We start from the raw sequence: 57,671 nt of genomic DNA on the forward strand, positions 1-57,671 counted from the left end.
GATTGTTGTGTTTGGACGACATAGTTAATATACTCAAAAACAGTATATTAACGTAACAATCCTGCTGCTTTTTTCTTCTATATCTTGTTAGTTTTCAACATTTAAGAGAACTGCGAAACTTTAGTTAATGACTATTATTGGTAACTTGCAGCAATGATTGGAAGACTCATGAAGGAAGATGAACAAACGAGGGACTACATGATATCAATTGCAGGGAATCGCAATTATATAATCATTAAATACTTTGTGCCCATGACCTCAGAAGTTGCTTTAAAGTCAGGCCCGGAGTTACAGCGTCTTGCCACAGAGAACGACATCAGGAGGTTTCTGTTCGATATGCGGAATTCGACAAATATTCAAACAGTTACAGATAATTACTATTTTGCTTATCAGCATATTCAGACTTTTGATTTTCCAAGAAATTCACTTTCTGCATTTCTGATACAGCCTTCAGATAATTCTCATGACTTTATAAGCACGGCTTTCAAGAATGCAGGATATGAAGTTGTTAAATTCACAACGGAAGATACGGCGGTTAAATGGCTTAATGCCAATTTGGAAGGTGAATTATAAACGACCCTTCTTGCTAAAAAGCTATTAATGGCTTAGTTAGAATAGACCTGAAGTCTGAATGAAGCAGCCGGAGTTCTCTCCGGAATTATTTAGGAAACCGAATGAAAGAAATCCAGTACCCCTCCAGCCGGCGGTTCACCTTTGATGTGGGGAGGATCGGACGCGAGAAACATCATGTCAAAGCGCTGCTTGAAGTTGATATAAGCGAAGCCCGAAGCAAGATCAAGCAGTATAGGCGGTCCGGCAATAAAATGTCCTTCACCGCCTGGCTGATTAAGGTGATTGTCGACTGCGTTGCCCTTCATCCACCCATTAACGGTATCAACCGCCAAAGGGGAAACAGGGTGGTTGTATTCAGCGAGGTCGATATCTCCCTGGTTATTGAGAAGGAAGTGAAGGGAACCCGGGTTCCGCTTCCGTACGTGATACGAAAGGCAGATCAGAAAACCCATGATCAGATATATTCAGAGATTGAATCTGCAAAATCCCAGATCATTGAAGATGAAGGCGACTACGTGCTGGGCGAGAAGCACAACTCCTTAGGGATGAGGTTTTTTGCAGGCCTTCCGCAGGGGCTGCGTCTGACTTTAATGCGGATATTCCTGTTTAATAATCCTCAGCGATTAAAGGATAAGATGGGTACTGTGATGGTTACTACTGCCGGGATGGCTGGTCATACAAGGGGCTGGATCATACCTTTTAGCATGCATCCGCTCAGTCTGTCATTCGGTTCCTTAAATGAGCAACCTCCGGTGCATTCCGGAGAGATCCGGATCAGAGAGATCCTGCATTTGACGATACTGGTCGATCATGATGTGATCGACGGGATCCCGGCGGCGAAGTTTGTGGATGATCTGGTTAAAAAGATGGAAAGGGGCTATGGTTTATGAAAACAGGGGGCATCACTTTTGTATTATTACTTGTTATAGCTACATCCTGTAAGAACGGGGAAAAGCAAGGTGAAAGCGCAGAATATTCCGGGAATCCTGTATTCCCAGGGTGGTATGCAGATCCGGAAGGGATCATATTTGATGAAACATATTGGATCTATCCGACCTACTCGGATCATTACGAGTTTCCCGACACTTCCTCAGGCATGTCCGGGAAACAACTGGCAATGCGGGAAAATGCCATTAACCCACAGTATCTTATCCAGACTTTTTTTGACGCTTTTTCTTCCAGAGATCTGATCCATTGGACAAAACATTCTCATGTCCTGGACATACAGGATGTTTCGTGGGCGGCCTATTCCCTGTGGGCACCATCCATTGTCAGAGCCAACCAAAAGTATTATTTGTTTTTCTCGGCAAATGATATACAGAGTAATGATGAGCCGGGAGGTATCGGTGTTGCTGTTTCGGATAGTCCGGCGGGCCCTTTTGTCGATGCATTGGGTAAAGCCCTTATCGATGAATTTCACAATGGGGCCCAGCCGATTGATCAGTTTGTTTTTAAAGATGAGGATGGGCAGCATTATATGTACTACGGAGGATGGCGGCATTGCAATGTGGTAAAACTGCGTGATGACTTGCTGGGCCTTGAGCGCTTTGAAGACGGGGATCTCTATAAAGAGATCACTCCTGAGGATTATGTGGAAGGGCCCTTTGTATTAAAACGAAAGAATAAGTACTACCTGATGTGGTCGGAAGGGGGCTGGGGAGGACCCGATTACAGAGTCGCCTATGCCATGGCAGATTCTCCGGTGGGCCCTTTTGACAGGATAGGAACCATATTGCAGCAGGATTCTGCTCTTGCAAGAGGCGCGGGGCATCATTCGGTGATTTCGATCCCCGACTCGGATGAGTATTATATCGTCTATCACCGGCGACCCCTGAACACCGATGATCCCCATCACCGGGAAACCTGTATCGACCTGATGACATTTGACGCGAATGGATTTATTGAGCCGGTGGAAATGACTTTCGAAGGAGTGAAAAAGAGGTTCTTGGCAAATAAAGAGTAAGGGCTGTTTGTGAAAGAACGGAACATCTTCAGGCCCAAGGGCCTGTCCTCCGGCGATCAGCTACTACGCAGGGAGTAGACCATCAGAACATCGCCATGTCTCAGGAACATTTTTCCATCGAAGATGTAGGGGTGCGACCAGTGAGGACCGGTCCCTTTATCTATTTCAAATGAACTGATAACCCTGAAACCGGAAGGATCGGGCTTCACGAGACCCACATTTCCTCTTTTCTCCACATACACGTAGAGGAGGCCGTCGGCATAAACCATTTCCCCTTTTGAATTCCACTCCTCATCGTACATTACCTCACCCGTATTCCAGTCCAGGCAGGCCCAGGCCCCGGTGCCGTTGCTTATCCAGTAGGATCCATACAGGTAACCATCCAATTCAATGAGCCCGTGGTGATGGTTGTCCAGGAGCGTACTGGTGTAGACCTCTGATAGGGATGTTACATCGTCGTTGACTCTGAGCATTTTTGCAGGGTAATTGTATCCGATGGATAAGAAGATCATGTTGCCCTTCACCACCGGTGAGTTGGCCCAGATCATGCCCTTGGGCTGCCATGTCCACTGGGTGGAGTCGAAGTATTTATAGGAGGTTTTGATCTCCCCGTTTTCCGAATCCACAAGGTATAAATCGCTTGCCGAGGCGCCCAGGATATAATCTTTTCCGTTGAACCCGTGCAGGATGGGGGAGACATAGGAACGCTGGCCGTCGGTGCCTGGCGATTTCCAGATCTCTTCTCCGGTCATCTTATCGAAGGCTACAAAAGTCGCCACGGCGCTGGCCGGTGAACAGATCACCTTGTTGCCGACAATAAGCGGTGATTCGGCCACCCCCCAGACATGCCAGTCGGCCTGGTAGACTTCATCCACATTGATCTTCCAGTTGATCTCACCGGATTCCGCATTCAGACAAACCAATTCCCCGACCCCGCTGATGATGTAAATCCGGTCCTCTTCAATGGTGGGGGTGCTCCGGGTATTTGGATAGGACTGATCCCAGGACTTTCCATAAGGCACCTGCCATTTTTTCTCTCCATGGAAGTCAATACAGGTTAAATGATCCATGCCGCCGATCTTGCCGGAGGCATAGATGAATGTTCCATTGGAAATGACCGACGACCAGCCCTCTCCGATTCCTTCAAATTCCAGCAGCAGTTCAGGACCGCCTTCCGGCCATTCCTTCATGAGATTGGTTTCCGGGAATTTTCCATCCCTGTCTGGTCCGCGAAACTGATAAATCTGGGCCTGTGTTGCCGAAACAAATACAAGCGTTATAGCAAGGAGCAATAGTTTTTTCATATCTTATTATTTGGAAACGCAAACATACAAAAACATACAATTCAGGCCAAGCAGCCAACTCCGCCGTCAGCAGTCCGGCATTGCTGCCAATGGCTTATACACCCAGCGATTCGGTATATGAATCTGGAATAGGAATATTGCTAACTTATTCTTTTAACTTTATGAAAACTTCTCCTATGGAAACTACGGATATCCTCATTCAGATCAGGAAAATAGTCCGCTCGATCAATTTAGAATCCAAGAAAATACAAAAGGAGTACGGGGTAAGCATCCCCCAGGTCCTTTGTCTGAGCTATTTGCATAAGGCCCCGAACTATCTGGCAACTCAGGGTGAGGTGAAAAGGTTCTTAAACCTGAACTCAAGTACGGTAAGCGGGATCATTAACCGGCTGGAGAAAAAGGGATTGGTGGCCAGGCTGCCAAAGTCGGGAGATAAAAGGGTGGTAAATATAGCACTTACTTCCACGGGGGATGAACTCATTGCCTCCATGCCATCGCTTCTACACGAACAATTATCCGATAAATTGAACATTCTGGAAGCCTCAAAATTGGCGATGATAGAACAAAGCCTGGATATGCTGGTTCATTTGCTGGACATCCAGGCGGTTGATGCATCACCTATGATCACTATAGAGGGCAACCTGGAGGATCAGGAGGGATTATAGGGGGCCCTGTTCCGCATATGTTTGCCTAAGCAATACAATTTGTGTATTTTTGTTCGCACAGAAACTAAAATACACATCCAATGATATTTAATGCTATTCAGCAAGAATTAGGGACCCGCCTTGAAGAGGATCTCAGTATCTCTTCCTGGAAGGACTGGAAGTGGCATATCAAGCACTCAATTCGTTCACTCGATAAATTTGAACATTTAACCGGAATAAAAATTCCCGGGGATAAAAGGGAGGGGCTGGAACGCACGTTTAATAAGTTTCCGCTATCAATTACTCCCTACTACCTCTCTCTGATCGACCGGGATAACTATGAAAACGATCCCGTTTTTAAACAGGCTTTTGGCGGCGTTGAAGAATTAACCACGTTAAAGTCAGAGCTTAATGATCCGCTTTCCGAAGACCGGGATAGCCCAGTTCCGGGACTGACACATCGGTACCCGGACCGTGTACTTTTTCACGTGAGCAATGTATGTTCCATGTATTGCAGGCATTGTACCCGTAAACGTAAGGTGGGAGATGTGGACTATGTCCCATCCAGGGACCAGCTGTCTAAAGGGATCAGGTACATCGCAGAATCCCCCCAGGTGCGCGATGTCCTGTTATCGGGAGGAGATCCCCTGATGTTATCGGATGAGAAACTTGACTGGCTGTTATCTGAAATCCGTCGGATTCCTCATGTTGAAATTATTCGTATAGGAACCAGAATGCCTGTGGTTCTGCCATACCGCATAACGAATAAGCTGGTAGAAATATTGAAAAAGTATCATCCTCTCTGGATAAATACACATTTTAATCATCCCCGGGAAATTACAGAATCTTCAAAGGAGGCCATTGCCATGCTGGCAAATGGAGGGTTTCCCCTGGGCAATCAATCCGTGCTGCTTGCTGAAGTTAATGATTGCCCGAGGATCATGAAATCCCTGCTGCATAAACTTGTACAAAACCGGATAAGGCCTTATTATCTTTATCAATGTGATCTGGCCGAAGGATTATCTCATTTCAGAACCCCGATCGGGAAAGGGATTGAGATCATGGAAAGCCTTGTTGGCCATACAAGCGGTTTGGCCCGGCCTACCTATGTCATTGATGCTCCGGGGGGAGGCGGAAAAATACCGGTCATGCCCAACTATCTTATCTCCTGGTCGACCAATAAGGTAGTACTCAGGAATTATGAAGGGGTTATCACCACGTATAAAGAACCGGACAGTTACGAGCCCAAGTTTTGTGACCGGGATTGTGAAGCATGCAATCTGGAGCTCAAAACCGATGAAGTGGATGAATCAGAAGCCATTGGTATTGAAAAGCTCCTCTCGGATTCGGATGATACGATCTCCCTGTTCCCCGAGAATAACGAGCGAATCCAAAGGAGAGAAGAGCATGGAAGACAGAATTGAAAGAATAGGAAAAGAATCGGTCATTCAGCATGGTAAACTGAACGACCGGATCTATCTGATCAAACTTGGCATGGAGGATTTTCCAGGGATTCTGGACTCTATGCGCGATTTGGCCAGAGAGAACAGTTATACCAAAATATTCTGCAAAATCCCGGAGTGGGCGGCACCTTATTTTTTCGCTGATGGTTATATCACAGAAGCCTTCATTCCCGGATTTTACCAGGGCAAAGAGGCTGTGTTTTTTGTGTCGAAGTATCTGAACTCTGACAGGCTTTTGAATCTTGAAAATGAGAGTCTGACAAATTTGAGTCAATTACTGAAAAGCTCCCATAAACAAGACAATATGCTGAATAACGGGTCCTTAAAGGCCAGGCAGCTTGACGCTTCTGACGTAGATCAGATTACGGGTATTTACAGAAAGGTTTTTCAGAGTTATCCCTTTCCCATCCGGAACCCAGGATATATTCTTAAGACCATGAAGGAGAATGTCAGATATTTCGGAGTGATTAAAAATGAAAAGCTGCTTGCAGTTGCCTCCGCAGAGATTGATTTCGGGGGCAGAAATGCAGAGATGACTGATTTTGCCACCGAACCCGATCACCGGGGAGGTAAACTGGGTCAGGGTCTTTTGTCGAAGATGGAAGAGGAGATGAATGCTTTGGATATTAATACATTATATACGATTGCCCGGCTTCGGTCTGTTCCTATGAACAAGATCTTTCTGAAGCACCAGTATCAGTATGCAGGAACCCTGATCAAGAATACCAATATTTCGGGAAGCCTGGAGAGTATGAACGTATATTACAAACATATTTAGTATGCCAGTTGACCGGAATCTGGGATCAAGATGTAAGTACTCGGACCGCTGTCCCTTGTTTCAGGGTATTGGAATTCCGGAGCGAATGACCAGGTCCATTTGGAGAAACGTGTTTTGCTACCGGGGAGCGAAAGGCTGGAACAATTGCCAGCAATTCCTCCTCTTCGAAAAAGAGGAGAATGCCGGTGAATCCCAGGTTTCAATAAATTAAACAGAATAATTGCCAGTGAAAACCATATTCTTACGTGAAATAGAAAATCCAAAGGAAAAAGAGATCTTAAAGCTTCTTCATTCGAAGGGAAGCTGCCTGTATGGTGATATCTTTAAGCAACTTTCCATCTCCCCGACAGACGGGCAACAAATCATTTTCTCATTGCTTTCCAGGGGCTTGATCAAATTCCAATCCGGCTCAACAAATATTGAGCTCAATGCTGTACTGAAATAATGCATTTCCTGGATATTTCAATTTTTATTCTTTACCTGTTAGGGGTATTGGGGGTAGGCCTGTATTTCCTGAGGAGAAATCAGAGCACTGATGACTACTTTGTGGGCGGTCGCAAAATGAGCAGCCTTCATATCGGGCTTTCTGTGGTAGCCACAGATGTGGGAGGTGGTTTTTCCATTGGTTTGGGGGGATTGGGTTTTGTCATGGGAATATCGGGCAGCTGGCTCTTGTTCACCGGTCTTCTTGGGGCCTGGATAGCCGGAATTTTCCTGATTCCCCGGGTATTCAGCCTTGGGAGGGACAAGAGCTTCCTTACTTTCCCGCAACTCCTTTCTGATATCTTCAATCCAAAGGTGGCCCTTCTTGCCGGTCTGATTTCGGCTATCAGTTACCTGGGATTTACAAGCTCCCAGCTTCTTGCAGGCGCCAAACTGGCTTCTTCCACATTTAACGGCTTAGCGTTGGATCAGGCATTGTTGCTTATGGGAGTTATCGCTGTACTATATACAAGCCTTGGTGGGATGAAAGCAGTGATCTACACAGATACCTTCCAGTGGATCGTCCTGCTGACCGGGCTCTCTTTTATTGCATTACCTTTTTCCCTGAATGCTGTAGGGGGTTGGAGTGTTGTGAGAGAAACCCTGGGCGACGAGTTTCTGTCCATGAGAAATGTATCCTGGCAACAACTTGTCAACTGGGCCTTTACTATTTTACCTATCTGGTTTGTGGGTATGACTTTGTATCAGCGCATATATGCTTCCAGGAGCGAGAGAAGCGCCCGCAGGGCCTGGTTTATTGCCGGCCTTTTTGAATTCCCGGTAATGGCTTTCCTGGGGGTGATATTGGGAATGCTCTCCAGGGTGGCCATTAAACAGGGGATCATTACTCAATATACGCTTGCCAACATTGATCCGGAGCTGGGCTTGCCGGTTCTTCTGAAAACCATTTTACCTGTTGGCTTCCTTGGTATTATAATGGCCGTCTATTTTTCGGCCATTATGTCGACCGCAGATAGTTGCCTGATGGCTTCCTCCGGCAATATCCTGACAGATGTGCTGGGGAAACACCGTGGGAAACGCAGTCTTATTTACTCCCAGATACTGACCCTGATCATTGGTATACTGGCTCTCCTGCTGGCTATGCGAATGGAAAACGTACTTGAGTTGATGCTCCTTTCCTATGCTTTTATGGTTTCCGGATTAATTGTTCCGGTACTGGCCGGCCTGTTTACAAGAAAACCAGATTCACAGGCAGCCATGCTTGCCATGATTGGAGGAGGAACAACAACAAGTATTCTGGTGATTCTGGAACTGCCCCTGCCCCTGGAACTGGATGCTAACATTTTTGGGATAGCAGTGTCGCTGATGATTTATTTGGTAACTTTGGTATTAAAGCGAACAAAGAGCAAGTGTTAACTGTAAGAGTATAAGCCATGAAGCATTATTATTGCATGTTAATTTCCAGTTTGATATTTATTACAACGTATGCACAAACGAATTATATTGAAACGTCCCATTATCTTTTTTCTGAATTTACGCAGGGAGTTATTCTTCTGAAAGCTGGAACAAGAAATGACGCTTTGCTAAATTATAATTCATTGACTGAAGAGATGATTTTCGAAAATAATGGCCAGAAAAAAGCAATTGGAATAAATGAAATACTACTTGTCGATACGGTTTTTATTAAGGATAGAAAATTTGTTGCACTGAATGGAAAATTTGTGGAATTGGTATACCATTCAAATTGGGATCTTTATGTTGAACACAAGTGCAAAGTGGAGGAACAAGGTAAACCAGCCGGATACGGCGGAACATCTCATACTGGAGCTGCCACGTCAGTATCATCGTTATATGCACAGGGCAGAGTAGTTTACAATCTGAAATTGCCCGATGATTATAAAACAAAACCTTATTCCATTTATTGGTTAAAGAGAAAGGGCAACTTATATAAGTTCATGAAAATGAGTGAATTGAAGAAGTTATATAAAGACAAGAAGGAATTATTCACGAACTATTTAAAGATAAATCGTGTGAAATACCAGGATCAGGAAGGAATTATTCAATTCATTGGATATATGGAATCAAACTAAAATAGAAGTAGTTTTTTTGTCATGGTAATTAAAGCACACCGTACCCAATATATCCCATAAAAACTGAAAAGGGGTGGTATTTCTCTAGCATATGAATGGAAAAGAAAGAATACTAACAGCCCTTGAGATAAGAGAAGCGGATTGCGTCCCCTTGTATATCCACGGTATCAATGAGGCGCCAATCATCGGCATTGGAAAACAAATGACGGATGATCTTCCTGAACCCCGGGATTTCAGATTGATGAATGACCGGGATAAATTCAAGCTTGTGGATACGCTTTTTATGATCCATGAGCAGTTTGACATCGACGGCATCACGACTTTTGAACTAGGTCACGAAGAAAAAGTAGATGATCTTCATGTTAAAGATGGATTCGGAGTGGTCTACAAATTGTCGGAATACGGCATTCCCGTACCTGTTGGCCACCCTCTAAAAACGATGGCTGACCTGAAAAATTTCACTTCCCCGGTTCCCCGAAAAGAAGATTTGGGCCTTTTAAACCTTGCAGTTGAACGGTTCAAAGGTCAAAAGGCCACGTTTTGGCTTATGAGGGGCATTTTCGTCCGTTCATGGCGGTTGATCGGTATGACAAACTACATGCTAAATTTATATACCGATCCTGAATTTCTCCACCAGGTGGCGAAAATGATGTTGGAATTCAATCTTGCCCAGTTGGACCTGCTGGTTGAAGCTGGTCTTGATGTTCTTGTCATTGAAGATGATATTGCTATGGACAACGGGCCCATGATCTCTCTGGAACATTTCAAACTATTTGTAAATCAATACAACAGGCAGATCGTCGAAAGAGCGCATCAAAAAGGGCTTAAAGTGGTCAGACACTCTGATGGTAAGCTCTGGCCCCTTTTGGATGTTCTTATCGAAACCGGGTACGATGGGATCAATCCCCTGGAGCCCCAGGCTGGTATGGCAATGAAAAAGGTAAAAGATTACTGCGGTGATAAGATCTGTCTGTTAGGGAACATCGATTGTGTGGATCTTCTGCCCAATGGGACTCCAAAGCAGGTTGAGCAGGCCGTCATCCAAACGATTGAAGACGGGGCCGCTGGCGGCGGGTTGATAATCTGCTCTTCTAATTCGTTACATCCAGGGGTTAAGCCTGAGAACTGTATGGCGATGTTTGGGGCCGTTCGCAAACACGGTCAGTACAAAATTGCCGGCAATCGGGGGGGCGGGGATTGGCTCGAAAAAGCTTCTGAGAAATGAGAAAAGGCATGATCATTGACGGAGCAAAAAAATTAAAATGGCTGGTTGCTTTTAAAAATCAAAAAATCATACTAGCTTGTTGTTCCACCGTTAAAACATTATCATGGGAGCACAGCTTTTAAAAGATCCGGAGGTTTTTCCATCAGAAGAAGTGTTGGAAAAGGTGCTTGGCAAAACATATCCTGTATTCGAAGCGTTTATGAACGCCGCAGAATCTGAAGAGTTTAAACTCAACCCTGAATGGCGTTATTATAATGACGGCAAAGCATGGTTATGCAAAATAGTTTTTAAAAAGAAAACAGTAGTCTGGTTGTCGGTATGGTCAAACAGTTTTAAGGTTGCATTCTATTTCACAGAAAAGAGTGGTGAAGGAATAACTGAATTAGAAATTAGTGATTCGATAAAAGAGGCCTATATAAAGCATGTCCCAATCGGGAAATTAAAACCTGTTATTGTTGAGATAAGAGAGAAGTCTCAGCTTCCGGATATCTATTCCTTACTTGAGTATAAGATTGGAAAGCTTTGATCAAATAAATCACTAAACCGGATCCCTGTATCCTCTGCAGAAATTAGCGGCAGAGTCACCGGAGCCGGAATTTTAAAAAATTGGAGGTAATTATGAAGGCAAAAATTAGTTCTGGCTTGCTGGTCACGATGGTGATTTTAGCGCTTCATATGGACAGCTCTGTTTATGGCCAAAATTGGCCAATGATAAATTTCAATAAGGAAAGAACATCATGGGTCTCTGGTGAAACTGTACTTCATCCACCACTGCAGCAAAAAAATGAGATTCCTGTTAAATCCACCGGAGACTATATAAGGCTCAACTATCTGACCTTTTTTGATAACCTGCTTGCTCTGGCTGTTGGCAGGGATCCAAATACGTTAGAGGTTGTTGATATAGTGAGTGGTGATACCTTATGGACTTTTGAAGTTGCTGATTCGGAGGGAGCTATGAGTTTTGTATGTGCGCAGAATGATTCCATGATTTTCGCGGGAGGTCAGCGCGGATGGGGGCTTTTTGCGCTTAATGCCATAACGGGAGCGCAGAAGTGGAGTAAACCCGTTGGCAATCTTTACGCCAGAAGTATCATACTTGACAACGAATTTGCTTACATTCTTGGTGACAGTCTTTACTGCCTTTCTATTGCAGATGGATCAACAGTTTGGTCTAAGAATATATCCTTTCAAAGTACCCCGGCTGTGGATGATAAGTATGTATATGTTGTAGGAAACTATAAGGCTCAGGTCTTCGATAAATTGTCGGGCGAACTTGAGTGGTGGAGACCGGTTTCTGAACGAACGACAGGGGGAACTGTGGTGGACAATGACTGTTTTTACACGCAGTCCAATGATACGATTTTTGCATATAACAAAGAGAGCTGGGATGAAAAATGGATCTATGTAAGTCCAGGTGATACGATCCAGTCTGAAGCACAAAATTCAATCGCCATTACGGATAACAGATTATGTTTTACAATAAAGGGTAATAGTGAAGGAGACGGAGAATTGGTTACATTAAATAAAGAAACCGGTGGATTCATTTGGGCTCATTCATTTCCAGAAGACTACATGTTTGCACCCACTATTGCCAATGGGGTAGTGTATATTATACCATATCCGGAGGCTGCATTGTATGGGTTTAATCTGGAAAATGGAACGCAGCTTTTTTATGATGACTCTTTTTCATACACAGGTCAGGCAATTGTGGCAAATCATCAACTATTTGTTGTAACACGTTATAGTGTCGTTGTATTTGGAAATTCCGAAACAAGCCTGGAGGATTCGGAAAATTCAGATCTCTCAGCATTTGAACTCATGCAAAATTTTCCGAATCCTTTTAGTACCATGACAAGGATCAGATTCAATCTGCCACAGAGCGCGTTTGCAGACTTAAAAGTCTATAACTCCCTGGGTGAAGAAATCTGTACGTTGGTCAGGGAAGAGCGGGCACCCGGTCTGCACAGTATTGATTTTGATGGCACTCACCTGCCTGGCGGATTATACTTTTATAAATTGGATGCTGGTTCATTCGAAACTACAAGGCAGATGGTAGTAATTAAATAGCAGGACCCGGTCACTCTCAATGGAGGGGGTATCGTTGTTCCTCCTGACCTCAAAGCCCGTTTCTCACGGGACCACTGTAACGATCACCCTTCTGTAGCTGGATAAGGCCGGGCTTCCTTTATCTGTGACCCTCAGGATGAAATGGACAGTTTGGGGGCTCTCCACCACGGGTGCCCTGATGGTGTGAATATTATAGAGGTTTTCGGCAAAAGGCCTGAAATTAACAATCCCGTCGAAGGACCCTGCTTCGGGGTATTGGAACCACCAGTAACTAAGCCCGTCACCGTCAGGATCATAAGACCCATCAGCATCCAGCTTGAAGTTTTCTCCGGATTTGACAGTGAACTGAGCTGGCTGGTTGATCCCGGCTACAGGTGCGTGATTGGCCTCTTCGTAAGAGAGGATGCACCAGTCCATCCGGGTGGCAAAATCATGCTGGAAGTCTTCCCTCCATCTCCAGAGAGTGACATGATTACCCGTGTACTCTGCCGTATCGGGCCGGATGGCCCTGCCTGTATAATTGGGTATGCGGGGCCGGTAGGTATCCTCCGTATTGGTCCAGATGGGACGGGTTTCCACCACCTGGTTACCGGCAGTTTGAATGCCGGGTGATGGTGCTGCAGGGTCCGGAGTGTAAAGGTCATACCGGCCTCCCCAGCTACCGTATTCGGGATGGTTGTCCCAGTATGGGTTCAGTCCGTTGGGGATCAACGACAACCAGGAAGGGGTATCACCTTCCATTCCATAGGCCACATCGGGATACTCTGCTCCAAGGGGACCATGGCCCTGCTGGATGTTTTCAGTGAGCCAGGGGTTGCTGATCACTTCGTTATTGGCTCCGGGGATCTCCCGGTTGATAGCCGACCAGGTGGCGGTTCGGTAATTACCCGGACTGACCACGTAGAACAAATCCGGAAATTCCTTTCGCATCCACGGCCCTGAGTCATCCTGGTCCGAGATGGTATAGACTCTTAGTTTATTAATCAAACGGACCGCTTCGCTTGCATTTTTTGTTTTCCGGATCTTCCAGAGAGCCTGAGCCAGGGTATTGGGGCCACCCCAAACCGATACCCAGAGCGGACGGGCATCCTCTTTCTCCAGGACCCGGATGATCCAGTCGGATCCCCCGGAATCCTTTCCTTCTCCGACGGCCTCCATGCCATAAGCCGGCAGCCCTTGTTTCACAAGCGCATGCAGATCACCGGCCTCCGGAAAGTCCGGATCGTGTTTGAGCAGGTTCGGCTGCACTTTGGAATAAGCTTCAATGATCCTGTGAACGGTTTCCGGAGCCACCCTGGATCTCTGGTGGGTGGATGTGGTGGCGATCAGTCCCTCGATATCTATTTCATTGGCATAGAGGAGCAAGCGGACAAGTGTCTGAGCGTCATCGGGATCAGCCTCTATATCGGTGAGTACCAGCAAACGGTGCCGGGTTGTTTCCTGGGCTGCCGTGAGTGCCGGATGAATCAATATAAGAATTGCGATGAACAGTAATACGGTCATTCTGGTTTTCATGGCCTGCGGTTTTTTTTCAGTGTGAAATGTTGTGACTACCAAATATCGTTAGTTTTCGGAACTAAAAGAAAAGAAACAGGTGAATCTATTTCTCGTGATATTTACTTTGATTAAAAGCTCCATCTGCTGCGCCTAACTTTGGTCAAATATTAGGCAGAACCTATTTCCTATATTAAGCACAGCAAATCCAGTAATCGTTAAAGAGTTTTACGTAGGTATCTTCCAGCTCGAATCGCAAATCACTGGTGTTTATGAATCGGATTCGGTATCCCAGCGAAGCCTCCCGGTCCGTGAAGCTCCAGTCCCCGTCCAGGTAGCTAAAGAACCGGGCCGTTGGGCCGTGCCGGCTGATCACCCTGCTATCCGGATAAAACTGATAGGAGATATAGGGACCGAACATGAAATATCCCGTTCTTGGGAAGAAACCCATCTCGGCATTGAATCCCTCTCCGATGTATTCATGAGTCCAGAATACACTTATATTTCTCTCATTGTATCTCAGACTGGTCCCATGGGACCAGTTCCCGGTTTGACGGACGGGATCATCGGAACGAAATCCATAAATAGATCCGGTCCATTTATCATTCTGCGTCAAGAGGTTGTACTGAAGCCCGTACACCCGGTTATACCGGTTCTGGTCGCCAAAGTCAAAACCCCTGTCCTGGTCCTTATTGAAATTGATGGCCTGCTTGTTGGTGATAATCCCGGAAATGCTTGAACGGCCGAAGATCTGTTTCCGGAAGGTGGCAACCGTATAATTAAAGGCCGGAATATCATCCCCATCGTCCGCCATCAGGTTTGTGGACTGGGCATTTAACAATCCTGTACTAAAACCCCTTCCCAGCAGGCCGCTCATGCGGGCCCCGAATAAAAGGGGAGCATTCAGTCCTATTCTCCTGGAAAAGAACACCTGGGAACGCCTGAAACCAAAATCGCTGAAAAGATCGCTGTTCTCCAGGAAGAATTGCCTTTTTTCAGGAAAGAACAGTTCAAACCGGGTGATGTTGGTCTGCTGTTCGTCCACCTCCACGGTGGAGAAGTCCGGGTTGACCGTCAAATCGAGGTTCATGGAAGTGGAGAGTGCGATTTTCCCGTCAAATCCCGCTTTCCCGTCAAATTGGACCTTGTTATTTACAGCCATATCCTGGTTGGCCGAACCTGACAGGTAGGGAATGAGGGAAATATTTGCTCCGGCGGGAGGGGGTACCGTGTCCCATTTCAATCCTCCGGAAAAAGTAAGCGAGGTGGGACGGTACTGACGCTCCACCCGGGTCCAGGTGGACCGTTCGTTCCTTTTCATGTCATTGCGCACCAGCTGGATGTTCCATTGGGTGATCTTATCGTTGTAGCGTATGGTCTTAAACGGGATCCTGATCTCCGCGGTCCAGCTGCTGTCGTTCCTCTGAACCTCCGAGTACCAGATGTTGTCCCAGGAGGATGAAACGGGAGTAAAGCCGCCTCCGCCCCCCGACAACAATCCTTCCAGTTGAACTCCCAGGGGTGAAACTGCAAATACAAAGCCATTGGTCAGATCGTCATAGGGATCCAGGATCAGCATGAAATAGTCGTTATCCTGATACCTGAAATCCCGTTTCAGGGATTCAACCACATATTTCCCCGGTAAGTTGTCGAAGCAGGTGATGCCTGCATAAAGGCTGTTGTGATTATAAGTAAAGCGGACTTCCGTTTTTGACTCTGCCGGGGACTGATCAGATGGGAAATTCTGCTGAAAGCCGGTGGCAATTTCCGCAGCTGACCAGGCCTTCTCATTTAAGCTGCCATCCAGGACGATATCCGATTGGCTTTGGACGATGTTTACGGTTTTTTCCGGGATTCTTCTGCTCCTTGCCTTTGCTGTAAAAAAGAGCTCAAAGCGGTCCTGTGCAAGCAATGGGGACACCTGCATCAAACAGAACAGAACCGCAAGGATTGCCTGGCACCTGAAAAACACAGAAGGCCTGCTCATTTCCACATTTTTGAATGGGATAGAGCTTCTATCCGATCAACAAGTTAATCAAGACTTTTGCTTTATCCAACACAGGCAGGGAAAATCCATGTTACAGAAGCCTTATGGTGAGCATGATCAGAGCCGGGTGGTGAAGTGGAGCTCGTCGACTCCGGCCACCTCCGCCAGGTTCTCGAGCAGGTCGCTCTCCATGCGTCCCCGTACATGAACCAGCACATTTTCACCGCCTCCCACCACTACGATCAGGTCCCTGATCTTGCCGTTCCTTTCCCGGGCGGCAATGAGCACGTCTTCGCCATCCTCATGCACCTCCATTAACAACTGGTAATGATCGGCGGAAAGATTGATCTCTTCGGTGAAATTCACCTCCGGATACAGGTACGATTCTTCAATGGTCAGCACGGTCACCGATCTTAAGGAGCGGAGCAGAACTCTCTCCTCGTAGTCGAGGTCCCCGATGAATCCGGCCAGACGCATGACAAATCCGGGAATCTTCAGGGCCACCACGCTCTCTTCGCCCCTGTACTGGTAGTAAAGCCTGTCAAAACCAGCAGGCTGGGCAAAAAGGCTTAGTCCGCCTGAGATGATCAGTAGGGATAGTATCAGTTTTTTCATTTTGTTCGTCTTTTGGGTTCTGTATCTAAGACGAACAGTCTGCGATCTTGTTACAGCTTTTGTTCTCCCGGATCCTGTTTTTTTTGAAGAGAGGCCAGAGTTCTTTTGATTTTGGTGTACCCGGCTCTCTGAACAGCGGACTCATGAAACAGTTGTCCGAACTCCTCCGGGCTCATCTCCTGCCAGTCATCTCCCGACATGTTCAATAATCTCTGATCCGGTTCAAAAGCAGCTTCCCGGTGTCTGGTCGCTTTTCGGTTCCAGGGACATACATCCTGGCAGATATCACAGCCGAATACCCTCCCCCTGAGCCTGTCTTCGATCTCCGGGGATATCTCTCCCCTGTTTTCGATGGTCTGATACGAAATGCAGCGTTCAGAGTCCAGGGTCCGGTTTGCCAGGATGGCCTGGGTGGGACAGGCCTCGATGCAGAGGGTACAGCTCCCGCAAAAGTCGCTCTCCGGCACCTGGTTATAGTCCAGTTCCAGGTTCAGGATAATCTCCCCGATAAAGACAAAAGAACCGGCAGTACGGGAAATCAGGTTCGAATTTTTTCCAATCCAGCCCAGTCCGGCCCTGAGGGCCCAGGCACGATCCAGTACAGGGGCCGAATCCACAAATACCCTTCCTTCTGCTTCCGGGTGCATGGTTTTGATAAAGGCGAAAAGCATATGCATCTTGTCTTTCAGAACAAAGTGATAGTCTCTTCCGTAGGCGTATTTGGACAGGACGGGTGCGTCAGGATCTGCCTGAACCAGGTCGGTATAGTAATTATACAGCAGGGAGATCACCGTCCTGGCACCTTCGACCAGTTTGGTGGGATCGGTACGTTTTTCTAAATGATTGGCCATATAGCCCATGCGGGCATGGCAGCCTTTTTGCAGCCAGGCTTCCAGGCGCCGGGCGTCACCGGGCAGAGCTTCCGCCCTGGAAAATCCACAGCCGGCAAAGCCCAGCTCCAGTGCTTTTTCCTGAATAGCCGCTGACAACATATCGAGAATTTATAGCAGACCCAGTTCCAGTCTGGCTTCCTCGGAAAGCATGGATTTGTCCCAGGGTGGTTCAAAGACCAGATTGATATGGGTCTTTTCCACCTCTTCCAGGGCGTTGACCGCAGTTTCCACATCCATCAGAAGAATATCCACCATAGGGCAGTTGGGCGTGGTCAGGGTCATTTCGATATTAGCCTCCTTCTCATCGCTATAATCGATCTTGTAGATCAGTCCCAGGTCATAAATATTCACAGGGATCTCGGGATCGTATACCGTTTTCAGAGCTGTAACGATTTTTGCTTCTATCTCTAAAAAGTCCAGTGATTCACTCATGATTTCGGGTTATAGTTCTCTTTGGCCTGATAAGCCATGGCATACAGGCGCATCTTCTTCACCATGGCCAGTAATCCATTGGAGCGGGTGGGGGAGAGATTCTGACTCAGTCCGATCTCATCGATAAAAAAGAGTTTATTATCCAGGATATCGGAGGGTGTCCGGTTGTTCATCAGTTTAATCAGGAGCGCCACAATACCTTTCACAATAATGGCATCACTATCGGCCTTAAATTGCAGCTTCCCATCGACCAGCTCGGCATGAAGCCAGACCTTCGACTGGCAGCCGTTGATCAGAAACTCGTTAGTGCGGTATCTGGGATCGATCTCCGGAAGACTGTTTCCCAGTTCAATGAGATAGTTGTAACGGTCAAGCCAGTCCTCAAATACCGAAAACTCATCTACAATGTCCTGTTGTGTTTCGTTAAAATCTGTCATTTCTGAAGCATTAAGTCAGCATTTCCATGGTCTTTTGAATGCCATGGGCCAGGGCATCCACCTCCTCCCTGGTATTATAGAACACCAGAGAGGCCCTGATGGTTCCATCAATGCCAAAATGGTCCATCACCGGCTGCGTGCAGTGGGTACCCGTCCGGACGGCAATTCCCATCTTGTCCAGGATCATACCTGCATCATAGGGATGAATATCCTTCAGCAGAAAGGAGAATACAGAAATCCGGTGGCTGGCTGTCCCGTACATCTTCAAGCCCCCGATCCCTCCCAGTCTCTCCAGGGCGTATCTGCTCAGTTGCTCTTCGTAGCGGACGATGGCTTCAAATCCAATGGATTGAAGATAGTTAAGCGCTGCTGCCAGTCCGATGGCTCCGGTATAGTGGGTGGTTCCTGCTTCAAATTTATAAGGGAGGGAGTTGTAGGTAGTGCGATCAAAGCTTACCTGGTCCACCATATCGCCACCGCCCTGGCAGGGGGGAAGTTCCTCCAGAATGGATTCTTTCCCGTAGAGAATGCCCGACCCGGTGGGCCCGAATATCTTATGGGAGGAGAAGACGTAGAAATCACAATCCAGTTCCCGGACATCCACCGCACCATGCTGCACCATCTGGGCTCCGTCGAGCAATACAGGGATCCCTTTGGCATGGGCCTTCCGGATGACCGTTTTCACCGGATTGATGGTCCCCAGCGAGTTGGAGGCATGGGTCAGGGCCACGATCCTGGTTTTTTCGTTAAGCAGTTTGTCCAGATTATCCAGGACCAGTTCCCCCTCCTCATTAAAGGGGATCACCCGGAGGAGGGCCCCTTTGCGTTCGCATAACATCTGCCAGGGAACGATATTGGAATGGTGCTCCATCTCCGAAATCAAGACTTCATCCCCTCCTTTCACATACTTTTCACCAAAAGAGTAGGCCACCGTATTGATAGATCCGGTTGCACCGCTGGTGAAGATAATCTCTGTGCTGGAAGAGGCGTTCAGAAAGGCACGGACGGTCTCCCTGGCCGCCTCATACCGGGCCGTCATCTGTTCACTCAGGTAGTGAATGCCTCGGTGGATGGAACTGTTCTGACGCTCCATCAGGTCCTTCACCGTATCGATGACCACCTGTGGTTTTTGGGTAGTGGCCCCGTTATCCAGATAGATCAAAGGTTTTTTATATACCTGCCGATGAAGTATGGGAAAGTCGTTACGGATTTGTTCTATTTGAAAAGTCCTGGTCATATGGTTCAATCCTCGCAGTGCATGGCACAGTTGTTACATCTGGAAAGCTCTCCACGAAGCCGTTTGCTCACCAGATCCGTAATTCTTTCCTGCAGGGAGGCTTGTTTTATTTTCGAGATGACATCCCAGGTGAAGGCATCCATTAACATCAGGCGGCTCTCATCTTTCGGAATTCCACGCGACTGCAGATAGAAGAGGGCCTCTTCATCCAGTTGTCCCACCGTGGCTCCGTGACTGCATTTTACGTCGTCGGCATAGATCTCCAGACGCGGTTTGGTATGCATTTTCGCCGTATCGGTAAGTAAGATATTGTTATTGGTCTGGAAGGCCTCGGTCTTCTGGGCATCGCGATGCACATGGATTTTTCCGTTAAAGGCACCCGTAGAAGAGTCGTCCATCACCCCCTTATAATACTGATTGCTGATGCATCGCGGCTGGCTATGGTCGATCACGGTATAACTGTCCACATGCTGCATTTTATCGCAAAGGAAGAGCCCCAGTGCACTGCTTTCTGCTCCCTCGCCCTCCAGCTTGATCCGCAGGTTGTTCCGGACAATCCCCCCGTGCAGGGTAATGGTTCCGTGCTGGCAGCGGGAGTCCTGTTCCTGCCGGATCCAGGTATTGGTTACCTGGCAGGAGTTGTTGTGTTCGTTTTGCAGCCTTAACAGGTCCAGGTCGGCATTTTCACCTGTGTACACTTCTGAAACAGAATTGGTCAGAAACAAATGGGGAGAGAGGGTGTGGTCGCAAATGATCACCTGTGCAGTGGCCTGGCTCTCCAGTACGAAAAGGTTTCGATGCTGTACCATCTGGTTTTTATCGGACAGCAGCAGGTTAATGATCTGGACGGGTTTCTCCATGCTTACGCCTCGGGGGACAAAAAGAAAAACTCCGTCCTGTGAAAAGGCTGTATTCAGCGCCACAAAGGGTTCTCCGTCCGTGGGAGCGTTCCTGCCCAGGTGCTTTTCAACCAGTTCGGGATATTGAGTCATGGCGGCTTTTAACCCCCCGTAGATAACGCCGTTATCCAGCGTGGTAAGAGCCTCTTCTCCCGGATGGTGGTAGAAGCCGTTCAGTACGGTCAGGACGATGGAGTCGAGCATGGGGACATCGCAGCGGAAGATATCCGCATCATCATAATGAATGTTTCTGGGCTGAAAATCGAAGGAGAGCTCCCCGTCAAACACAGGTTCCAGATGGATATACTTATAAGCTTCCTCTTTACGGTGGGGGAAACCCGATTGCCTGAACGATTCGATAGCCGACTCGCGAAGGGTCCTCATGTAGGGCCGGTCATCCTGTCCGATCTGTTTTTTGTTCTGTTGAAACAGCTCCAGGTATTTATCAAGCGTTTGCATCTACCTCCTGTTTGATCCAGTCATAACCGTGTTCTTCAAGCTCTTTGGCCAGAGATTTATCGCCCGATTTAACGATGCGCCCTTTGTAGAGTACATGAACAAAGTCGGGGACAATATAATCCAGCAGTCTTTGGTAGTGGGTAATAATGATGGTGGCATTTTCCGGAGAACGGAGCTTGTTCACCCCGTTGGATACAATGCGGAGAGCATCAATATCGAGTCCCGAATCGGTTTCGTCCAGAATGGCCAGTCTGGGCTCGAGCAGCGCCATTTGGAAAATCTCGTTCTTCTTCTTTTCGCCTCCCGAAAATCCTTCATTCACCGAGCGGTTGGTCAGGTCGGAATCGATTTCCACGATCTGCTTTTTCTCGCGCATCAACTTCAGGAAATCGCCTGCAGGCAGGGGCTCCTGCTCCCTGTATTTTCGCATGGAATTAATGGCCGTACGCAAAAAATTAACCATGCTTACCCCGGGGATCTCCACGGGATACTGGAATCCCAGAAAGATGCCCTCGCGGGCCCTGTCCTCCGGGGAGAGCTCTTCCAGGTCTTTCCCTTCATAAAGGATCTTTCCGTGTGTGATATTGAAATAGTCCCGTCCGGCCAGTGCGGAGGCCAGTGTACTTTTACCTGAACCATTGGGTCCCATGATGGCATGTACCTCCCCGGCCTTAACCGACAGATTGATCCCTTTGAGGATCTCTTTCCCTTCTATTTCAACTCTTAAATCCTTTATCTCTAACATATGTTTGTTCTTCATGATTCAGTAAATTCTATCCCACACTCCCTTCCAGCGTGATGGCCAGCAATTTCTGTGCTTCCACGGCGAATTCCATGGGCAGTTTATTCAGCACCTCCCTGGCATAGCCGTTTACAATCAGGCTGATGGCATTTTCTGTATCGATGCCCCGCTGGTTGCAATAGAATATCTGGTCTTCGCCGATCTTGGATGTAGTGGCCTCGTGTTCCACTACAGCACTTTTATTGTCCACCTCCAGATAGGGAAAGGTGTGAGCTCCGCATTTGTCGCCCAATAGCAGGCTGTCGCACTGGGAGAAATTCCGGGCATTATGAGCTCCCTTCAGGACCTTTACCAGTCCGCGATAAGAATTTTCACTCTTTCCTGCACTGATCCCTTTGGAGATAATGGTGGAACGGGTATTTTTTCCGATATGGATCATCTTGGTGCCGGTGTCGGCCTGCTGGTGGTTATTGGTAACGGCAACTGAGTAAAATTCACCGGTCGAGTTATTTCCCCTGAGGATGCAGCTGGGATACTTCCAGGTGATGGCAGATCCGGTTTCCACCTGGGTCCAGGAGATTTTGGAGTTGTCCCCCTTGCATATGCCGCGCTTGGTCACAAAATTGTATATGCCGCCTTTTCCCTCCTTATCGCCCGGGTACCAGTTTTGCACTGTCGAATATTTGACCTCGGCATTTTCCATGGCCACGATCTCAACAATGGCTGCGTGCAGCTGGTTCTCATCACGCATGGGTGCCGTGCATCCCTCCAGATAGCTCACATAAGAATCGTCCTCTGCCACAATCAGGGTGCGCTCAAACTGACCGGTATTGGCTGCATTGATCCTGAAATAGGTAGAGAGTTCCATGGGACAGCGAACCCCCTTGGGGATGTAACAAAATGACCCGTCGCTGAATACAGCAGAATTGAGCGCTGCAAAGTAGTTGTCGGTATAGGGAACCACCGAGCCCATGTATTTTTTAATCAGGTCGGGGTGGTTTTTGACGGCATCACTGAAGGAACTGAAAATGATTCCCTTGTCAGCCAGGGTGTCCTGGAAAGTGGTTTTTACCGAGATGCTGTCCATAACTGCATCCACGGCTACTCCGGCCAGCTGTTTTTGTTCCTCCAGCGGGATCCCCAGCCTGTTAAAGGTGTCGAGCAGCTCCGGGTCGACCTCGTCCATGCTTGTGTATTTGGCTTCCTGCCTGGGAGCGGCGTAATAAATAATATCCTGGTAATTGATCTCGGGAATCCTCAGATGGGCCCAGCTGGGCATTTTCATGGTTTGCCAGTGCCGGAAAGCCTTCAGCCGCAATTCGGTGAGCCACCCGGGCTCTTCCTTTTTGGCCGAGATCAGCCGGACCACCTCTTCGCTCAATCCCTTGGCGATGGTGTCGGTATCAATCATGGTTTGAAATCCAAACTTGTAATCGCTACCTGTTACCTCATTCAATATCTTCTCCTGATCTGTCACTGCTTCTCTGGTTTTGGGTATTGGCTGGCCCGGACTAATTGTAAATAAGATTAATTTAAAATTGGGACCCAAATATACAAAAACTTGTTCTTACATTTGTATTACAACAGGGCGATTGAATTGTTCAGGAAATTAACTTCTCTTATGACTTCAAAAAAGATCCGTACAATTGAAGAGCTGGGTGAATTCGGGCTCATTGACCACCTTACCTCGGGTTTTTCAAGCAAGCAGGAAAGCACCTATCTGGGCGTGGGGGACGACGCCGCCATTATCAATCACGGGACCTATCTCCAGGTGGTCACCACGGATCTGCTGTTGGAAGGGGTTCATTTTGACCTGGTTTATACTCCCCTGAAGCACCTGGGATACAAGGCGGTTGTGGTGAATCTTTCTGATGTTTATGCCATGAATGCGGCTCCACGTCAGATCACGGTTTCCCTGGGGATCTCGGAGAAGTTTTCGGTGGAGGCGATGGAGGACTTCTACAGTGGTGTGAAACTGGCCTGTGAGCGCTTCAAGGTGGACCTGGTTGGGGGGGATACTTCCAGTTCCATGACCGGACTGCTTATATCGGTGACAGCCATCGGGACGGCCCTGAAGGAGGAACTGGCACTGCGCAGCGGGGCCAGGAATAATCAGCTGATCTGTGTTACAGGCGATCTGGGTGCTGCCTTCATGGGGCTAAAAATCCTGGAGAGGGAGAAGCTGCTTCATGCCGAAGACCCTGAATTCCAACCTAAGCTCAGTGGCTATGATTATATCCTGGAACGCTATTTGAAACCAGAACCCAGGGTCGATGTCTTGTTGGCCCTGAAGGAGGCCGGGATTACACCCGGAGCCATGATTGATATCTCGGACGGACTTTCTTCAGAACTGCTTCATATCTGCAAAGCTTCCGCTTGCGGGTGCCAGGTTTATGATGAGCGCATCCCTATTGCCGATGAAACCAGGGAGGCCGCTGCAGAATTTCAGATGGAGCCTCTGGTGGCTGCCCTGCACGGGGGAGAGGATTACGAACTGTTATTTACGGTTCCCCTCTCCGCTTACGACCAGGTTTCGGCCATTAAGGGGGTGAGTGTGATAGGAAATATTACGGACAAAAAGGGCTCGGCGCTTCTGGTGGGCAATGATGGAAACGCTATCCGGCTGGAGGCCCAGAGCTGGAATGCGACCGGGGATTAAATGCTAAGCTCCGGAGGTATTTACGCCTCCTTCCCGTCAAAATATCCTCTGATAATTCCTCGTTTTGAAGCTCGGATAAACAGAATGATCTCGTCTCTTTCCTTGGAGGCGGGCAGGTTGGCTTCCACAAATTCAAGGGCATCGGAAATATTCAATCCACGCTGATAGATGATCCGGAATACCTCCTGAATCGCATAAATGGTTTCATTGGCAAAACCCCGGCGGCGCAAACCAATAGAATTAATCCCGGTAAAGGAAATGGGCTCCCTTCCTGCCATGGCAAAGGGAGGAACATCCTTGCTCACCTTGCTGCCACCCTGGATCATCACATGGGCTCCGATCCGGACAAACTGGTGGACCAGGCTGCCCGGACTGACGATGGCCCAGCTGTCCACTTCCACCTCACCGGCCAGTCCGGCATAGCTTCCCAGGATCACCCGGTCCTGCAGGATGCAATCGTGGGCAATATGTACATAGGACATAATCAGACAATCCCTGCCAACCATGGTCCTTTCCCTGGCCTTGGTACCCTTGTTGATGGTTACATATTCGCGGATAATGGTATTGTCGCCTATCTCTACCGTGGTAACTTCACCTTCATACTTCATGTCCTGCGGATCCCCGGATATCACTGCACCCGGATATATCTGGACATTCTTTCCTATTCTGGCCCCATTCATGATGACGGCATTTGGACCGATCCAGCTTCCGGAGCCGATTTCCACATCTTCATATACGGTGGCAAATGCCTCGATTTTTACATCTTTGGCGATTTTGGCCCCTGAATGAATGTTTGCCAGCTTATCAATCATTTTTTTTTGTTTTTAGGATCTGTGCCATCAGTTCCCCTTCCATGACCAGCTGGTTTCCCACAAAAATTTCGGCAAACATCAGCGCGATACCACGCCGGATCGGTTCAAGCAGATCCATCTTCAGGATCAGGGTATCGCCGGGGACCACTTTTCTTTTGAACTTTACCTTATCAATTTTAAGGAAATAGGTGGAGTAGTTTTCAGGATCGGGCACCGTTCCAAGAACCAGGATTCCGCCCACCTGTGCGGCTGCCTCAATCTGAAGCACTCCAGGCATCACCGGCTCGCCCGGAAAATGGCCATTAAAGAAGGGTTCATTGGTGGTTACGTTTTTTATGCCCACTACCGATTTCTCATCCAGGTGGATCACCTTGTCGACCATCAGGAAGGGATAGCGGTGCGGCAATCTCTTTTTTATTTCATTGATATCGATCAGCGGTTCCGCATTGGGATTATAAACCGGCACCTGTTTTTGGAGTGCCTCCTTTTTCATCACCTGGCGGAGTGCCCTGGCAAATTCGTTATTGCTCAGATGCCCGGGCCGGGTGGCAATGACTTTGGCCTTGAACCATCGCCCCACCAGCGCCAGGTCGCCGATCAGGTCCAGGAGCTTGTGCCTGGCAGGTTCATTGGGAAAACGCAGATCCACATTGTTCAGGATCCCTTCGGGCTGCACACTGATATGCGGTTTATTGAACAGATCGGCCAGACGGTCCAGCTCTTCCTGCTCCCATTTCCGGTCCACAATCACAATGGCGTTGTCCACATCCCCACCCTTGATCAGGTTGTTCTTGGCCAGGAACTCCAGTTCGTGCAGGAAAACGAAGGTGCGGCAGGGGGCAATTTCTTCTTTAAAATTTTGCAGTTCCTCCAGAGAGGCATACTGATTCCCCAGCACATGAGAGTTGTAATCGATCAGCACATTGATGCTCTGGATCTTATCGGGATAGGCGATGATATGGATTCCCTTTTCCTCATCGTAGTATTCCACCTTCTCCTTCAGAATGAAATATTTTCGGTTGGTGTCCTGGTCGACGGCCCCAACCTTATCAATAGCTTCAGCAAATTCCCGGGCGCTGCCGTCCAGTATGGGTGCTTCGGGGCCATCCACCTCCACCAGCACATTGTCGATGCCCATGCCCACAAAAGAGGCCAGCACATGTTCGATGGTGGAGATGCGGGCACCATTTTCTTCAAGTACGGTTCCCCTGGAGGTTTCCACCACATTTTCGGCCAGAGCATTAATCAAAGGCTGCCCGGGCAGGTCGGTGCGCTTAAATATATAGCCATGGCTGTCGGGTGCCGGGCAAAAGATCATATTGACCTCCACACCGGTGTGCAGACCCTTGCCTTTGAAGGAAATAGGTGCTTTTAAGGTTCTCTGTTTTTCCGCCATAAATCGCTGCAAATATATAAAATTAAGATAAACCTGATTTACCTGGCGATGTAAGCTTCTCCACTTTCCTTTCCAGTTCGTTGATTTGCTCCTTTATTTTTGGCAGGTTCCTGAACAGCAGATAACTGCGCTGGTAGGGTCCGAACTCAAAGGCAGGCGATCCCTGGATCACGATTCCCTCCTGTTTGATGTCCTTGGTGATACCCGACTGAGCTGCAATTTTGACGCCACTGGCAATGTTGATGTGTCCGATGAGACCCACCTGGCCGCCAAACATACAATTTTTACCCACTTTGGTAGAACCGGAAATACCACTCTGAGCTGCAATGACCGTGTTTTCATCCACTTCGGCATTATGGGCGATCATTACCAGGTTATCGAGTTTCACTCCTTTCCGTAGAATGGTAGCGCCCATGGTTGCACGGTCGACGGTGGTATTGGCCCCGATCTCCACGTGGTCCTCCAGGATCACCTTGCCCACCTGTGGTATTTTCTCATAATTGTTTTCCTGGTTGGGAGCAAATCCGAAACCGTCGCCCCCTATGATGGCCCCGGCGTGGATGGTGCAGTGGGCCCCGATCTCGCAGCCTTCGTAGATCTTTACCCCGGGGTGGAGAATGGAACCCTCGCCGATCCTTACATGGTCTCCTACATAGACCTGCGGATAGAGTTGTACCCCGTCGCCCAGGGAGACATTATCCGAAATAACTGTAAAGTCGCCCACGTACAAATCTTTTCCCAGTGAGGCTGTATCCGAAATGGAGGCCATTTTACTGATCCCGCTCTTCCTGGGTTTGCTCTGCTCGTAAAGCCTCAGAAGTGCTGCAAAGGATTCGTATGCGTTATTAACTCTGACCAGGGTGGCACGGATTTCTTTATGGGGCCTGAAATCAGCATTTACGATAACAATGGAAGATTGAGTATCGTAGATATATTTCTCATATTTCGGATTGGCCAGGAAGGAAAGGGTTCCGGGTTTCCCTTCTTCGATTTTACTTATGTCGCTAACACTGGCCTCGGGATTGCCTTCTACCGATCCTTTCAGGAAATCAGCAATAACAGCTGCAGTAAAATTCATTCAGATTGTTTTAATAATTACTTAATTGAGTGCTTTCTCTTTGATGAAACGGGGATAACAGAGGAAATATTTGCGAACTGTTTTCGATAATACCGAGATATTCAGAATATCAGAGGCATCTGCGATATCGCGGGTGTTCCCGCTTTTATCCATGATGGTGATCCGGTCGTCCATATCACTGTATGCATAGTTACTGATGCTGTCCGATACTACCAGGTATTCGGCCTCACGGGAGCTGATGGCAAGCTCTTCTGCAACCCGGTCCCTGAGCTTTTTCACAAGATCAGCCCGATAGGGCTGGTTATCCAGCTCAACCGAGAAGAGCCTCCTGTTGACCAATCCGTTTGCTAACATAGACAATACACGGTCGGAATTGTTGCACCAGACCTTTGCCGAAGCCATAATATCATCATCGTCCAGCCGGGCAAACTCATCCAGTGAGATCTTCTTGTGCTCTCCCAGAAAGTAGAGCAGGGCAGGGGTGGCAAATAGTTCAACTCCCATGGCAGTAAGAGCCTGCGCTCTGCGCAGGAGCATAATCAGGATCTGTTCCGAGGCGATGACAGTCCGGTGAAGATAGACCTGCCAGTACATCAGTCTCCGGGCTATCAGGAATTTTTCAATGGAATAGATCCCTTTCTTTTCCACCACCAGCTGGTCGTCCCGCACATTCAGCATCTTAATGATCCGGTCCGATCCAATCACCCCTTCCGTGACCCCGGTAAAAAAGCTGTCGCGTTTCAGATAGTCGAGTCGATCCATGTCGAGCTGACTGGAAACAAGCTGGTGCAGAAATTTTTTGGGATAGCGGTTCCTGAAAATTTCAATGGCCGGGGATAGTTCGTTCCGGAACTCACGGTTGAGTTGTTCCATAAACATCAGGCTGATTTCCTCGTGTGGAAGATGGTTGAACAGACTGTTTTCCAGGGAGTGGGAAAAGGGTCCGTGTCCGATATCATGCAAAAGGATAGCTATGGTGACTGCTTTGGCTTCCTCATGGCTGATGGCGTGACCCTTGGACCGGATCACTTCGATGGCCAGTCCCATCAGGTGCATGGCTCCAACTGCATGCTGGAAACGGGTGTGGTTAGCTCCCGGATAGACAAAATGAGTCAGTCCGAGTTGCCGGATTCTTCTCAATCGCTGAAAAAGGGGATGTTCTATCAGATCAAATACCGTATCGAAAGGGATTTTGATAAACCCATAAACAGGATCATTGATAATTTTCAGCTTATTGGTGGAAGAATGATTCCCCATCTGGGTCCTTTGTGAGACAAAATTATGTTTTTATTGCTATAATCGGGTTTATATCAGCGAAAAAACAAACAGTTCTTTGTAAATTTCATGATTATTAGTACTTTTGCGCTGTCGTTAGGAGATATGTGTTCTAGGGGGCTTTTGTCCCCTATTTTGTTACCTGAAAAAATGATTACGACGGAGCATATAAAAGAGTTGGTGGTGCAACACATCCGGGGATCAGATATCTTCCTGGTGGAGATAGTTGTGAAACCCGGGAATTTGATTACAGTACAGCTTGACAGGCCGGAGGGAATCTCCATTGATGAGTGTGTGTCTATCAGCCGGTTCCTGAATGAATCGCTGGACCGTGAAGTGGAGGATTATTCTCTGGAGGTTTCATCACCGGGACTGGGAGGTGCCTTCCGGGTCAGGCAACAATATGAGAAGAATCTCGGTCGTGACATTGAGGTGCTTTATACCGATGGGATCAAGGTGACAGGCAAACTGGAAAAAGTAGGGGACAAAGGGATTATTCTGAACATAAACGGAGAGAACGAGGAGATTGGTTTTGAAGAGATCAAAACCGCAAAAGCAATAATATCATTTAATTGATTCAATGGAATAGCGATGGAAAATCTTAATTTGATCGAGACATTTTCCGAATTTAAGGAATTAAAGAACATCGACCGTGTGACCATGATGAGCGTCCTTGAGGATGTATTCAGGGGTATGCTGCTGAAGAAATACGGAACCGATGAAAATTTCGACATCATCATCAATATCGATAAGGGGGATTTCGAGATCTGGAGAAACCGTGAGGTGGTCGACGATGATGATCTGGAAGATGCAGCCCTGCAAATTGCTCTCTCAAAAGCGAAAGAGATTGATGATGATTACGAGGTTGGGGAAGAAGTAACCGATGAGGTGAAGCTTGGAGATTTTGGAAGAAGGGCTATCCTGGCACTGCGCCAGAACCTCTCTGCAAGGATCATGGAGCTGGAAAAGAACCATTTATATAATAAATACAAGGATAGGATTGGTGATGTGGTTACCGGCGAGGTCTACCAGGTATGGAAAAGAGAAATCCTGATTCTGGATGATGAAGGAAACGAATTGATCCTGCCCAAAGCCGAACAAATTCCTTCGGACTATTTCCGGAAAGGAGACACCATCCGGGCAGTTGTGATAAAGGTGGATATGCGCAATGCCAATCCGCTGATCATTCTTTCGAGGACCTCCCCTGTGTTTTTGGAGCGTTTATTTGAGCTGGAGGTTCCTGAAATATTTGACGGACTGATCACCATTAAGAAGATTGTCAGGGTACCGGGCGAAAGGGCCAAGGTGGCTGTGGAATCTTACGATGAAAGGATTGATCCGGTGGGCGCCTGTGTGGGCATGAAGGGATCGCGCATCCATGGCATCGTCAGGGAACTGAAGAATGAGAATATTGATGTGATCAACTTCACCAGCAATATTCAGTTATTTATTACACGGGCGCTGAGTCCTGCCAAAATCACCTCCATCAAGCTGGATGATGAGGTGAAGCGTGCAGAGGTTTACCTGCAGCCCAAAGAAGTAAGCCTGGCCATTGGGAAGGGAGGCCTGAATATCAAACTGGCCAGTCAGCTCACCGGATATGAAATTGATGTATATCGTGAATCCGACGAGGATGACGAGGATGTGAACCTGGAAGAATTTGCTGATGAAATTGAGAGCTGGGTACTGGATGAACTGAAAGCCATAGGATGCGATACTGCCAAGTCGGTATTGAACCTGAGCGTGGCTGACCTGGTTAAAAGGACTGACCTGGAAGAGGAGACCATCACGGACCTGGTCAATGTGCTTAAAGCAGAATTTGAATAGAATTATATGGCTGAAACAAAGGCAACAAGACTTAGTAAAGCTGCCCGGGAGTTTAACGTAGGGATTTCAACCATCGTTGAATTTCTTGGGAAGAAGGGACATGTGATCGATTCCAATCCTAACAGTAAACTGGAACCGGAGCTGTATGATCTCCTTCAGGAGGAATACAGTTCCGATCTGAATGTGAAGAAGGAATCGGAAAAGCTGATGCTTAAGAACCTCAGAGACAGACAGGAGTCTCTCTCTTTGGAAGATGTTCCCGAAACAGCCGAGCAGGAGGAGCCCGAAGAGTTAATTATTACGGACCATACGACAGGGACGGCCGATAAGGTCTCCTCTGTCATTGAGGAAAATGCCCCTGTGGCCAAAGAGGAACCGGAACCTGAAAAAGAGGAGCCAGTTGTTGAACCCCCCGTGGAAACGGAGGAGAAGAAGGCTGACGGGGCTGAGAAAAGCGAAGAACCCGGCGAGAACGGGCCGGAGGCGGAAGAAGTGGGAAGCGGCCCCAGGGTGGTTGGGAAAATCGATCTGGATTCCATGAATCAGAAGACGAGGCCCAGTAAAAAGCCCAAAGCCAGGAGTGAGGAGCCTGAAAGTAAGAAGGAGGAGGAAAAGGCCGATCAGGCGAAAGCAGTTGAAGCTGTTTCCAAAACAGAGGAAGAGAAGGAAGTCAAAGAGGCTCCCCCTCCGGAAGAGGAGAAGGTGGTGGAAGAACAGCCTGAAAAAGTCGAAGAGGCAGCCTCGGAAAAGGATAAAGCCAGGACGGAAGAGGAACGGAACCATATTCCCACACGAGTGGCGAAACTGACCGGCCCCACGGTGGTTGGGAAGATTGATCTGCCTGAAAAGAGGGTAAGCAAGAAGAAGCCGGTAGCATCGAGTAAGGAGGACCTGCATCTCGATCAAAAGAAAAAGAGAAAAAGGATCAAAAAGGAGACCGGACCGGTCGACTTTGATAATCAGGCTAAAGCCGGCGGAAGAGAAAAGGGAGGAAAGAAACGAAAGCGTGCCTCCAGGCCGGAGGTGAATGAGGAGGATGTTCAAAAGCAAATTAAGGATACCCTGGCCAAACTGACCAGCAAGGGTACAAAATCCAGGACCTCCAAATACAGGCGTGAGAAGCGTGATGCCGTTCAGGCCAAGTTGCAGGAGGAGAGTGATCAGCTGGAACAGAGAATGAATGTCTTGCAGGTTACAGAGTTTGTATCTGTTAACGAGCTGGCCACAATGATGAAAGTTCCTCCTACAGAGGTTATACAGACCTGTATGAACCTGGGGCTTTTTGTCTCTATAAATCAACGCCTCGACGCGGAAACCATGTCCCTGGTGGCAGATGAATTTGACTTCAAGGTGGAATTTGTAAGCGTGGATCTGGTGAAATCCATCAAGGAGGTGGAGGATGCCCCCGAAGACCTGGTTCCCCGATCACCTATAGTGACAGTGATGGGACACGTAGACCATGGAAAAACAAAACTACTGGACGTGGTTCGTCATGCCAATGTGGTAGCCGGAGAGGCCGGCGGAATTACACAGCATATCGGGGCCTACAGCGTAACCCTGGAGGATGAGCGGAAGATCACCTTCCTGGACACGCCCGGTCACGAAGCCTTTACGGCCATGCGTGCCAGGGGTGCCCAGATTACCGATGTGGCCATCATTGTGGTGGCTGCCGATGACGGAGTGAAGCCACAGACCGTGGAGGCCATTAATCATGCCGCCGCCGCTGGTGTTCCCATTGTTTTTGCCATCAATAAGATCGATCTTCCGGCCGCGAATCCGGAAAAGATCAAGGATGAGCTGGCTCAGATGAACTATATGGTAGAAGACTGGGGAGGTAAATACCAGAGCCAGGAGATCTCGGCCAAAGGAATTATTAATATTGAGGAGCTGCTGGAGAAAGTACTGCTGGAAGCAGAGCTTCTCGATCTGAAGGCTAATCCCAATAAGTCCGCACGGGGTACCGTGATCGAATCGACCCTCGACCGGGGAAGGGGCAATATCGCTACCATCCTGGTTGAATCGGGTACACTTAGAATCGGAGATGTGGTGCTGGCCGGACAACATTATGGCCATGTGAAAGCCATGTTCAATGAAAGAGGAAAGAAGATCGAGGAGGCCGGACCTTCTACGCCCGTTCTGATCCTGGGTCTGAATGGGGCCCCACAGGCAGGAGAGAGTTTTAATGTGATGGATACCGATAAGGAAGCCAAAGATATTGCAAACAAGAGGGAGCAGCTGCAGCGTGAGCAGGAACTGAGGACCACGAAACATCTGACTCTGGATGAAATTGGACGCCGGATTGCCCTGGGTAGTTTTCAGGAACTGAATGTGATCGTGAAAGGGGATGTGGACGGCTCCATTGAGGCGCTCTCAGACTCCCTGATTAAGCTAAGCACCGAGGAGATTCAGGTCAATATCAAACATAAGGCCGTGGGACAAATCTCAGAATCGGATATCCTGCTGGCTGCCGCATCCAATGCCATTGTAATCGGGTTCCAGGTGAGGCCATCGCTCAGTGCCAGAAAGCTGGCCGAGAAGGAGCAGATCGACATTCGCCTCTATTCCATTATCTACGATGCTATCGGAGAGGTAAAAGCGGCCATGGAGGGCATGCTAAGCCCGGAGATCAAGGAGGATATTATCGGAACCCTGGAGATCCTGGAGACCTTTAAGATCACCAAGGTGGGAACCATCGCTGGATGTATGGTCCGGGAAGGCAAGATCAGGCGTAACTCCAAGGTGCGGCTTATCCGTGACGGTATCGTTATCTATAGTGGAGAACTGGGCTCCTTAAAGCGTTTCAAGGATGATGCCAGGGAGGTGGTTTCAGGTCTGGAATGTGGACTTAACATTGAAAATTTCAATGATATCAAAGTGGGGGATATGGTCGAGGCTTACGAAGAGACCGAGATGAAAAAGACCCTCTAGCTCTCATACGGATATTATCCCGGAGAGTATTGTTATATTAGCATACCAAAACCAAGAGGTATGTATGAATATATCGAGGGGGAATTTGTTGAGAAAAGTCCGGCACATATCATTGTACAGGCAGGTCACCTGGCTTATTTTATTCACATTTCCGTTTTTACCTACAGCCAGATCAGCAGCCAGCCGGCCGGAAAGATTTATCTGCATTTTGTAGTCAGGGAAGATGCGCAGATCCTCTTTGGATTTGGCAGCCGCGAGGAGAGGGAAATCTTCCGGATGCTTATTTCGGTATCGGGTGTGGGGGCCAATACGGCCCGCCTGATTCTTTCCTCTCTGTCACCGGAAGAGATCACTCAGGCCATCCTGGCAGGAAATGTCTCCCTTTTGCAGGGAATCAAGGGCATTGGTGTTAAATCTGCTCAACGAATCATTGTGGATTTGAAGGATAAGGTCGGCAAAGGTGCGGGAATTGATGAATTATTCTTTTCACAGAACAATACCAGTCGTGAAGAAGCGTTATCTGCTTTAGTAGCACTGGGTTTTCCAAAGAAAACTGTTGAGAAGATTCTGACCCGTATTTTATCAGAGCAGCCCGAGCTTTCTGTTGAGGAGGTGGTGAAGGCTGCCTTGAAGTTTATGTAGTGAACCATCGGTATAACCACATATTTCTGATACTCATTGGATTCTTGCTGGCTTTGGGAGCCAGTGCCCAGGATTCAACCCTCCATTTCCCCTTCTCAGACAAGGGCTCTTATCCCTTCTCCTTTTCGGAACAGAGTTCGCCTCTCTACCTGAAAAACCCGTCGAACATTAACTCCAGGGTGGTTTATGATCCCCTGACCGGGAAATATGTTTTCACCGAAACCATAGGGTCCTGGAATTACAGGAACCCCTCCCAGATGACCATGGAACAGTATGCCGCTTATGACCTGAAGCAGCAGGTAAACGACTACTGGAGATTAAAAGCGAGTGGTTCTTCCCTGGATCAACAACTCTCGTTTATCCCCCCCATTCAGGTGGGCGGGGAGGCATTCGATAAACTGTTCGGATCTAATGTGATCAATATTGTTCCATCCGGTTCGGCCGAGCTGATCTTCGGATTTAATCTGAGCAAACAGGATAATCCCAATATTAATGAGCGGCTCCGGTCGGTTCCCTCCTTTACTTTCGATGAAAAGATCATCATGAATGTGGCAGGCTCCATTGGAGATAAGATGGCCATGGATATCAGTTACAATACGGAGGCCACCTTCGATTTTGAAAACCAGACCAAGCTGGAGTATTCAGGGAAAGAGGATGAGATCATCAAGAAGATCGAGGGCGGGAACGTAAACCTTCCGCTGCCCGGTTCCCTGATCAGCGGCAGCCAGAGCCTTTTTGGCCTGAAAACGGAACTGCAATTCGGGAAAATGACCGTGACCAGTGTTTTCTCCCAGCAGCGGGGCGAGTCGTCGGTCATTAATGTACAGGGTGGGTCGCAGCTTAGCGAATACTCCGTTACGGTGGATGACTACGATGCCAACAAGCACTTTTTTCTATCCGAATATTTCCGCGAAAACTATAACCAGGCACTATCCCGTCTGCCCATCATTACTTCCGATGTCTCCATCACCCGGATCGAAGTGTGGGTGACCAATAAAACAACCAATTTCGAGCAGTCCAGAAACATTGTAGTGGTCAATGATCTGGCCGAACCCTATCCCAGGTATTACGACCGCGATCCGGGCCAGACGGGATCATACCCCAGGAATGAGCTGAACAATGCTTATGTGGAGCTGACCACCACCCATTCGGCAATCAGGGATATCAAGAATGTAACCAGCGAGCTCGAGGGGGCGGGCCTGGTCCTGGGAACCGATTTTGAGAAGATTGAAAATGCCAGGTTACTCTCGCCCAGGGAATACACCTTCAACGACAAATTGGGTTATATCTCGCTGAATACAGCCCTGAATACCGATGAGATTCTGGCCGTGGCCTATGAATATACCTACCGGGGACAAACCTTCCGGGTGGGAGAGCTTTCGGAGTCCAGCGGTATCAGTGCGCCTTCCTCGCTGATGATGAAATTGTTAAAGCCTACGAATTTCACACCAAGGAGCTATACCTGGGACCTGATGATGAAAAACGTCTATGCCCTGGGAGCTTACCAGGTGAACGAGGACGAGTTTACCCTGGATGTGCTGTATCGTGACGATAAAACTGGGAACGCCGTAAACTACCTGCCCGGCGGGGACCTGGACAAGACCATTTTGATCCGCCTGCTGAACCTGGATAACATGAATTCGCAGCGTGATCCCTATCCGGACGGGGTCTTTGACTTTATAAGCGGAATTACCATCAGTCCCTCCAACGGACGGGTTTTTTTCCCACTGCTGGAACCTTTCGGGTCGGACCTGACAAAGATCCTGACCGACAGCCTGGATGCAGAGGCTGCCGGGGAAGCCATAGAAAAGTTTGTATTCCAGGAGCTCTATGATTCCACCAAGACCAAGGCCCAGCAAATTGCAGAGAAGAATAAATTCCTGATCGCAGGAGAATACTCCTCTTCCAGCAGCTCGGAAATCATGCTGAACGCCATGAATGTGCCGCAGGGATCGGTGAAGGTATCTGCCGGGGGACGGGAGTTGATGGAGGGAGCCGATTATACGGTGGATTATATGCTGGGACGGGTTACCATCATCAACCAGGGGATCCTGGAATCGGGCACACCCATCCGCATCTCCCTGGAGAACCAATCGCTGTTTAATTTCCAGACCAAGACCCTGGTGGGGACCCACCTGGATTACCGGGTGACGGATAAATTTAACCTGGGGGCCACCGCCATACACCTGACCGAAAGACCGCTTACCCAGAAGGTGAATATCGGGGACGAACCTATTTCTAACACCATCTGGGGCCTGAACGGGAACTACAGCACCGAGTCGCAGTTTCTCACTACCCTGGTGGATAAACTTCCCTTCCTGGAGACCAAGGCTCCCTCCACCATTACCATTGTGGGTGAGTTTGCTCAGCTGATACCGGGACACTCCCGGGCTATTGAGAAAGAAGGGAATGCATATATCGATGATTTTGAGGGTTCCGAGACCTCTATCGACCTGAAACAGTTCTCTTCCTGGAAACTGTCCAGTACGCCCCGCGGTTTTTTCCCGGAAGCGGAGTTGAACAATAACAGGGCCTATGGATACAACCGGGCCAGACTGGCATGGTACCACATCGATCCGCTCTTTGTGAATCCCGACTCCCGTACGCCTGACTATATCAAGGCCAATCCCGATTATATGTCCAGTGCCTATGTGTACGAGGTGTATGAGCAGGATATTTTTCCAAACAAGGAATATCAAAACGGGATTCCCACCAGGGTCAGCGTGCTGAATCTGGCCTATTACCCCGGGGAGCGGGGACCCTACAACTATGATTTTGAGCGGATCGGACCGGAGGGAAACCTGCTGGAACCTGAAGAGCGATGGGGAGGGATCATGAGAGAAATCTACTCCAGCGACTTTGAGAAGGCCAATGTGGAGTTTATCGAATTCTGGCTGATGGATCCCTTTGCCGAGATGCCCAATCACAGCGGCGGGGAGCTTTTTTTTAACCTGGGGAATATTTCTGAGGATGTATTGAAGGACTCCCGAAAGGTCTTTGAGAACGGACTGCCTACCTCGGAAGTGGTTGAGAAAGTGGATACCACAGTCTGGGGCCGGGTACCCCTTACGCAATCGATGGTGCCGGGTTTCAGTGCGGGCGATGAAACCCGCAAGTATCAGGATGTGGGTCTGGACGGTCTCTCTTCGAAATACTCCGACGATGAGGTTGCCTTATTTTCGAAGGAACCGGATGATTTTTTGAATCAGATTGAAGCACGCTTCAATAGCGGATTATTAAGCGCTGAAGCCAGAGATGCCCTCTTCCAGGACCCCTCGTCGGACGATTACATGTATTACAGGAGCTCGCTTCATGATGCAGCCAGGCTGGATATCCAGAGCCGCTACAAGAAGTATAACAACCATGAAGGGAACTCGCCCAGTGACCTGGATAACCAGGAGTCGTACCCCACTTCGGGAACCTCTCTTCCCGACATTGAGGATATCAACCGCGACAACACACTCAGTGAGGGAGAAAGTTACTATGCATACCGGGTCGATATCAACCGGAACGAGCTGGAGGTGGGGCGGAACCATATCGTTGACAAGGTCGTGGATAAGGTCAACTATGAGAATGGGGAGAAGGCCGATGTAACCTGGTATCAGTTCCGGATTCCCATTTACGACTATGACCAGATTGAAGGAGATATTTCCGATTTTAAAACCATCCGCTTCATGCGCATGTTTATGACCGGTTTTGAGGATACGACCTTTCTGCGCTTTGCAAAGCTGGATCTGGTGCGCGGGGAATGGCGACGTTACAAGCTTCCCCTGGCCCAGGGTGGTGAGGACTGGACCGGCGTGGAGCCTCCCCAGGGGGCCCTGGCTATATCGGCCGTGAATATTGAAGAGAATGCGGGTAAGGAGCCGGTCAACTATGTGCTGCCGCCCGGATTCACGCGTCAGATCGACCCCATGCAGCCTCAGCTCAGGCAGCTGAATGAACAGTCCATTGTCCTGAAGGTGAATGAGCTGGCCGATGGAGATGCCCGGGCCGCCTATAAAAATACTGAACTGGATATCAGGCAGTACCGGAAGATCCGGATGGAGGCCCATGCGGAAGCCTTTCCGGGTGACGTGCTGGAGCACAATGAGCTGGTGGCCTTTATCAGGCTGGGGACCGACTATAAAAACAACTATTATGAATACGAAGTTCCTCTAGAGCTAACCCCGCCGGGAAGGTATGATAATGACAGTGAAAGTGACCGCTTAATGGTATGGCCGGCGGTGAATAAGTTTGAGGTGGCCCTGGATCTGTTCACGGAGGTCAAACAGGCCAGGAACAGGGCCATGAGTGATCCGGAGAGCGAAGTGACCATCAGTTCGGTTTATTCAGAGATAGACGAGAAGGGAAACCGGATCTCCGTAGCCGGGAATCCCAATATGAGCAGTATCCGGACCATCATGATCGGGATCCGGAATCCCAAGGCCGGGAATAATCCCTATGGCCCGGACGATGGCTTACCCAAATCGGGTGAAATCTGGCTGAACGAGTTGCGACTGACCGATTTCAATGAGAGCGGCGGGTGGGCCGCCAACGGCAGGGCCACCCTGAAACTGGCCGATTTTGGAAATGTCACCATTGCCGGGAACACAAGTCAGCCAGGCTTTGGAAGCATCGAACAGAAGGTCCAGGAACGTCAGCGGGAGCAGGTCATTCAATACGATGTTTCCTCCAACCTCCAGATGGGGAAATTCTTTAAACAGGAGAGCGGGGTCAATATTCCGGTCTTTGCAAGCTACTCCAAGGCCATCGTGAATCCCGAATACAATCCTCTTGATCCTGACATTCCCCTCAAAGAGGCCATTGAGGAAGCGGAGACCAAGGCCGAGCGCGATTCCATCATACGAAATGCCAGAGATTTGGTGGAACGTAAAGCTTTTGCTGTCACCAATGTGCGAATGAACAAGTCGGGTACCAAGAAGCACTTCTACAGTCTTTCCAACTGGTCCACTTCTTTCTCCATGAATGAAATGATCAGCCGGAACCCCAACCTCAACTATTACAATACCAGGAAGGTCAGGGGAAACATCAGTTATAATTTTAATGAAAGGCCCAGGAATGTCCAGCCTTTTAAATCGGTTAAATGGATGAACTCGGAGTGGCTGAGACTGGTTAAGGATTTTAATTTCAATTATACCCCTTCAAGGATTTCCTTCCGCACCGATATGGACCGTTACTACCTGGAGAAAGAGGTCAGGAACATCAACAATCCGGACTTTTACGTGGAACCCACCTTTAAGAAGGATTTCTACTGGAACCGCTTCTTTGATCTGAAATTTGACATCACCCGGAACCTCAGGTTCGACTTCTCCTCCACCCATAATGCCAGGATCGATGAACCCGAGGGCCGCTGGAACTACGACTATGAATGGGATGCACTGCGCGACACTATCCTGGGTTTTGGACGGGCGACCAGCTATTTTCATCAGTTTAATGCTTCCTATACCATCCCCATCAATAAGATACCGCTGCTGGACTGGACCTCGGCCAATGCACGCTATGGAGGGACCTATGGTTGGGACGTGGGTCCCATTATCCCCGATGATCCGGTATATGGGCCCATCAACCTGGGCAATACCATCAAGAATTCCAATACCATTCAGTTGAACGGACAGCTGAATTTTGTGAACCTCTACAATAAAATTCCCTTCCTGAAGGATATTAATGATAAATACCGCAATGCCCGGACCAGGGCCAGGGAGGCGGAGACCAGGGTAAAGACCCGCATTTTCACCCAGGAGAATGTATACCTGAGGGAGGGGCGTCCCCGTTTTGTGGTGCATAATCTGAAAACGGAAGTGGTCTCGGTGGAGGTTTTTGACGAGAACAACCAGCCCGTGGAGGTCGAGAGTGAGATACTGAGCGGGACACGGATCAGGATTACCTCCGCCAGGGCCGTGCGCGATGCCCGGATCACGGTGACCGGAACCATTGAAAAAGGAGAAAGCCCCCTGATCTTTATGGCTGAATCGACCCTGAGGATCCTGATGAGTGTTCGCACCCTGAACCTGACTTACTCCAGAAGCGGGGGGACCCTGCTTCCTGGCTACAATTACGGAATAGATAATTTTGGATTCGGAACCCATATGTCGGGTGGAACGATGGAGCCGGGCTGGGCGTTTATTACGGGCTGGCAGGAACGTGATTACGCCTATAACTCTTTTGGAAGGGGCGCACTTACCACCGACCAGAACCTCAATGAACCCTATGCCATGAACCATACGGAGCGCTTTACCGCCAGGATGACCGTGGAACCCTTTAATGGATTGAAAATCGACTTAACTGCCAACCGGATGTATTCTTCCAATTTCACGGAATATTATTCCGCCAATCCGGATGGCTCGCTGCCCGCCGATTCGGCCCGTGGAAGAGTTTTCAGTGGAAACTTCAGCATGTCCTATATCTCCCTGGGAACAGCGTTTGAAAAGATCGATGACAAGGTGGAGTCGTCCGAATCCTTCGGCCTTCTGAAGAATGAATACAGAAAGACGATCTCGCAGCGTCTGGGGAATGATTATTATGAACGTACCGGGGTGTTGTTGCCGCCCGACAGCAGTAACACAGAGTATGTGTCCGGGTACGGGCCGACCTCCCAGGAGGTTCTGATCCCGGCTTTCCTGGCCGCATACGGAGGGAAATCGCCAGGTCATATTACCACGAATGCCATTAAATCGATTTTGGAGATTTTGCCCAACTGGCAGGTGCGTTTCGACGGATTGGGTAAGATTGAGGCGCTGCAAAAGTATGTAAATTCCATCGTCATGAATCACTCTTACCGTTCCACCTACAGCGTAGGTTCCTTTATTAACAATCCTTTTTATGTGGCCGATACCATTAGCGGGGTGCCTATTATGGTCGACCTGCAGGGGAACTTCATGGTCGAGCAAAATATCAATACGGTAAGCATCAACGAAAACTTCAGTCCCCTTTTCGATATTAACCTGGATTGGAAAAACAGCCTGACCACCCGGGTGGAGTATAAGCGTTCCCGGACGGTGGCCATGAATATGTCCAATACCCAGGTCAATGAGGTGAATAGTGGAGAATTTATTGTCGGGGCCGGTTACAGGTTTAATGAGGTTCCTTTAATAATTAATCAGAAGGAATTTTCCAGCGATCTGAATATTCGTTTCGATCTTTCCATGCGAAATAACCGGACGGTGATCCGGAAACTGGAAGACCTATCCGGAAGCGAGATCACGGCCGGGCAGACCATCTTCAGCCTGAAAGCCAGCGCCGATTATATGCTGAGTGATAAGTTTACCATCCGGGCCTTCTATGATCAGCGGCTTACAACCCCTTATATATCGAATAGTTATCCAAACGCCAACTACAATGTGGGCTTCAGTATGACCTTTACTCTGTAGCCAGTTTGTTCAGATTATGATTTTAAGCAGCTAATAGTTCTTCAGGAATGTATTACATTTGACTTTTATAACACTATTATTTATGAGCGTACCAGATAATCTTAAGTACACCGCCGAGCACGAATGGGTGCGGGTGGAAGGTGATGAAATTGTGGTTGGAGTGACCGAATTTGCCCAGGGTGAACTCGGAGATGTGGTATTTATTGAGATTGAGACTGAGGGAGAGACCCTTTCGAGGGGAGAGACCTTTGGGACCATTGAAGCTGTAAAAACGGTTTCGGATCTTTATATACCTGTGGATGGAGAGGTGCTTGAAGTCAACCCGGCCCTGGAGGACACACCTGAACTTGTTAATTCAGAACCTTTTAAAGGGGGATGGATGATCCGGGTGAAGATAAGTGATCCTGCCCAGCTGGATGACTTATTGGATGCTGCTGCATACAGCGCCCTGATCGGGTAGGATCATTGACCCCGGATTTTCGGCAGGATTTTTGAGTTTGATCCGGTATCAGTCAACCCGTTTTATGAAAAAAAATACAAGTGCTGCCGGGTTTCCTGCTACTCACCGGCTCCTGTTCAGCACCCGGGGTGTTGACACAGATTAGCCCTGAAGTTCCAGGTCCTCGGGCGATTCATCCTTTCCTCCGTCTTTGGGCTGTCCGGCCATCAATGGATTGGCAGAGATTTCTTTGTACAATTCCCTGTTACGTACCACATCCACAGCCAGATACAGGGCATTTCTGAAAGAGTCGGCCGAGGCTTCATTCTTTCCTGCCAGTTCGTAGGCGGTACCATGGGCCGGACTCGTCCGGACCACCGGCAAACCGGCGGTAAAATTCACCCCGCTGTCCATGCAAAGCGATTTAAAAGGTGCCAGTCCCTGGTCGTGGTACATGGCCAGTACTGCATCGAAACGCTTGAAGCGGCCAGCCCCGAAAAAACCATCTGCTGCATAGGGCCCGAATGCAGAAATGCCCTGCTTTTTGGCCTGGCTGATGGCCGGCCCGATCACCTGCTGCTCCTCACTGCCCAGCAGGCCGTCGTCCCCTGCATGGGGATTGAGCCCCAGGACAGCGATGCGGGGATTCCTGATGCCAAAGTCGACCAGCAGGGAGTGAGAAAGGATCTTTAGCTTGGCAATAAGCAGCTCTATCGTGAGCATCGGGCTTATGGCTGATATGGGGACATGTCCGCTTGCCAGTCCTACCTTTAAAAGATCACTGACCATGAGCATCATCACCTCCTCGGCATGAAAGCGGGCCTGCAGGTACTCGGTATGGCCTCTGTAGTTGAATTCAGAATGTTGTATATTCTGTTTGTTAACCGGTCCGGTGACCAGAGCATCAATTTTACCAGCCTCCAGCGCATCTGTAGCTGCTTTCAGGGCCCTGAAAGAATCAAGCCCTGCACTTTCCGTGGATTTTCCCAGTTCCACACGTATGTTTTCATCCACACAGTTGATTATATACACCCTGTTTCCCCTTGCTTCGTCCGGTGAACTAATCCCGGTTGGGGAAAAGTTCTCAATACCCAGAGCTTTCTTATGATAGGCCGACACCTTGGGGGAGCCATAAATAATGGGAGTGCAGATATCGAGGATTCTGGTGTCCATCAGGGCTTTAATAATCACTTCATAACTGATGCCGTTGATGTCACCGTGGGATATCCCTATTTTAATTTTGTTTGTCATGGCACGCCTGGATTAAAGGGACCGCATAAAAAAATAACGAAAAAGAAGCCGGACTCCTACCCCGCTGCCTCCTTTACCCCTGTAGTTAAAAGGGACCTTATTGAATGAAGGTCCGGCAATATCCAGGTGTATAAAAGGATAATCGGTAAAATGCTCAAGAAATTTTCCTGCTGTGATGGCTCCGGCGTATTTTCCTCCTATATTCTTCAGGTCCGCAATATCTGATTTTAACTGTTCCTTGTATTCGTCCCAGAAGGGGAACTCGGCTATCCGTTCGGAACTGTATTCGCCACACTCTTTCAGGAGTTCCATGATCTCACGGGAGGCATTGCCCATCCCTACAATCCCAAATTTGTCGATCGCCATATGTGCCGAACCCGTCAGGGTGGAAAGCTCGATTACCAGCTCGGGGTCATACTGTTTGGCATAGCTGAGTGCATCGGCAAGCAGCATGCGCCCTTCCGCATCGGTATTCAGTACTTCCACGGTGCTTCCATCGTACATGGTAATTACATCACCGGGAACATAAGCATTGCCATCGGGTCTGTTATCGGTAGCAGGTACCAGTCCGACCACCCAGACAGGCAGTTTGTTTTTTGCCAGAGCATAAAATGCTCCTGCAACGGCAGCAGCCCCTCCCATGTCACATTTCATGTAGTCCATGGAGTCGTTTGTGGGTTTCAGGCTCAGTCCCCCGGTATCAAAAACCACCCCCTTCCCAACCACTACGATGGGGTGTTCATTTACCGCATTTTCCGGTTTCCAGGTCAGAATGGAGAAGGTTGGCGGATCCAGGCTCCCTTTATTGACGGCCAGAAGCCCGCCCATTTTTAATGTTTCGATTTTGCGTTTGTTGAACACTTCCACCGAAAAACCCGAAGCATCCCCCATCTTCTTAATCTCTTCAGACAGCTGTACGGCGCTCAGGTAGGAGAGTGGCTCATTCACCAGGTCGCGCGTAAAACAGACTGCCTGAACCAGATTCTCCAGCTTAACCACCTGATCTTCACCTATACTTTCATCCTGGAGCCGCAATTCACCGAGTGTATATTTCCTGGACGGGTCTTTCGAAAGATATTTCAGGAACTGGTAGTTGGTCAGAGCCAGGCCTTCGGCAAAAGCGATACACTCTTCCTGGTCCACACCTCCGTTGATTACGGTAAGAGTTGTTATCTCATGATCGATCAGCAGGGGATGAATCTCAAATCCTGCCTTCCGCGCATTTTCGAGCCGGATACTTAAGGAGAGATTTCCCTTTTCCAGGCTCTGGTAACAAATAAGGTGGTCCAGCCGGTTTATCAGGGCAGTATTCTTTACCCCTGCCAGGCGCTCCCTGATATAGGCTTTCTCCGCCGGGTCTGAAACTGCATCAAAACCGGGTGTTTCCTTTCTCACCAGGATCAACCGGCTGCCTTCAATTTCTCTGTTTTGATTCTTCTTAATCTGCATCTCTATCCTCTTTATACAATGGTAAAGAAAAAGTAAAGGTCGATCCCACTTCTTCCTTACTCTCTATCTCCAGTGTTCCGTTATTTTTCTCCAGCAAATCCTTCACCAGTTGTAAACCCAGTCCGGTTCCAATCTCCTGGTCCGTACCGGTGGTGCTATCCAGGTAACCTTCTTTGCGTATTTGTTTTAAGTATTCAGGTTTCATGCCGATTCCGGAATCGGCCACAGAACAAAAAACAGTATTTATTTCCTGCCAGGCCCTGATCCGGACCGCCCCGCCTTTACGTGTAAATTTAATGGCATTGGCCAACAGGTTTCTTAATACGATATTTACGAAAACAGGATCGGCATAGGCCTTAATCCCTGCTTCGATATCGGTCGAGAATTCGATTCCTTTCTGAATGGCCATATGCTGAAAAACAACTTCTGTCTCCCGGATAGCCCTCTCCAGATCCAGCCCGGCAGGATTAATCTGCAATTTGTCAGATTCGCTTCGTCCCCAGTAAAGCAGATTATCCAGGAGGGTCAGAGCCGCCTGCGAGGATTCCCGGAGAGAATTTACCACATGTTTCTTGGCAGCGAGTTCCGGTTTACCCGCCAGGAGCTCGGAGAACTGTGCCACACTGGCAACGGGATTTTTCAGATCGTGTGCGATCACCGAAAGGACTTTGTTCTTAAACCTGAGCGAGCTGTCCAACTGCATCCTTTCCATGTTATTATGGACCCATTGAATGATCACCATCACGGCCATGGCAAAAATCACCACCTGAAAAGAAATTTGTGACAGATAGGTGGCGGAGACTGAACCGGCTGAATTAGCCAGGAGGATATCGTTGATCAAAGCTAAAAGCATAAAGGAAAGCGAGGCAAAGAAAATGGCATCGACTCCCCTCCCTCTGATGGTTCCAGTAAAACTGATTACCAGATAGTGGGCGAGAAAAAGAAACAGGAGCGGCTGATAGCCAAGCATCTCATAGGTGAACAGGTGAACCGGCAGAATAAACAGCGAGATACTGGCCAGAACCATCAGGATGGTATTCACCTGAATGATCCGGTTCATATAGGGACGGGGAAAGACCTTATGCAGGAAGATGATCCCAAAGAGCTGGGCCAGGTAAGAGCCCAGGTACTCCATCCGGATCTGCCACGACCAGGAAGTATCCACGAATAAGTTCGACAAATAGAGTCCCGTATTGACCGATCTTATCAACATCCCCAGGGTCGTAAGGGCAAAGATCAGCATCAAGGCCTCCTTCCTGGTGAATGACCAGAAAATCAGGGAAAAGATCATAAAGAAGAAGAGAACCCCGATGGTGGAGTAGTCGTACATACGTTGCCTCTCCTTCCCCTTCAGTACCTGGCCGGGACTCCCGATCACAAGCGATTGCCAGAATCCCCCCCTGCGGTGATGAAAGTTGGATACCTGGATAAGAATATGGAGCGTATCGCTTTCCGGGGTAAAACATAGCTCATTTATCTTATACCAGGGTTTCTCCTCTTCCCTGCTTGTTCCCACGCTTCCGTTTTTACTCACAAGTTTCCCGTTCAGGAATAGTTTGTAAGCCACATCGAAGAGCGGAATATCCATGCAGATCTCCGAATGAAAGTCCCCGGGAAGGATTAGTTTCAGGCTATAGGTTCCATAGCCCCAGCCACTCAGAGATTTGCCATTAGTTTTATAGCTTTTCCAGTAGGAGGGGACCGTTACCGGAATGCCGCTTGCTTCATGCCGGATGTAATTTTCAGGTGTCAGCAGAGCTTCCCAGTAAAACATCCATTCCCCGTCCAGGTCAAAGATGCTCTGATCATCCAGCACCACCTCTCTGAGATCAAGAAGGCCTTTAATTGAATCCGGAATTCTTTGGTTGGCGGAGAGCATTGAAAATCCGGACGTTAGAAACAAAATTGTTATGAAGAGGGCCCTTTTCATCCTTAGCAAATGTAATAATAAATTGACTTTAATGGAGCATTGTTGTATTTTGCATGTATGGGATGGCAGGCTGTATGGCCTTCATGAAACCTTAACTAAACCAGCTGAACTATGAGATACACAATTCTTTCTATTCTTATTATCGCAGTTTTTGCACTTACAGGCTGCGAGGAAGCCATTGATTATGAAAAGGAAAAAGCCGCCATAATCGCCGTAATGGATAAGGAAACACAGACCTATATTGACCGGGATTTTGAGGGGATGTTCTCCACTCATTTGCAGGATTCGACGAATATCCGCTTAACTGCGGGTGCCGATAATTATGTATTTGCCGAAGGTTGGGAGGATGTGTCGAGACACATGACAGGAAATCAGACCGAAGACGATCTCGGTCCCGATTTGCATATTAATGTGGAAAAATTTAATTACCGGATGAAGATTTGTAATGAGTCGGCCTTTGTGGTTTGCAATCAGGTCTGGACCTCCAGATATGATGATGATGTGACCGAGATTGAAAGTATCCAGGTACGGTTCCTGGAGAAGATTGACGGCGAGTGGAAGATCTCATTTGTCTCCTATATAGGGACTTCCGGGTATAATGATGTTGAGGAGACCGAAGAGCTCTTCGACTAGTACTCTGCTAAGCACGGAAGAATGGCCAGGTTAAGGTTTCCGGATGGCAACCTCTTTGGATTCACTCTGCCATAAACCATGCCTGGTACAGGCCGACATGGCCGAAAGGTTCATACTGACAGGACCGGGTACAATAAAAAAGTCGATCTCCATATGTTCCGGGTGGTTCCCCAGGGTTCCAGGGGCAAAATGTGCTTCAGCAAGAAAGGTCTCTCTGTTCCACAGCTGCACATAGTTGATGAAATGATCCGGGTCATCGGGATGGCTGTATTCGCTTCCCAGGCGAACCTTCACCCTGAATTTTTCACCTTCAGTGGCATAGTTGTCGCAGATGACGACAGGGGTATGGCGGTCGAAATAGTCTTTTCGCACCTCCTTCTCCTCTTTGGATATATCGACCGGATTAAAAATACGGGGCATTTGTCTGGGATTTTTTCATGTTAAACATACATAAAAAATCATCGGATCTGAAAGAATCATTGGTTGAGAGTGCGGAATTTACGAACTTACCAGGGCTTATGGTACAGATTTCAGATAAGGAACCTGGCGTCCTTGAAGTCAGGGCTCTCGTCAAAAAGTACGGGGAACTGACTGCGGTTGATCAACTTTCCCTGCAGATTAAACAGGGAGAGGTATTTGGCATTCTGGGGCCCAACGGAGCCGGTAAGACCACCTCTATAGGAATGATGTGTGGTCTGCTCAGACCCGATTCGGGGGAGGTCCTTATTCATGGAGAGCCTGTTCCCCCGGGCGGAGGCCGAGCTATCAGGTCCAGGGTGGGGATTTGTCCACAGGAGAATATCCTCTGGAACAAGCTCAGCTGTTTTGAGCAGCTGGTGTTCAGTGCCAGGATGTATAACGTACCCCGGGGCCTGGCGCGTTCCAGGGCAGACCGGCTGCTGGGGGAGATGGGTCTGGAATCCAAAAGGAACAGTCTGGCCGGGACTCTTTCGGGGGGCTTGAAACGCCGCCTGAGTGTAATCATGGCCCTGATGCATGACCCCGAAATTATGGTCTTTGACGAGCCCGAAGCAGGACTGGACCCCCAGAGCAGGGTGCTGGTCAGAGATTTCATCCGGGAAAGGGCCCGGGACAAAACCGTGATTGTAACAACCCATAATATGGATGAAGCGGACCGCATGGCCACCCGGGTGGCGATTATCGATATGGGCCGGCTGCTTCAGGTAGATACCCCGGAAAATCTGAAGAGATCCATTGGCAGGGGAGATGTGATGGAGTTAAAGCTTCAGTCCGGCAATCCGGCCGGTCTGGACAGGGCAGCCGGGACATTAAATTCGCTCGGTTATAAGGTGAAGAGGCAGGAGGACCGGGTAAATATCCGGGCCATGAATCTGGTGCCCAGGATTCATGAAATATACCGGATACTTGAGCATGAAGGGATTGCCATCCAGGAAATGAAGATCCGGGAAAACACCCTGGAGGACGTATTTATTCATCTCACCGGTAAAAGTTTTAGAAAATGAGGTGGTACGCGGTATTTGTTAAAGGGCTGAAGGAGCAGATACGGGAGTACTGGATCCTGGTAATGACCGTTTTGATGGCCCCTCTGTTTATCGCCATCTATTACCTGATGGGCGAGTCGGAAGATCCGCAGTACGATGTGGTCCTGGTTAACCTGGACAGCGGAACGGAACTGAATGGTGAGCCTGTCAATCTGGGTGATTCAATCCTCTCTTATTCCGGTATCCTTTCCGGACTGGATGGCATGCAGATGCTGAATTTCAGTGCTTCAGGAAGCAGGGAGGGGGCCCTGGAAAAGTTGAGAAACCGTCAGGCCGATATGGTGGTGGTCCTGCCCGCTGATCTGTCTTCCTCGGTGGCCGGGCCCCATGCTACAGCCGGTCTGCCCGCCATCCTGGAGCTTATTGGGGATGTCACTCATATGGAGTACATCGTAGGGGCTCTTTGGTCGGAGGAACTGATCAACCGCTTCTTACTGGAAGCTGCAGACATCCGGATGCCCTTTACCTGGCAGGAAACCACCCTGGGTTTTTCCGGGGAACGCAGCTATTTTGAACTCTACCTTCCGGGTCTTCTGATTCTCTCCATTATCATGATCATATTCTCTGCTTCAGCCGCCCTGGTCCGGGAACCGGAATCCCGCACCCTGGAGCGTCTCAGGATCTCCAGGCTAAGTGCCGTGGAGTTTCTCGGGGGCATTTCGCTGGTTCAGATCCTGGTGGCCATTATTTCCGTGCTTCTGGCCCTGCTGACCGGAATGGCACTCGGGTATACGCTTATTCCGGGAACCCTGGGTTTTATCCTGCTCATCTCAATTCTTACAGCCATTTCCATGATCAGCTTCAGTCTTTTGGTAGCTGCCATGTGCCGCTCCGTTAAGGAAGTGGCCATTCTCGGCACCTTCCCGCTTTTCCTGCTCATGTTCTTCACCGGGGCTGCCTTCCCGATCAGTGGAGGCTACCTCTTTTCCCTGGGAGAGTATCCGGTGATGCTTAATGATATCCTCTCTCCCAAATTTGCGGTGGAGGCCCTGAACAAGGTGCTGATCAGGGGCCTGGAGGTAAAGGAGACTATACCCGAGATGCTTGCTTTGGTATTGCTTACCCTGGTTTATGCACTGACAGGGGCCTGGGCCTTCAGGTGGAGACATATGAGGGCTCATTAAGAGCAGGCAGGAAACTCTTCGGCCAGGGACCAGATGGTCTCGTTCATGCTGGAAATCAGGTGGAGTGTTTCTGTCTGAGTTTTCTTGTTTCCGAGACGTTTATCACCTTTCGAAGCAGGTCCGTGCGAAGGGTCACATAGAGCGTCAGAGTATAGATCCAGATGATGATCATGTTGTACCAAAGCGTTCCTATCTCCAGCCTGCCAATCTGTTTGTTGGGGGCATAGAGATGCGCCTTTCCGAACCTGGAGGTGGGTTTCATATAAACAGGTTCATATTTCCGGATCATACGGCCGTCTATTTCAACCACCTTATCGAGTTCGTTCCGGTTCAGCAAGAGTTCAGAGAGGCTCTTATTATGATACTTGTTCCGGAAGCTGGTATATCCTTCCACACCTTCCTCTCTTTCTATCATGGCTTTATCAAGACGATCCTTCTCTTCTTTTCCGTTCCGGACCCTGGTGCGTGTATAGTCCCTGATCGCATCGAAGTAGGATTGAATCGCCACAGCAGTGGAATCATCAAAGGGCATCAGCCCGGGAGTCAGTGAACCGTAGAAAGGAACTTCCGGAATTAGTTTTCCCATCTCAGTCACCTGCCGGTAGAACGTTTGCACCTCTGCCCCGGTACTCTCCAGGACTTCTCCATCCCGGACCCTTAACCTCAACGGATTAAGTTTTCCCTGCAGTTCCATGATCAGATAGGACATGAGATAATCGGCGCTGCTGATCTCCTGTTCAATATCAAAGTACTCTCTCTGGAAGCGGTTGCTTTTGAACTGCTCCACGGCCAGTGCTTCATAGGCCCACCGGGATGTCATAATATTTCCAATGGCAGGCACATATTCGTATTTGGTCAGGCTTTTATGAAGCTTGTCGTACTTCACCAACACCCCGCAGAAGAGTATCTGTGGAATCAACAGGAAGGGCACAAGGATATAGATGGTGATCACAGAATTCAGTCCCGCCGAGATATTCAGTCCAAGAAGATTTGCAAAACAGGAGGTGGAGAAAAGGACCAGCCAGTAGGTGAGCAGCATTCCCTTAATCTCAAAAATCAGGTTCCCGATCAGCACATAGGAGAGCGACTGGATGGCAGAGATGGCAAACATGATCAGGATCTTGGAGTGCAGATAACTCCCCCTGCTCAGATTCAGAAAGGATTCCCGCTGCAGGATTTTCCGGTCCTTGATGATCTCCTCCGAACTAAGGGTCATTCCCAGGAAGAGGAAAACCACTACGCTCATCAGCAGGTATGCGGGAAGATTCTCGTTGTTATAAAAGACATAGGCTGCCGGATTATCGGAGTTGCCACTGAAATATTTAGTGAAGAAAGCCATGATCACCGCCAGCAGGGGAGCTTCCAACAGGGTGATCAGTATATACTGTTTGTTCGTGAGCTTGGTGAGCAGATCCCTGGTAAAGAAAATTTTGATCTGCTTCAGCAGGCCGGGTATGCTATATTGACTCTCGGGAAGTCCAACCTTGGGGACGGGCTCCTCAGGAGGATTCTCCTGCTGGCGGTTAAACAGTTCCGCCCACTCCCTGGGGCTTGTTTTCCGGGTACGCGACAATTTGCCGTGCTCGTTCACAATCTTGGCCTCGATGATCTGAAGCACCTGGTCCGGATCTATATTGCCACAGCAGGCACACTGGTCCTCTTTGGCATTGGCATGATTGCTTTTTGTTTTAAAATAGACCACTGCTTCTGCTGGATTCCCGCAATAGATCTGGTAACCTCCCTTATCCATAAAAATGATCCGGTCGAACATTTTGTACAGCGTTGAGGATGGCTGGTGGATATTCACGAAGACCAGTTTCCCTTTAAAAACCTGTTCCCGGAGAAGGTTCATCACCATTTCAGAATCGACCGATGAAAGCCCGGAGGTGGGCTCATCCACAAAGAGTACAGTGGGCTCCCTGATCAGTTCCAGTCCAATGTTTACCCGTTTACGCTGACCGCCGCTAATCACCTTGTTAAGGGGCTTACCCACTTTCAGGTCACGGATTTCATAAAGGTCCAGATCCTGCAAAACCTGGTCAACAACTTTATTAAGCCGGGATTCGTCGTAATTGTCCAGGCAGAGTTTTGCATTGTAATAGAGGTTTTGCCTGACGGTAAGTTCCTCCAGTAAAAGGTCGTCCTGGGGGATAAACCCGATAATCCCCTTTAATTGTTCTTTTTCCTTTTCATCATACAGGTTAAATCCATTGATCAGGATCTCCCCCTGCTGGGGCTTCAGGTTTCCATTCAATACATTAAGCAGGGTAGATTTACCCACTCCGCTTCCTCCCATAATTCCGATCAATCGACCCGATTCTTCCTGGAGGTTAAATCCATGGATGCCATTGTCGCTGTTCTTAAAGCGGAATTCAACGTCCCTGGCAACAAAACTAATACGGGAGCTGAATGAGGCGACGGAAAAGACCCCTGCCACATCCGTATAGTAAATGGTATCAATCTTCTGTCCCCGAATGGAAGCTCCGTGATCGAAGGTGTAGGTGATCCCCGGCAGGATATGCTGACCGTTCAGATACAAATCTTCTTTTCCCTGATAGCGAAGCACATAAGTATTAACACTCTTTATATTCAGAAAAGAGATTATCCCTTCCAGGTAATGATTATGAATATGATGTACCCCTTCCACACCCGCGTCATGGTCGCTGCTGATTACCAGAACAGCTTCCTTTTCCGGAATTTCTGTCAGAGAGTAGATAACAAAATGGAGGATCTGATGGAATTCTTCATCATCCAGATAGAAAGCTGTAGCCACCGTGTGAAGGAACTCCAGTTCAGTGTCGTGAACCACAATCCCGTAAGCAATGTACTCCACCAACTGGATAATTACATAAATCTTTTGCCTCTGTTCCAGCTCCTCGTTGATTTGTTCGCATATGGAAAGGATACGTACGGCCGTCAGAGAGGTCCTTTTTTTTCTCCTCCGGCTTTGCTTATCAATGGTATCCTGATGGTAATGATGCAGGTAGTTCTCAAAGATAGCCATGTACTTCTCCGTAAGTTCACTGTTTAGCTGACGGGAAAGGAAGGCGCGTATTATGGACCTCTCTTTTTCTGAAACCTCTTGAATTTCATCGATATCCACAATTAATGCAAAGAGCTGCATCATTGCTTTTAATATGGCTTCACTCATATTTTAAAGTGTATATACGAATATATTCAAATATAAGTGCTTACCCCCAGAATGTGCATAATTTTTCTTATTTTGACTTTCTGATGAATAACAAAAAGGCCATAATCGATTTTGAAGGCAGTATCTCCTTTGAGATCATGGAAAAGCTGCTGAACCAGCTGAAGTCGGCCCGGCAGTTTAATGCACTCAGAAAGCCCGTCAGGAAAAGGGTTTATGGGACTGTGGTAGAATCCATTGACAATATTTTCAAGTATGCCATTCCCTTTCAGACCCATGGAGGGGACCTGGACAGACCTCCCCAGATACAGGTCAGGGAGCAGGGAGGTAAATTTATAGTTAGTGCAGGAAACCTGATCCGGAATAAGCAGGTGGAGGATCTGAAATATAAACTGGACCGCATTAACCAGATGGACGACGATGCGCTAAAATCTCTCTATGAGGAAGTGATTAACAAAGAGGCTACCGAAGAGGACCGGGGTGCCGGTCTCGGACTTATTACAATGGCTATGCGGACCGATGAAGCTATTCGTTACCAATTCGAACCTGCAGGTCCGGATCACTCCTATTTTTCAATGCAAATCATAATAAAAGAATAAGCAATGGAAAAGTTAATTATTGAAGCAACGGATAATTCACCCCGGATCGTTCTCGATCCGGAAGCCAGGTATTTCGAGTTCTCAGGTGAATCTCGGCCGGAAAACGTTCGTAAGTTTTATCTGCCCATCCTGGAGTGGATGGAGGATTATACATTCAGTCAGGAGAAACTTAAGGAAAATGAACGAAGCCCCGGCCTGTCGTGCCAGTTTAATTTTGAGTATTTTAACTCCACTTCTGCAAAGTATATCCTGGATATTTTCAAAGCTCTCAATGCCATCAATGCTCTGGGTATAAAACTTAAGATCAAATGGTTATATGAAGAAGACGATGAAGATATGCTGGAGGTGGGCCAGGAGATGTCCAGAATGTCTAAGCTCCCTTTTGAATATATTAAAAGTGATACCTGAGTAATAACAAGCTAAATCTTTATTCCCATCACCACGATATCATCAATTTGTTCAACACTTCCCTGCCAAAGGGCCATTTTTTCCGCCAGGATCGCTTTTTGTTTCTCCATTGGTTGATCCTGAATCCGAAGCAGAAGTTTCCTGAAATTGACCGCCCTGAATGTTTTTCGCAGAGGGCCTCCCAGCTGATCCACGTATCCGTCTGAGAAAAGATAGAGAGAATCCCCCTTTCTTAACCGGATGGTATTACTGGTAAATGGGTCAGGCTCCTGATCATAGATCCCGATGGGCATCCTATCGGGACGAAAGTGCTCTAAGGCTCCGTCCCTGATCAGGTACAGGGGCCTGTTCGCTCCGGAATACACCATAGAATTGAGTTTCAGGTCGATCACGCAAAGGGCAATCTCTATACCATCCCGGGCCTCATCCCTGGATCCGGTCTGATGCATCGATGCAATTACCACTTCCCGCAATTCTTCAAGAATCTTTCCTGGATTCAGGTCCACACTTCTGTTTACAATCTCATTCATAGAGGCTATCCCCAGCATACTCAGGAAGCCCCCCGGCACCCCATGCCCGGTGCAGTCGGCTACCGCAATCAGCAGTTTATGATCCTTTTCCCGGGCCCAGTAGTAGTCTCCGCTTACGATATCCCTGGGCTTGAACAGGATGAAGGAGTCGGAAAGATGTTGTTTTAAGAGGTGAACCGGAGGAAGTATGGCCGACTGGATCCTTTTGGCATAGTGAATACTGTCCAGAATTAATTCTTTCTGTTTCGATATGGTGTCTCTTTGAAGAGTAGCCTGATTCAGCTGTGCTTCGATTTCTTCCTTTTGTGTTTCAATCTCCTCTTTCTGCTCCACCACCTCCTGGGTTCTCTCTTTCACCTTCTTCTCCAGGTCCCTGTTCATGGCAGAGATGCTCTCCACGTGATTGTGAATCTTTTCAGTCATTTCATTGTAGCCTTCGGCCAGTTCTCCAAGCTCGTCGTTGGTGCGTACAATGGTAAACTGCTCCAGATCCCCTCCCCTGGTATTTCTTATATGGATCAGTAGCTCCTTCAAAGGCCAGCTGATGTCGCGATTGGTCCAACGGATAAATAGAAGGAGGTAAATAAAGGAAACCAGGATCCCGTTTCCGATTCCTACCAGCATCATGATAGAATCTATGGCATTCACATAAAAAAACTTCTTATTTCCTTCTGCCGAAGGGCTGTCTTTCCCTATCCCCATAATATCACTCCAGGGACCGAACAGGATTTCCCGGTGATCGTCCGTGTAATGATCCAGCTCCAGCTCTTTAAGGGTAGTGATGCTTAGCACCAGGTACACCATCACCACCACTAGCGGCAGGAAGGTAGTCATCCCGCTGGCCACCATAAGACGGTTCCTGATCTTTCCGCCCTTTTTCCGGAATATCTGTTTTCGTAATTCTTTTCCGGAATAGATATGATCGATATATTTGATATGGACCCGGTGCTTCTGCCAGTAATAAACAAAGAGAAACTCCAGAAGGGTAGCCACGATGGTCAGGTAGTGCAGCTGGATAAACATGCTTCTCTCCACTTCCTTATCCAGGGTGACTTCTGAAACCAGGAAAATCAGGGAATAGATGATTACCACAATATTAGGCATGGTGACAATCAGACTGTTGACCAGGGGAAGTCTGAAGAGGCGCTTCTTGCAAAGGGCCAGGAGCTTCTGAGGAATTTCTTTCTTCCTTTGCCGCTTTTTGAAAAAACGTTTGAAAGGAGAATTATAGAGAAGTCCGGACAGGAGGCTCACGCCCAGCAGTATAAAAAGAAGAAAGAAGTAACGGGAAAAGGGCCCTTTCTCTGAAAACATACTCAGGCCTTTTTGTTCGTCGGGGTGTGGCCCTATCAGGATATCCTCTTCTGCAGCCAGGGAAGATGTATTGCCTCTGCTCTTTTCCTGTTGAACCGCTTTATCAACCAGTATATCAATATCCCCCTGAATGGTCTTGTTCACCATGCTGTCGATATCCCCTTCGCTGAATCCGGGAATGCTGTCCATGGCAGACCGCAAAGAATCGGCATTTTCGGCGACCTGTCTGGTCCCACCGGCACGATTCTCGATAAAATCGGGCACATTCTGAAAAATAATAAACCCGATAAATGGAAATACCAGAAAGAAATAGAGCAGGATGGAGGACAGGTATATCCTCAGTCCGTAAAATTTGGGAATGCTCTTTTGTTCCATTTTTCTTCCTTTCGGAGAAAAATAAAAGTAATGGAGATATTTATGAAATCAAAAGTAAGTTGTCCTTTATGCTAGACATTGTTGCCCGACCACTCCTCCGGCCAGTCGGATAGTCCTTTATAAAATAGCAGATGTTCAAAATGGGGCTTAACCTTATCCTCAATGGCCAGCATCTCATCAGCCGTAAGGGGCTCAAATTCCCTGGCGATCTGCAGGTTTTCTTCCAGTTCTGCAATTTTGTCAATCCCCACGATGATCGTGCTGACCGGAAGGGACATGGTATAAGTCATGGCCTCTTTCATGGTGAGAATGCCTCCATGGGAGAAGATCCGGTCACGGGCCGGAATTTTCATCCCGATGATTCCCATATTTTTTTCCACTGCCGTGGGAAGCAGTTTTTCTATATAGGGATTGAAATGCTTATCAGCAGCATTCAGGGCCATCAGTACGGCATCGAAAGGATAGCGGTCTACCAGTTCCTTCATGGGATCGGGATCGGCATGGCCAGTGATGCCCAGGAAACGGACTACCCCCTCCTCCTGTGCCTGGATGAGGGCCTTCATGCATCCCTCATCTGAGAATATATAATCGATGTCTTCATCCCCACCCGGTTTAATGTTGTGTATCTGCCAGAGGTCGATCTTATCGGTCTGCAGGTTCTTCAGAGAACTTTCCAGATGCCGTTTGGCCCCGTCATAACTCCGGTCATGGGTCTTGGTGGCCAGGAAGACCTCGCTGCGGCGGGTCTTCATCACCTCGCCCACATGCCGTTCGCTGGTGCCCCTCAGGTGGTCTCCCTCACTGCTGTTCCCGTCCATGCCATACCAGGCCGAGGTATCGATGTAGTTAATGCCCAGATCAATGCACTTATTGACAATGGCTATGGCCTGCTCCTTCATACCCACCTGTTCCACGGTGGCCTGGGCCCCCAGGCTGTAAATACCCACCGTCTCCCCGGTGGCGCCAAAGGGTCGCTGTGGGATCTTTAGCAGGGATCCGGAGCCGCTCCCCGAGGTAGTGCAGGACTGGAGGCTGCCCAGCAAGGGTGCCATTCCCATGGCAGAAGTGCCGGCGATCAGTTTTCTTAAGAATTCTCTTCGGGTGTTGTCAAGCTGAAGTCTCATGGCTGGTTTATTTTTAGTTTGTTCTTTTATTTTTGCAATATAACACCTTAAATCCTAACAGTCAATAGGACGAGCTTACCAATGTTTTGGC

General features: G+C 48.5%; 47 protein-coding genes (1 of these 47 running past the window's edge). 24 read left to right on the forward strand and 23 right to left on the reverse strand.

Translation table 11 applies throughout. The annotated features are described in order from the left end of the window. The first annotated feature begins 153 nt into the window (after positions 1 to 153). The 3 genes from P1P86_11395 to P1P86_11405 all read left to right on the forward strand — a co-directional run bounded on the left by P1P86_11395 (position 154) and on the right by P1P86_11405 (position 2,536). Positions 154 to 573: a hypothetical protein gene (locus P1P86_11395; protein MDF1575781.1), complete on the forward strand. Its 420-nt coding sequence runs from the start codon at positions 154 to 156 to the stop codon at positions 571 to 573. 101 nt (positions 574 to 674) lie between these two features. Beyond that, positions 675 to 1,463 (forward strand): 2-oxo acid dehydrogenase subunit E2, encoded by a 789-nt coding sequence (locus tag P1P86_11400; GenBank protein ID MDF1575782.1) that lies wholly within the window; start codon positions 675 to 677, stop codon positions 1,461 to 1,463. Next, positions 1,460 to 2,536, forward strand: a complete 1,077-nt coding sequence (locus P1P86_11405) for a glycoside hydrolase family 43 protein (GenBank protein ID MDF1575783.1) — start codon at positions 1,460 to 1,462, stop codon at positions 2,534 to 2,536. The genes P1P86_11400 and P1P86_11405 overlap by 4 nt, the downstream gene beginning before the upstream one ends. A gap of 56 nt (positions 2,537 to 2,592) precedes the next feature. Here P1P86_11405 and P1P86_11410 read toward each other — a convergent pair whose 3' ends face one another. Continuing rightward, positions 2,593 to 3,840, reverse strand: coding sequence for a PQQ-binding-like beta-propeller repeat protein (locus P1P86_11410; protein MDF1575784.1), 1,248 nt, complete (start codon positions 3,838 to 3,840; stop codon positions 2,593 to 2,595). Positions 3,841 to 4,016: 176 nt separating this feature from the next. On the opposite strand from P1P86_11410, the gene P1P86_11415 reads away from it, so the two are divergent. The 9 genes from P1P86_11415 to P1P86_11455 all read left to right on the forward strand — a co-directional run bounded on the left by P1P86_11415 (position 4,017) and on the right by P1P86_11455 (position 12,551). Further along, a complete protein-coding gene (locus tag P1P86_11415) occupies positions 4,017 to 4,505 on the forward strand; it encodes a MarR family transcriptional regulator (GenBank protein MDF1575785.1) in 489 nt (162 codons plus the stop codon). Between the two features lie 80 nt (positions 4,506 to 4,585). Beyond that, positions 4,586 to 5,908 (forward strand): lysine 2,3-aminomutase, encoded by a 1,323-nt coding sequence (gene ablA, locus P1P86_11420; protein ID MDF1575786.1) that lies wholly within the window; start codon positions 4,586 to 4,588, stop codon positions 5,906 to 5,908. Further along, a complete protein-coding gene (ablB, locus tag P1P86_11425; protein MDF1575787.1) occupies positions 5,892 to 6,725 on the forward strand; it encodes a putative beta-lysine N-acetyltransferase in 834 nt (277 codons plus the stop codon). Before ablA ends, ablB begins: the two co-directional genes overlap by 17 nt. Before the next feature lies 1 nt (position 6,726). Beyond that, complete coding sequence (locus tag P1P86_11430) at positions 6,727 to 6,936, forward strand: hypothetical protein (GenBank protein MDF1575788.1); 210 nt, start codon at positions 6,727 to 6,729, stop codon at positions 6,934 to 6,936. 233 nt (positions 6,937 to 7,169) lie between these two features. After that, positions 7,170 to 8,585, forward strand: a complete 1,416-nt coding sequence (locus P1P86_11435) for a sodium:solute symporter family protein (protein MDF1575789.1) — start codon at positions 7,170 to 7,172, stop codon at positions 8,583 to 8,585. A 182-nt stretch (positions 8,586 to 8,767) separates the two neighbouring features. Continuing rightward, positions 8,768 to 9,259 carry a hypothetical protein gene (locus P1P86_11440; GenBank protein ID MDF1575790.1) on the forward strand — a complete coding sequence of 164 codons (492 nt, stop codon included), beginning with the start codon at positions 8,768 to 8,770 and terminating at the stop codon, positions 9,257 to 9,259. 91 nt (positions 9,260 to 9,350) lie between these two features. Next, the gene (locus P1P86_11445; GenBank protein MDF1575791.1) at positions 9,351 to 10,484 is read left to right on the forward strand and encodes a uroporphyrinogen decarboxylase family protein; all 1,134 of its coding nucleotides are present in this window, start codon (positions 9,351 to 9,353) and stop codon (positions 10,482 to 10,484) included. Positions 10,485 to 10,587: 103 nt separating this feature from the next. Then, positions 10,588 to 11,010, forward strand: coding sequence for a DUF3788 family protein (locus P1P86_11450; GenBank protein ID MDF1575792.1), 423 nt, complete (start codon positions 10,588 to 10,590; stop codon positions 11,008 to 11,010). 92 nt (positions 11,011 to 11,102) lie between these two features. After that, positions 11,103 to 12,551, forward strand: coding sequence for a PQQ-binding-like beta-propeller repeat protein (locus tag P1P86_11455; GenBank protein ID MDF1575793.1), 1,449 nt, complete (start codon positions 11,103 to 11,105; stop codon positions 12,549 to 12,551). Between the two features lie 63 nt (positions 12,552 to 12,614). Here P1P86_11455 and P1P86_11460 read toward each other — a convergent pair whose 3' ends face one another. The 10 genes from P1P86_11460 to sufB all read right to left on the reverse strand — a co-directional run bounded on the left by P1P86_11460 (position 12,615) and on the right by sufB (position 23,223). Beyond that, positions 12,615 to 14,066 carry a DUF1593 domain-containing protein gene (locus P1P86_11460; protein MDF1575794.1) on the reverse strand — a complete coding sequence of 484 codons (1,452 nt, stop codon included), beginning with the start codon at positions 14,064 to 14,066 and terminating at the stop codon, positions 12,615 to 12,617. Between the two features lie 172 nt (positions 14,067 to 14,238). Then, on the reverse strand, positions 14,239 to 16,032 hold the full coding sequence (locus tag P1P86_11465) for a DUF5916 domain-containing protein (protein MDF1575795.1): 1,794 nt from the start codon (positions 16,030 to 16,032) through the stop codon (positions 14,239 to 14,241). A 117-nt stretch (positions 16,033 to 16,149) separates the two neighbouring features. Then, the gene (locus P1P86_11470) at positions 16,150 to 16,647 is read right to left on the reverse strand and encodes a DUF4252 domain-containing protein (GenBank protein ID MDF1575796.1); all 498 of its coding nucleotides are present in this window, start codon (positions 16,645 to 16,647) and stop codon (positions 16,150 to 16,152) included. A 50-nt stretch (positions 16,648 to 16,697) separates the two neighbouring features. Next, entirely contained in the window at positions 16,698 to 17,639 is a 942-nt protein-coding gene (queG, locus tag P1P86_11475; GenBank protein ID MDF1575797.1) for a tRNA epoxyqueuosine(34) reductase QueG, read from the reverse strand. A gap of 9 nt (positions 17,640 to 17,648) precedes the next feature. Next, on the reverse strand, positions 17,649 to 17,960 hold the full coding sequence (locus P1P86_11480) for an iron-sulfur cluster assembly protein (protein ID MDF1575798.1): 312 nt from the start codon (positions 17,958 to 17,960) through the stop codon (positions 17,649 to 17,651). Positions 17,961 to 17,968: 8 nt separating this feature from the next. Next, entirely contained in the window at positions 17,969 to 18,409 is a 441-nt protein-coding gene (locus tag P1P86_11485) for a SufE family protein (protein ID MDF1575799.1), read from the reverse strand. Positions 18,410 to 18,419: 10 nt separating this feature from the next. Then, positions 18,420 to 19,646: a cysteine desulfurase gene (locus P1P86_11490; GenBank protein MDF1575800.1), complete on the reverse strand. Its 1,227-nt coding sequence runs from the start codon at positions 19,644 to 19,646 to the stop codon at positions 18,420 to 18,422. A gap of 5 nt (positions 19,647 to 19,651) precedes the next feature. Continuing rightward, positions 19,652 to 21,004, reverse strand: a complete 1,353-nt coding sequence (gene sufD / locus P1P86_11495; GenBank protein ID MDF1575801.1) for a Fe-S cluster assembly protein SufD — start codon at positions 21,002 to 21,004, stop codon at positions 19,652 to 19,654. Further along, complete coding sequence (gene sufC / locus P1P86_11500; GenBank protein ID MDF1575802.1) at positions 20,991 to 21,749, reverse strand: Fe-S cluster assembly ATPase SufC; 759 nt, start codon at positions 21,747 to 21,749, stop codon at positions 20,991 to 20,993. The genes sufD and sufC overlap by 14 nt, the downstream gene beginning before the upstream one ends. A gap of 28 nt (positions 21,750 to 21,777) precedes the next feature. Continuing rightward, positions 21,778 to 23,223 (reverse strand): Fe-S cluster assembly protein SufB, encoded by a 1,446-nt coding sequence (sufB, locus tag P1P86_11505; GenBank protein ID MDF1575803.1) that lies wholly within the window; start codon positions 23,221 to 23,223, stop codon positions 21,778 to 21,780. Between the two features lie 144 nt (positions 23,224 to 23,367). Between sufB and thiL the strand changes: the two genes are divergently transcribed. Next, the gene (thiL, locus tag P1P86_11510) at positions 23,368 to 24,405 is read left to right on the forward strand and encodes a thiamine-phosphate kinase (GenBank protein MDF1575804.1); all 1,038 of its coding nucleotides are present in this window, start codon (positions 23,368 to 23,370) and stop codon (positions 24,403 to 24,405) included. Between the two features lie 20 nt (positions 24,406 to 24,425). Here thiL and lpxA read toward each other — a convergent pair whose 3' ends face one another. The 4 genes from lpxA to P1P86_11530 are packed head-to-tail and all read right to left on the reverse strand — an operon-like array spanning position 24,426 to position 28,948. Then, positions 24,426 to 25,217, reverse strand: a complete 792-nt coding sequence (gene lpxA / locus P1P86_11515; GenBank protein MDF1575805.1) for an acyl-ACP--UDP-N-acetylglucosamine O-acyltransferase — start codon at positions 25,215 to 25,217, stop codon at positions 24,426 to 24,428. Further along, a complete protein-coding gene (locus P1P86_11520) occupies positions 25,210 to 26,613 on the reverse strand; it encodes a bifunctional UDP-3-O-[3-hydroxymyristoyl] N-acetylglucosamine deacetylase/3-hydroxyacyl-ACP dehydratase (protein ID MDF1575806.1) in 1,404 nt (467 codons plus the stop codon). The genes lpxA and P1P86_11520 overlap by 8 nt, the downstream gene beginning before the upstream one ends. Before the next feature lie 22 nt (positions 26,614 to 26,635). Then, the gene (gene lpxD, locus P1P86_11525; GenBank protein MDF1575807.1) at positions 26,636 to 27,691 is read right to left on the reverse strand and encodes a UDP-3-O-(3-hydroxymyristoyl)glucosamine N-acyltransferase; all 1,056 of its coding nucleotides are present in this window, start codon (positions 27,689 to 27,691) and stop codon (positions 26,636 to 26,638) included. A gap of 21 nt (positions 27,692 to 27,712) precedes the next feature. Continuing rightward, complete coding sequence (locus P1P86_11530; GenBank protein ID MDF1575808.1) at positions 27,713 to 28,948, reverse strand: HD domain-containing protein; 1,236 nt, start codon at positions 28,946 to 28,948, stop codon at positions 27,713 to 27,715. Positions 28,949 to 29,116: 168 nt separating this feature from the next. Here P1P86_11530 and rimP point away from each other — a divergent pair, with 168 nt between their 5' ends. The 6 genes from rimP to gcvH all read left to right on the forward strand — a co-directional run bounded on the left by rimP (position 29,117) and on the right by gcvH (position 42,193). Next, positions 29,117 to 29,542, forward strand: a complete 426-nt coding sequence (rimP, locus tag P1P86_11535; protein MDF1575809.1) for a ribosome assembly cofactor RimP — start codon at positions 29,117 to 29,119, stop codon at positions 29,540 to 29,542. A gap of 15 nt (positions 29,543 to 29,557) precedes the next feature. Continuing rightward, the gene (gene nusA / locus P1P86_11540; protein ID MDF1575810.1) at positions 29,558 to 30,793 is read left to right on the forward strand and encodes a transcription termination factor NusA; all 1,236 of its coding nucleotides are present in this window, start codon (positions 29,558 to 29,560) and stop codon (positions 30,791 to 30,793) included. 6 nt (positions 30,794 to 30,799) lie between these two features. Next, complete coding sequence (gene infB, locus P1P86_11545; protein ID MDF1575811.1) at positions 30,800 to 33,721, forward strand: translation initiation factor IF-2; 2,922 nt, start codon at positions 30,800 to 30,802, stop codon at positions 33,719 to 33,721. 60 nt (positions 33,722 to 33,781) lie between these two features. Continuing rightward, positions 33,782 to 34,363: a Holliday junction branch migration protein RuvA gene (ruvA, locus tag P1P86_11550; protein ID MDF1575812.1), complete on the forward strand. Its 582-nt coding sequence runs from the start codon at positions 33,782 to 33,784 to the stop codon at positions 34,361 to 34,363. Next, positions 34,363 to 41,733 carry a cell surface protein SprA gene (gene sprA / locus P1P86_11555; GenBank protein MDF1575813.1) on the forward strand — a complete coding sequence of 2,457 codons (7,371 nt, stop codon included), beginning with the start codon at positions 34,363 to 34,365 and terminating at the stop codon, positions 41,731 to 41,733. Before ruvA ends, sprA begins: the two co-directional genes overlap by 1 nt. 82 nt (positions 41,734 to 41,815) lie before the next feature. Then, complete coding sequence (gene gcvH, locus P1P86_11560) at positions 41,816 to 42,193, forward strand: glycine cleavage system protein GcvH (protein MDF1575814.1); 378 nt, start codon at positions 41,816 to 41,818, stop codon at positions 42,191 to 42,193. Positions 42,194 to 42,334: 141 nt separating this feature from the next. On the opposite strand, the gene pdxA is transcribed toward gcvH, so the two are convergent. From pdxA to P1P86_11575, 3 genes are read right to left on the reverse strand one after another with little or no spacing between them, the layout of a single operon-like run. Then, on the reverse strand, positions 42,335 to 43,423 hold the full coding sequence (pdxA, locus tag P1P86_11565; GenBank protein ID MDF1575815.1) for a 4-hydroxythreonine-4-phosphate dehydrogenase PdxA: 1,089 nt from the start codon (positions 43,421 to 43,423) through the stop codon (positions 42,335 to 42,337). A gap of 12 nt (positions 43,424 to 43,435) precedes the next feature. Continuing rightward, positions 43,436 to 44,872, reverse strand: a complete 1,437-nt coding sequence (locus P1P86_11570) for a leucyl aminopeptidase (protein MDF1575816.1) — start codon at positions 44,870 to 44,872, stop codon at positions 43,436 to 43,438. Continuing rightward, positions 44,862 to 46,751: a HAMP domain-containing sensor histidine kinase gene (locus P1P86_11575; protein ID MDF1575817.1), complete on the reverse strand. Its 1,890-nt coding sequence runs from the start codon at positions 46,749 to 46,751 to the stop codon at positions 44,862 to 44,864. The genes P1P86_11570 and P1P86_11575 overlap by 11 nt, the downstream gene beginning before the upstream one ends. A 162-nt stretch (positions 46,752 to 46,913) precedes the next feature. Here P1P86_11575 and P1P86_11580 point away from each other — a divergent pair, with 162 nt between their 5' ends. Beyond that, complete coding sequence (locus P1P86_11580) at positions 46,914 to 47,435, forward strand: hypothetical protein (GenBank protein MDF1575818.1); 522 nt, start codon at positions 46,914 to 46,916, stop codon at positions 47,433 to 47,435. A 30-nt stretch (positions 47,436 to 47,465) separates the two neighbouring features. On the opposite strand, the gene P1P86_11585 is transcribed toward P1P86_11580, so the two are convergent. Then, complete coding sequence (locus P1P86_11585) at positions 47,466 to 47,855, reverse strand: desulfoferrodoxin family protein (GenBank protein MDF1575819.1); 390 nt, start codon at positions 47,853 to 47,855, stop codon at positions 47,466 to 47,468. 98 nt (positions 47,856 to 47,953) lie between these two features. Between P1P86_11585 and P1P86_11590 the strand changes: the two genes are divergently transcribed. Together P1P86_11590 and P1P86_11595 are read left to right on the forward strand one after the other, a co-directional pair. Further along, positions 47,954 to 48,919: an ABC transporter ATP-binding protein gene (locus P1P86_11590; GenBank protein ID MDF1575820.1), complete on the forward strand. Its 966-nt coding sequence runs from the start codon at positions 47,954 to 47,956 to the stop codon at positions 48,917 to 48,919. Beyond that, positions 48,916 to 50,082: an ABC transporter permease gene (locus P1P86_11595; GenBank protein ID MDF1575821.1), complete on the forward strand. Its 1,167-nt coding sequence runs from the start codon at positions 48,916 to 48,918 to the stop codon at positions 50,080 to 50,082. Before P1P86_11590 ends, P1P86_11595 begins: the two co-directional genes overlap by 4 nt. A 55-nt stretch (positions 50,083 to 50,137) precedes the next feature. On the opposite strand, the gene P1P86_11600 is transcribed toward P1P86_11595, so the two are convergent. Then, positions 50,138 to 53,233, reverse strand: coding sequence for an ATP-binding cassette domain-containing protein (locus P1P86_11600; protein MDF1575822.1), 3,096 nt, complete (start codon positions 53,231 to 53,233; stop codon positions 50,138 to 50,140). Between the two features lie 83 nt (positions 53,234 to 53,316). On the opposite strand from P1P86_11600, the gene P1P86_11605 reads away from it, so the two are divergent. Continuing rightward, positions 53,317 to 53,829, forward strand: a complete 513-nt coding sequence (locus tag P1P86_11605; protein ID MDF1575823.1) for a SiaB family protein kinase — start codon at positions 53,317 to 53,319, stop codon at positions 53,827 to 53,829. Positions 53,830 to 53,832: 3 nt separating this feature from the next. Further along, a complete protein-coding gene (locus P1P86_11610; protein MDF1575824.1) occupies positions 53,833 to 54,237 on the forward strand; it encodes a DUF1987 domain-containing protein in 405 nt (134 codons plus the stop codon). An 11-nt stretch (positions 54,238 to 54,248) separates the two neighbouring features. Here the strand turns inward: P1P86_11610 and P1P86_11615 are convergent, their stop codons facing one another. The 3 genes from P1P86_11615 to P1P86_11625 all read right to left on the reverse strand — a co-directional run. Then, positions 54,249 to 56,456 carry a SpoIIE family protein phosphatase gene (locus tag P1P86_11615; GenBank protein ID MDF1575825.1) on the reverse strand — a complete coding sequence of 736 codons (2,208 nt, stop codon included), beginning with the start codon at positions 56,454 to 56,456 and terminating at the stop codon, positions 54,249 to 54,251. Positions 56,457 to 56,527: 71 nt separating this feature from the next. Next, on the reverse strand, positions 56,528 to 57,580 hold the full coding sequence (locus P1P86_11620; protein MDF1575826.1) for an aldo/keto reductase: 1,053 nt from the start codon (positions 57,578 to 57,580) through the stop codon (positions 56,528 to 56,530). Positions 57,581 to 57,655: 75 nt separating this feature from the next. Further along, a protein-coding gene (locus P1P86_11625; protein MDF1575827.1) for a hypothetical protein crosses the window boundary here: on the reverse strand, positions 57,656 to 57,671 show its end. 1,760 nt of this gene lie beyond the right edge of the window; the window shows 16 of its 1,776 coding nt (coding positions 1,761–1,776); its start codon lies beyond the right edge, outside the window — the gene reads right to left on this strand; it ends in the stop codon at positions 57,656 to 57,658.

This window comes from Bacteroidales bacterium, assembly GCA_029210725.1.
GTDB lineage: Bacteria > Bacteroidota > Bacteroidia > Bacteroidales.

Excerpts from the sequence above, each read along its gene's own strand:
- P1P86_11610 (MDF1575824.1), top strand. The coding sequence starts at position 53,833 with ATGGAAAAGTTAATTATTGAAGCAACGGATAATTCACCCCGGATCGTT.
- P1P86_11585 (MDF1575819.1), bottom strand. The coding sequence starts at position 47,855 with ATGCCCCGTATTTTTAATCCGGTCGATATATCCAAAGAGGAGAAGGAG.
- P1P86_11470 (MDF1575796.1), bottom strand. The coding sequence starts at position 16,647 with ATGAAAAAACTGATACTATCCCTACTGATCATCTCAGGCGGACTAAGC.
- P1P86_11450 (MDF1575792.1), top strand. The coding sequence starts at position 10,588 with ATGGGAGCACAGCTTTTAAAAGATCCGGAGGTTTTTCCATCAGAAGAA.
- P1P86_11460 (MDF1575794.1), bottom strand. The coding sequence starts at position 14,066 with ATGAAAACCAGAATGACCGTATTACTGTTCATCGCAATTCTTATATTG.
- P1P86_11435 (MDF1575789.1), top strand. The coding sequence starts at position 7,170 with ATGCATTTCCTGGATATTTCAATTTTTATTCTTTACCTGTTAGGGGTA.
- P1P86_11455 (MDF1575793.1), top strand. The coding sequence starts at position 11,103 with ATGAAGGCAAAAATTAGTTCTGGCTTGCTGGTCACGATGGTGATTTTA.
- P1P86_11570 (MDF1575816.1), bottom strand. The coding sequence starts at position 44,872 with ATGCAGATTAAGAAGAATCAAAACAGAGAAATTGAAGGCAGCCGGTTG.
- P1P86_11520 (MDF1575806.1), bottom strand. The coding sequence starts at position 26,613 with ATGGCGGAAAAACAGAGAACCTTAAAAGCACCTATTTCCTTCAAAGGC.
- gcvH (MDF1575814.1), top strand. The coding sequence starts at position 41,816 with ATGAGCGTACCAGATAATCTTAAGTACACCGCCGAGCACGAATGGGTG.
- P1P86_11485 (MDF1575799.1), bottom strand. The coding sequence starts at position 18,409 with ATGACAGATTTTAACGAAACACAACAGGACATTGTAGATGAGTTTTCG.
- P1P86_11415 (MDF1575785.1), top strand. The coding sequence starts at position 4,017 with ATGGAAACTACGGATATCCTCATTCAGATCAGGAAAATAGTCCGCTCG.
- P1P86_11430 (MDF1575788.1), top strand. The coding sequence starts at position 6,727 with ATGCCAGTTGACCGGAATCTGGGATCAAGATGTAAGTACTCGGACCGC.
- P1P86_11400 (MDF1575782.1), top strand. The coding sequence starts at position 675 with ATGAAAGAAATCCAGTACCCCTCCAGCCGGCGGTTCACCTTTGATGTG.
- P1P86_11490 (MDF1575800.1), bottom strand. The coding sequence starts at position 19,646 with ATGACCAGGACTTTTCAAATAGAACAAATCCGTAACGACTTTCCCATA.
- sufC (MDF1575802.1), bottom strand. The coding sequence starts at position 21,749 with ATGTTAGAGATAAAGGATTTAAGAGTTGAAATAGAAGGGAAAGAGATC.
- thiL (MDF1575804.1), top strand. The coding sequence starts at position 23,368 with ATGACTTCAAAAAAGATCCGTACAATTGAAGAGCTGGGTGAATTCGGG.
- lpxD (MDF1575807.1), bottom strand. The coding sequence starts at position 27,691 with ATGAATTTTACTGCAGCTGTTATTGCTGATTTCCTGAAAGGATCGGTA.
- ablA (MDF1575786.1), top strand. The coding sequence starts at position 4,586 with ATGATATTTAATGCTATTCAGCAAGAATTAGGGACCCGCCTTGAAGAG.
- P1P86_11605 (MDF1575823.1), top strand. The coding sequence starts at position 53,317 with ATGAATAACAAAAAGGCCATAATCGATTTTGAAGGCAGTATCTCCTTT.
- ablB (MDF1575787.1), top strand. The coding sequence starts at position 5,892 with ATGGAAGACAGAATTGAAAGAATAGGAAAAGAATCGGTCATTCAGCAT.
- P1P86_11580 (MDF1575818.1), top strand. The coding sequence starts at position 46,914 with ATGAGATACACAATTCTTTCTATTCTTATTATCGCAGTTTTTGCACTT.
- P1P86_11530 (MDF1575808.1), bottom strand. The coding sequence starts at position 28,948 with ATGGGGAATCATTCTTCCACCAATAAGCTGAAAATTATCAATGATCCT.
- P1P86_11620 (MDF1575826.1), bottom strand. The coding sequence starts at position 57,580 with ATGAGACTTCAGCTTGACAACACCCGAAGAGAATTCTTAAGAAAACTG.
- P1P86_11410 (MDF1575784.1), bottom strand. The coding sequence starts at position 3,840 with ATGAAAAAACTATTGCTCCTTGCTATAACGCTTGTATTTGTTTCGGCA.
- lpxA (MDF1575805.1), bottom strand. The coding sequence starts at position 25,217 with ATGATTGATAAGCTGGCAAACATTCATTCAGGGGCCAAAATCGCCAAA.
- P1P86_11465 (MDF1575795.1), bottom strand. The coding sequence starts at position 16,032 with ATGAGCAGGCCTTCTGTGTTTTTCAGGTGCCAGGCAATCCTTGCGGTT.
- nusA (MDF1575810.1), top strand. The coding sequence starts at position 29,558 with ATGGAAAATCTTAATTTGATCGAGACATTTTCCGAATTTAAGGAATTA.
- queG (MDF1575797.1), bottom strand. The coding sequence starts at position 17,639 with ATGTTGTCAGCGGCTATTCAGGAAAAAGCACTGGAGCTGGGCTTTGCC.
- P1P86_11405 (MDF1575783.1), top strand. The coding sequence starts at position 1,460 with ATGAAAACAGGGGGCATCACTTTTGTATTATTACTTGTTATAGCTACA.
- P1P86_11590 (MDF1575820.1), top strand. The coding sequence starts at position 47,954 with ATGGTACAGATTTCAGATAAGGAACCTGGCGTCCTTGAAGTCAGGGCT.
- P1P86_11600 (MDF1575822.1), bottom strand. The coding sequence starts at position 53,233 with ATGAGTGAAGCCATATTAAAAGCAATGATGCAGCTCTTTGCATTAATT.
- P1P86_11395 (MDF1575781.1), top strand. The coding sequence starts at position 154 with ATGATTGGAAGACTCATGAAGGAAGATGAACAAACGAGGGACTACATG.
- P1P86_11615 (MDF1575825.1), bottom strand. The coding sequence starts at position 56,456 with ATGGAACAAAAGAGCATTCCCAAATTTTACGGACTGAGGATATACCTG.
- ruvA (MDF1575812.1), top strand. The coding sequence starts at position 33,782 with ATGTATGAATATATCGAGGGGGAATTTGTTGAGAAAAGTCCGGCACAT.
- P1P86_11575 (MDF1575817.1), bottom strand. The coding sequence starts at position 46,751 with ATGCTCTCCGCCAACCAAAGAATTCCGGATTCAATTAAAGGCCTTCTT.
- rimP (MDF1575809.1), top strand. The coding sequence starts at position 29,117 with ATGATTACGACGGAGCATATAAAAGAGTTGGTGGTGCAACACATCCGG.
- sufD (MDF1575801.1), bottom strand. The coding sequence starts at position 21,004 with ATGCAAACGCTTGATAAATACCTGGAGCTGTTTCAACAGAACAAAAAA.
- infB (MDF1575811.1), top strand. The coding sequence starts at position 30,800 with ATGGCTGAAACAAAGGCAACAAGACTTAGTAAAGCTGCCCGGGAGTTT.
- P1P86_11595 (MDF1575821.1), top strand. The coding sequence starts at position 48,916 with ATGAGGTGGTACGCGGTATTTGTTAAAGGGCTGAAGGAGCAGATACGG.
- pdxA (MDF1575815.1), bottom strand. The coding sequence starts at position 43,423 with ATGACAAACAAAATTAAAATAGGGATATCCCACGGTGACATCAACGGC.
- P1P86_11445 (MDF1575791.1), top strand. The coding sequence starts at position 9,351 with ATGAATGGAAAAGAAAGAATACTAACAGCCCTTGAGATAAGAGAAGCG.